Annotated in this window: 54 protein-coding genes (1 of these 54 running past the window's edge); 30 read left to right on the top strand and 24 right to left on the bottom strand. The window is 72.1% G+C overall.

The window, feature by feature from the left end:
• On the bottom strand, nt 1-1,357 hold the 5' portion of the coding sequence (locus tag MTP10_RS39445) for an FAD-binding oxidoreductase (protein ID WP_310716730.1). The gene continues 65 nt to the left of window position 1, outside the view; only the first 1,357 of its 1,422 coding nucleotides appear in the window; it begins with the start codon at nt 1,355-1,357; its stop codon lies off the left edge, out of view.
• A 183-nt stretch (nt 1,358-1,540) separates the two neighbouring features.
• Here MTP10_RS39445 and MTP10_RS39440 point away from each other — a divergent pair, with 183 nt between their 5' ends.
• The 5 genes from MTP10_RS39440 (at nt 1,541) to MTP10_RS39420 (ending at nt 5,242) form a co-directional block, all read left to right on the top strand.
• Entirely contained in the window at nt 1,541-2,149 is a 609-nt protein-coding gene (locus MTP10_RS39440) for a 4'-phosphopantetheinyl transferase superfamily protein (protein WP_310716728.1), read from the top strand.
• 9 nt (nt 2,150-2,158) lie between these two features.
• On the top strand, nt 2,159-2,335 hold the full coding sequence (locus tag MTP10_RS39435) for a hypothetical protein (RefSeq protein ID WP_310716726.1): 177 nt from the start codon (nt 2,159-2,161) through the stop codon (nt 2,333-2,335).
• A gap of 87 nt (nt 2,336-2,422) precedes the next feature.
• Complete coding sequence (locus MTP10_RS39430) at nt 2,423-2,881, top strand: MarR family transcriptional regulator (RefSeq protein ID WP_310716723.1); 459 nt, start codon at nt 2,423-2,425, stop codon at nt 2,879-2,881.
• A 92-nt stretch (nt 2,882-2,973) separates the two neighbouring features.
• Nucleotides 2,974-3,621, top strand: coding sequence for an LppX_LprAFG lipoprotein (locus tag MTP10_RS39425; RefSeq protein ID WP_310716721.1), 648 nt, complete (start codon nt 2,974-2,976; stop codon nt 3,619-3,621).
• A gap of 19 nt (nt 3,622-3,640) precedes the next feature.
• Nucleotides 3,641-5,242: an MFS transporter gene (locus MTP10_RS39420; RefSeq protein WP_310716719.1), complete on the top strand. Its 1,602-nt coding sequence runs from the start codon at nt 3,641-3,643 to the stop codon at nt 5,240-5,242.
• Between the two features lie 47 nt (nt 5,243-5,289).
• Here the strand turns inward: MTP10_RS39420 and aspS are convergent, their stop codons facing one another.
• The 3 genes from aspS to cmk form a co-directional block, all read right to left on the bottom strand.
• Nucleotides 5,290-6,561 carry an aspartate--tRNA(Asn) ligase gene (gene aspS / locus MTP10_RS39415; protein WP_310716718.1) on the bottom strand — a complete coding sequence of 424 codons (1,272 nt, stop codon included), beginning with the start codon at nt 6,559-6,561 and terminating at the stop codon, nt 5,290-5,292.
• A gap of 320 nt (nt 6,562-6,881) precedes the next feature.
• The gene (gene der / locus MTP10_RS39410) at nt 6,882-8,288 is read right to left on the bottom strand and encodes a ribosome biogenesis GTPase Der (protein WP_310716716.1); all 1,407 of its coding nucleotides are present in this window, start codon (nt 8,286-8,288) and stop codon (nt 6,882-6,884) included.
• 32 nt (nt 8,289-8,320) lie between these two features.
• Complete coding sequence (cmk, locus tag MTP10_RS39405; RefSeq protein WP_310716714.1) at nt 8,321-9,058, bottom strand: (d)CMP kinase; 738 nt, start codon at nt 9,056-9,058, stop codon at nt 8,321-8,323.
• A gap of 211 nt (nt 9,059-9,269) precedes the next feature.
• Here cmk and MTP10_RS39400 point away from each other — a divergent pair, with 211 nt between their 5' ends.
• Together MTP10_RS39400 and MTP10_RS39395 are read left to right on the top strand one after the other, a co-directional pair.
• The gene (locus MTP10_RS39400; RefSeq protein WP_310716712.1) at nt 9,270-10,109 is read left to right on the top strand and encodes a glycosyltransferase; all 840 of its coding nucleotides are present in this window, start codon (nt 9,270-9,272) and stop codon (nt 10,107-10,109) included.
• Nucleotides 10,106-11,107: a glycosyltransferase gene (locus tag MTP10_RS39395; protein WP_310716711.1), complete on the top strand. Its 1,002-nt coding sequence runs from the start codon at nt 10,106-10,108 to the stop codon at nt 11,105-11,107. Before MTP10_RS39400 ends, MTP10_RS39395 begins: the two co-directional genes overlap by 4 nt.
• 55 nt (nt 11,108-11,162) lie before the next feature.
• On the opposite strand, the gene MTP10_RS39390 is transcribed toward MTP10_RS39395, so the two are convergent.
• The 9 genes from MTP10_RS39390 to MTP10_RS39350 all read right to left on the bottom strand — a co-directional run bounded on the left by MTP10_RS39390 (nt 11,163) and on the right by MTP10_RS39350 (nt 21,015).
• A complete protein-coding gene (locus MTP10_RS39390) occupies nt 11,163-12,293 on the bottom strand; it encodes a prephenate dehydrogenase (RefSeq protein WP_310716709.1) in 1,131 nt (376 codons plus the stop codon).
• 53 nt (nt 12,294-12,346) lie between these two features.
• The gene (gene aroH, locus MTP10_RS39385; protein ID WP_310716707.1) at nt 12,347-12,706 is read right to left on the bottom strand and encodes a chorismate mutase; all 360 of its coding nucleotides are present in this window, start codon (nt 12,704-12,706) and stop codon (nt 12,347-12,349) included.
• Nucleotides 12,707-12,777: 71 nt separating this feature from the next.
• Entirely contained in the window at nt 12,778-14,859 is a 2,082-nt protein-coding gene (locus tag MTP10_RS39380; protein WP_310716705.1) for a pseudouridine synthase, read from the bottom strand.
• Nucleotides 14,856-15,491 carry an SMC-Scp complex subunit ScpB gene (gene scpB, locus MTP10_RS39375; RefSeq protein WP_397334580.1) on the bottom strand — a complete coding sequence of 212 codons (636 nt, stop codon included), beginning with the start codon at nt 15,489-15,491 and terminating at the stop codon, nt 14,856-14,858. Before scpB ends, MTP10_RS39380 begins: the two co-directional genes overlap by 4 nt.
• Before the next feature lie 412 nt (nt 15,492-15,903).
• Entirely contained in the window at nt 15,904-16,767 is an 864-nt protein-coding gene (locus MTP10_RS39370; protein ID WP_310716703.1) for a segregation/condensation protein A, read from the bottom strand.
• Complete coding sequence (locus tag MTP10_RS39365) at nt 16,764-17,705, bottom strand: ParA family protein (protein WP_310716701.1); 942 nt, start codon at nt 17,703-17,705, stop codon at nt 16,764-16,766. The genes MTP10_RS39370 and MTP10_RS39365 overlap by 4 nt, the downstream gene beginning before the upstream one ends.
• A gap of 116 nt (nt 17,706-17,821) precedes the next feature.
• Nucleotides 17,822-18,727, bottom strand: coding sequence for a site-specific tyrosine recombinase XerD (locus MTP10_RS39360; RefSeq protein ID WP_310716700.1), 906 nt, complete (start codon nt 18,725-18,727; stop codon nt 17,822-17,824).
• Nucleotides 18,728-18,742: 15 nt separating this feature from the next.
• Nucleotides 18,743-19,354, bottom strand: coding sequence for an NUDIX hydrolase (locus MTP10_RS39355; protein WP_310716698.1), 612 nt, complete (start codon nt 19,352-19,354; stop codon nt 18,743-18,745).
• The gene (locus MTP10_RS39350; RefSeq protein WP_310716697.1) at nt 19,351-21,015 is read right to left on the bottom strand and encodes a CTP synthase; all 1,665 of its coding nucleotides are present in this window, start codon (nt 21,013-21,015) and stop codon (nt 19,351-19,353) included. The genes MTP10_RS39355 and MTP10_RS39350 overlap by 4 nt, the downstream gene beginning before the upstream one ends.
• 110 nt (nt 21,016-21,125) lie before the next feature.
• Here MTP10_RS39350 and MTP10_RS39345 point away from each other — a divergent pair, with 110 nt between their 5' ends.
• From MTP10_RS39345 to MTP10_RS39335, 3 genes are all read left to right on the top strand, one after another.
• Nucleotides 21,126-21,845: an acyltransferase gene (locus MTP10_RS39345; protein WP_310716695.1), complete on the top strand. Its 720-nt coding sequence runs from the start codon at nt 21,126-21,128 to the stop codon at nt 21,843-21,845.
• A 16-nt stretch (nt 21,846-21,861) separates the two neighbouring features.
• The gene (locus tag MTP10_RS39340) at nt 21,862-22,998 is read left to right on the top strand and encodes a nitronate monooxygenase family protein (RefSeq protein WP_310716693.1); all 1,137 of its coding nucleotides are present in this window, start codon (nt 21,862-21,864) and stop codon (nt 22,996-22,998) included.
• Between the two features lie 79 nt (nt 22,999-23,077).
• The gene (locus MTP10_RS39335) at nt 23,078-23,707 is read left to right on the top strand and encodes a DUF4126 domain-containing protein (protein WP_310716691.1); all 630 of its coding nucleotides are present in this window, start codon (nt 23,078-23,080) and stop codon (nt 23,705-23,707) included.
• 151 nt (nt 23,708-23,858) lie between these two features.
• On the opposite strand, the gene MTP10_RS39330 is transcribed toward MTP10_RS39335, so the two are convergent.
• On the bottom strand, nt 23,859-24,680 hold the full coding sequence (locus MTP10_RS39330; RefSeq protein WP_310716690.1) for an alpha/beta fold hydrolase: 822 nt from the start codon (nt 24,678-24,680) through the stop codon (nt 23,859-23,861).
• Nucleotides 24,681-24,846: 166 nt separating this feature from the next.
• Between MTP10_RS39330 and MTP10_RS39325 the strand changes: the two genes are divergently transcribed.
• Together MTP10_RS39325 and MTP10_RS39320 are read left to right on the top strand one after the other, a co-directional pair.
• Nucleotides 24,847-25,452: a hypothetical protein gene (locus MTP10_RS39325; RefSeq protein WP_310716688.1), complete on the top strand. Its 606-nt coding sequence runs from the start codon at nt 24,847-24,849 to the stop codon at nt 25,450-25,452.
• A 57-nt stretch (nt 25,453-25,509) separates the two neighbouring features.
• Nucleotides 25,510-26,082 (top strand): Uma2 family endonuclease, encoded by a 573-nt coding sequence (locus MTP10_RS39320; protein ID WP_310716686.1) that lies wholly within the window; start codon nt 25,510-25,512, stop codon nt 26,080-26,082.
• Between the two features lie 22 nt (nt 26,083-26,104).
• Here MTP10_RS39320 and MTP10_RS39315 read toward each other — a convergent pair whose 3' ends face one another.
• The 5 genes from MTP10_RS39315 to MTP10_RS39295 are packed head-to-tail and all read right to left on the bottom strand — an operon-like array spanning nt 26,105 to nt 31,211.
• Nucleotides 26,105-27,109, bottom strand: coding sequence for a glycosyltransferase family 2 protein (locus MTP10_RS39315; RefSeq protein WP_310716684.1), 1,005 nt, complete (start codon nt 27,107-27,109; stop codon nt 26,105-26,107).
• The gene (locus MTP10_RS39310) at nt 27,106-28,332 is read right to left on the bottom strand and encodes a hypothetical protein (protein WP_310716682.1); all 1,227 of its coding nucleotides are present in this window, start codon (nt 28,330-28,332) and stop codon (nt 27,106-27,108) included. Before MTP10_RS39310 ends, MTP10_RS39315 begins: the two co-directional genes overlap by 4 nt.
• Nucleotides 28,329-29,150 (bottom strand): hypothetical protein, encoded by an 822-nt coding sequence (locus MTP10_RS39305; RefSeq protein ID WP_310716680.1) that lies wholly within the window; start codon nt 29,148-29,150, stop codon nt 28,329-28,331. Before MTP10_RS39305 ends, MTP10_RS39310 begins: the two co-directional genes overlap by 4 nt.
• A 25-nt stretch (nt 29,151-29,175) precedes the next feature.
• On the bottom strand, nt 29,176-30,192 hold the full coding sequence (locus tag MTP10_RS39300) for a hypothetical protein (protein WP_310716678.1): 1,017 nt from the start codon (nt 30,190-30,192) through the stop codon (nt 29,176-29,178).
• A complete protein-coding gene (locus MTP10_RS39295; RefSeq protein ID WP_310716676.1) occupies nt 30,189-31,211 on the bottom strand; it encodes a GNAT family N-acetyltransferase in 1,023 nt (340 codons plus the stop codon). Before MTP10_RS39295 ends, MTP10_RS39300 begins: the two co-directional genes overlap by 4 nt.
• Nucleotides 31,212-31,283: 72 nt before the next feature.
• On the opposite strand from MTP10_RS39295, the gene MTP10_RS39290 reads away from it, so the two are divergent.
• From MTP10_RS39290 to MTP10_RS39280, 3 genes are read left to right on the top strand one after another with little or no spacing between them, the layout of a single operon-like run.
• Nucleotides 31,284-32,315, top strand: coding sequence for an NAD-dependent epimerase/dehydratase family protein (locus tag MTP10_RS39290; RefSeq protein WP_310716674.1), 1,032 nt, complete (start codon nt 31,284-31,286; stop codon nt 32,313-32,315).
• On the top strand, nt 32,312-33,523 hold the full coding sequence (locus MTP10_RS39285; protein WP_310716672.1) for an ATP-grasp domain-containing protein: 1,212 nt from the start codon (nt 32,312-32,314) through the stop codon (nt 33,521-33,523). The genes MTP10_RS39290 and MTP10_RS39285 overlap by 4 nt, the downstream gene beginning before the upstream one ends.
• Complete coding sequence (locus MTP10_RS39280; RefSeq protein ID WP_310716670.1) at nt 33,513-34,340, top strand: hypothetical protein; 828 nt, start codon at nt 33,513-33,515, stop codon at nt 34,338-34,340. The genes MTP10_RS39285 and MTP10_RS39280 overlap by 11 nt, the downstream gene beginning before the upstream one ends.
• 44 nt (nt 34,341-34,384) lie before the next feature.
• On the opposite strand, the gene MTP10_RS39275 is transcribed toward MTP10_RS39280, so the two are convergent.
• Nucleotides 34,385-37,015 carry a DUF6493 family protein gene (locus MTP10_RS39275; RefSeq protein WP_310716668.1) on the bottom strand — a complete coding sequence of 877 codons (2,631 nt, stop codon included), beginning with the start codon at nt 37,013-37,015 and terminating at the stop codon, nt 34,385-34,387.
• Between the two features lie 104 nt (nt 37,016-37,119).
• On the opposite strand from MTP10_RS39275, the gene MTP10_RS39270 reads away from it, so the two are divergent.
• On the top strand, nt 37,120-37,266 hold the full coding sequence (locus MTP10_RS39270) for a hypothetical protein (RefSeq protein ID WP_310716667.1): 147 nt from the start codon (nt 37,120-37,122) through the stop codon (nt 37,264-37,266).
• A gap of 62 nt (nt 37,267-37,328) precedes the next feature.
• On the opposite strand, the gene MTP10_RS39265 is transcribed toward MTP10_RS39270, so the two are convergent.
• Entirely contained in the window at nt 37,329-38,213 is an 885-nt protein-coding gene (locus MTP10_RS39265) for a LysR family transcriptional regulator (RefSeq protein ID WP_310716666.1), read from the bottom strand.
• A gap of 378 nt (nt 38,214-38,591) precedes the next feature.
• On the opposite strand from MTP10_RS39265, the gene MTP10_RS39260 reads away from it, so the two are divergent.
• From MTP10_RS39260 to MTP10_RS39240, 5 genes are all read left to right on the top strand, one after another.
• Entirely contained in the window at nt 38,592-38,936 is a 345-nt protein-coding gene (locus MTP10_RS39260; RefSeq protein ID WP_310716664.1) for a hypothetical protein, read from the top strand.
• A gap of 137 nt (nt 38,937-39,073) precedes the next feature.
• The gene (locus MTP10_RS39255) at nt 39,074-39,454 is read left to right on the top strand and encodes a VOC family protein (RefSeq protein WP_310716662.1); all 381 of its coding nucleotides are present in this window, start codon (nt 39,074-39,076) and stop codon (nt 39,452-39,454) included.
• Nucleotides 39,455-39,734: 280 nt separating this feature from the next.
• Complete coding sequence (locus tag MTP10_RS39250; RefSeq protein WP_310716660.1) at nt 39,735-41,291, top strand: serine hydrolase domain-containing protein; 1,557 nt, start codon at nt 39,735-39,737, stop codon at nt 41,289-41,291.
• A 155-nt stretch (nt 41,292-41,446) separates the two neighbouring features.
• Nucleotides 41,447-42,721 carry a serine hydrolase domain-containing protein gene (locus tag MTP10_RS39245; protein ID WP_310716659.1) on the top strand — a complete coding sequence of 425 codons (1,275 nt, stop codon included), beginning with the start codon at nt 41,447-41,449 and terminating at the stop codon, nt 42,719-42,721.
• A gap of 563 nt (nt 42,722-43,284) precedes the next feature.
• Nucleotides 43,285-44,211 (top strand): SDR family NAD(P)-dependent oxidoreductase, encoded by a 927-nt coding sequence (locus MTP10_RS39240; RefSeq protein ID WP_310716657.1) that lies wholly within the window; start codon nt 43,285-43,287, stop codon nt 44,209-44,211.
• 382 nt (nt 44,212-44,593) lie between these two features.
• On the opposite strand, the gene MTP10_RS39235 is transcribed toward MTP10_RS39240, so the two are convergent.
• Nucleotides 44,594-44,806, bottom strand: a complete 213-nt coding sequence (locus MTP10_RS39235; protein WP_310716655.1) for a hypothetical protein — start codon at nt 44,804-44,806, stop codon at nt 44,594-44,596.
• 179 nt (nt 44,807-44,985) lie between these two features.
• Between MTP10_RS39235 and MTP10_RS39230 the strand changes: the two genes are divergently transcribed.
• Both MTP10_RS39230 and MTP10_RS39225 read left to right on the top strand, forming a co-directional pair.
• Nucleotides 44,986-45,438, top strand: a complete 453-nt coding sequence (locus MTP10_RS39230; protein ID WP_310716740.1) for a DUF6292 family protein — start codon at nt 44,986-44,988, stop codon at nt 45,436-45,438.
• A gap of 417 nt (nt 45,439-45,855) precedes the next feature.
• Nucleotides 45,856-46,560, top strand: a complete 705-nt coding sequence (locus tag MTP10_RS39225) for a hypothetical protein (RefSeq protein WP_310716654.1) — start codon at nt 45,856-45,858, stop codon at nt 46,558-46,560.
• A 66-nt stretch (nt 46,561-46,626) separates the two neighbouring features.
• On the opposite strand, the gene uvrB is transcribed toward MTP10_RS39225, so the two are convergent.
• Nucleotides 46,627-48,735, bottom strand: coding sequence for an excinuclease ABC subunit UvrB (gene uvrB / locus MTP10_RS39220; RefSeq protein WP_310716652.1), 2,109 nt, complete (start codon nt 48,733-48,735; stop codon nt 46,627-46,629).
• Nucleotides 48,736-48,915: 180 nt separating this feature from the next.
• Here uvrB and MTP10_RS39215 point away from each other — a divergent pair, with 180 nt between their 5' ends.
• The 6 genes from MTP10_RS39215 to MTP10_RS39190 all read left to right on the top strand — a co-directional run bounded on the left by MTP10_RS39215 (nt 48,916) and on the right by MTP10_RS39190 (nt 55,228).
• Complete coding sequence (locus tag MTP10_RS39215) at nt 48,916-50,532, top strand: SPFH domain-containing protein (RefSeq protein ID WP_310716650.1); 1,617 nt, start codon at nt 48,916-48,918, stop codon at nt 50,530-50,532.
• The gene (locus tag MTP10_RS39210; RefSeq protein WP_310716648.1) at nt 50,529-51,779 is read left to right on the top strand and encodes an SPFH domain-containing protein; all 1,251 of its coding nucleotides are present in this window, start codon (nt 50,529-50,531) and stop codon (nt 51,777-51,779) included. The genes MTP10_RS39215 and MTP10_RS39210 overlap by 4 nt, the downstream gene beginning before the upstream one ends.
• A gap of 40 nt (nt 51,780-51,819) precedes the next feature.
• Nucleotides 51,820-52,593, top strand: a complete 774-nt coding sequence (locus tag MTP10_RS39205) for a sporulation protein (RefSeq protein WP_310716646.1) — start codon at nt 51,820-51,822, stop codon at nt 52,591-52,593.
• Between the two features lie 138 nt (nt 52,594-52,731).
• Nucleotides 52,732-53,772 (top strand): hypothetical protein, encoded by a 1,041-nt coding sequence (locus MTP10_RS39200; RefSeq protein WP_310716644.1) that lies wholly within the window; start codon nt 52,732-52,734, stop codon nt 53,770-53,772.
• A gap of 7 nt (nt 53,773-53,779) precedes the next feature.
• Nucleotides 53,780-54,394, top strand: a complete 615-nt coding sequence (locus tag MTP10_RS39195) for a hypothetical protein (protein ID WP_310716642.1) — start codon at nt 53,780-53,782, stop codon at nt 54,392-54,394.
• Between the two features lie 9 nt (nt 54,395-54,403).
• Nucleotides 54,404-55,228 (top strand): inositol monophosphatase, encoded by an 825-nt coding sequence (locus tag MTP10_RS39190; RefSeq protein ID WP_310716640.1) that lies wholly within the window; start codon nt 54,404-54,406, stop codon nt 55,226-55,228.
• On the opposite strand, the gene MTP10_RS39185 is transcribed toward MTP10_RS39190, so the two are convergent.
• A complete protein-coding gene (locus tag MTP10_RS39185) occupies nt 55,197-56,369 on the bottom strand; it encodes an SLC13 family permease (RefSeq protein ID WP_310716638.1) in 1,173 nt (390 codons plus the stop codon). The genes MTP10_RS39190 and MTP10_RS39185 overlap by 32 nt on opposite strands.
• Before the next feature lie 57 nt (nt 56,370-56,426).
• Here MTP10_RS39185 and MTP10_RS39180 point away from each other — a divergent pair.
• A partial coding sequence (locus MTP10_RS39180; RefSeq protein ID WP_310716637.1) for a toll/interleukin-1 receptor domain-containing protein occupies nt 56,427-56,897 on the top strand: 471 nt, incomplete at its 3' end.

Raw genomic sequence — 56,897 nt, 5'->3', positions numbered from 1 at the left:
CCGGGTCGTAGACGGCCTTCACCGCCGCCAGCCGCCCGTACTTCTCCGCCCCGTACGCCGCCCGTACCCGGTCCGCTTCCCGCTCCACCTGGAAGTTCACGTAGGAGCCGGCGCCCATGGCGTGCGGGAGCACCGCCTCCCAGGCGGCCCGCGACCACGCCCGCTCCGCCGGCAGCGCCTCGGGCGACGGCGTGAGCGCCGTGAAGCAGAGCGTGTGGTGCGGCAGGCGGGACCCGCCGTAGGCGGTGGCGGCGTCGTCCACGGCGCAGAACTCCCCGTCGAGGCGGAACGACGGCATGAACGTCATCGCCGACCCCTTGAGAGCCGCCTGCTCGCACAGCGTGGCCGCCACCCGCGGGGTGATCGCGGCGAGGTCCAGCGCCCTCTCGTAGGCGTGGACGCCCCAGGGGGCGGTGGCGTCCAGGAACGCCTGGAGCCGCGGGTACGGCATGGCGTCGGCGTACGTGAACAGCGGCCTCAGCATGTCCTCGACCCCGGTCACCGTCGCCCGGTGCTCCTCCGCCGAGCCGAATCCCGCGATCAGCAGCGCGTGGCCGGGCCTGGAGCGGTGCGGCGGCGGCACGAACGGCGCGGGCGGCGCGGTCAGCCCGTACGCGGCCAGCACCCCGGCACGCCGGGGCAGCCCGGCGATCGCCTCCTCGATCGCCAGGAGCGCTTCCGGCCCGCGCTCGGCCTCCCAGAACAGCAGCGCGAAGTGAACCTCGGGCCCCACCGGGTGCAGCCGGAAGGTGAAGCCGGTGACGACGCCGAAGTTCCCGCCGCCGCCCCGGATGGCCCAGAACAGGTCGGGATGGTCGCGGGCCGAGGCGTGGACGTACTGGCCGTCCGCGAGGATCAGGTCGGCGGACTGCAGGTTGTCGGCCGAGAGGCCGTGCATCCGGGTCAGCCAGCCGAACCCGCCGCCCAGCGTCAGCCCGCCGACACCCGTGTGGCTGACCGTGCCGCCGGGCGTGGCCAGGCCGTGCGCCTGCGTGGCGGCGTCGAGGTCGGCCCAGGTGGCGCCGCCCTCGCAGACGGCGCGGCGGGAGGCGGGGTCCACCCGCACCCGGCGCAGCCCGCTCAGGTCCACCATGAGGCCGCCGGAGGTCACGGCGGAGCCGCCGACGTCGTGGCCGCCGCCGCGTACCGAGATCTCCAGCTCCTCCTCGCGGGCGAACCTGATCGCCGCCGACACGTCGCCGGGGCCGGTGCAGCGGACGATCGCGGCCGGCCGGTGGTCGACGGCGCCGTTCCAGAGCGCGCGGGCGACGTCGTAGCGGGGGTCCTGCTCCGTGACCACGCGTCCCGTGCACCTCTCGCGCAGCGTCTCCAGCTCACGTTTGATCAGCCGCACCATGACGCCCTCCCGGCCGGCCCTCCCCCAGAGCCGGCGGTCAATGTCAACTCATCGTAGTTTTCGGCGAACCCGTCGTGTCCCGGTGACCGGTGAAATCCTGGTCATGCCCGTCGTCCCGGCCGTCCGCCCCAGCGGACGGGGGCGGCCGTACGGGCTCGGGCGGGGGATCGTAAGATCACCAAGGTGACGATCGGCCCTGTGGCGATGGGTGGCCGGCCCGACGAGGTGCGCGCCCCCGAGGAGTGGCTCACCCCGGTCGAGCGGGAGCGGGCCGCGCGGTTCGCGTTCGACGCCGACCGCGCCGCGTTCGTCGCCGCCCACCTGCTCGTACGGCAGTGCGCCGCGGCCGCCCTCGGCCGGCGCCCGGAGGAGCTGACGCTGCTCCAGCGCTGCGACGTCCACGGCCCCGGCCACGGCCGGCCGTACGTCGAGCAGGCTCCCTCCCTGGGCGTCAGCTTCAGCCACACGCGCGGCTACGTCTGCGCGGCGGTCGGCGACGGGCGAGTGGGGGTGGACGCGGAGCGCGTGCCCGCGGGCCCGCTCGACGGGGCGCTGGCCGAGGTGGCGCTCACCCCGCGCGAGCGTGCCGGGGTCACCCGCAACGACGAGCTGATCAGGCTGTGGGCCCGCAAGGAGGCGCTGATCAAGCGCGGCGAGCTGTCACTGGACCTGCTGCGGACGGCGGAGATCGACTGGGCGGGGCGCCACGTGCTGGAGTGGACGGCCGAGGCGGACGTCATGGTGGCTGTTATCACAGACGCCCCAGCCCGCAGACTGCCGCTTTCCGAATAAACTGGACGTATGTTCTACAGGAAGCCCTTGGAGGAGCGGATCGCGGACCGCGTGGCCGCGCGCAAGCCGCTGGAGGAGGGCAAGACCTTCGAGCACGGACCGGCGAAGTTCGTGTTCGTCTTCCTCATCGCCGCCGTCGTGATCATGCACGTCGTCGGCGTCGCGATCGTCATGGCCTTCGCCTAGACCAGGTGTCTGGAGCGGACGCCTGGACCGGCGCCCGGGCCGGGCGATCGCCCGTGGGATCGATGAGCGTGCGCTAGATTGGAGATCATGAGCGCGCCCCGCTGGCTTTCCCCCGCCGAGCAGCGTGCCTGGCGCACCCAACTGGCCCTGCACAAGCTGCTCATGCATCGGCTCGACCGTGAGCTGCAGGCCCACTCACTGTCCGTGAACGACTACGAGATCCTCGTCAACCTCTCGGAGAGTTCCGGCAGGCGGATGCGCATGAGCGACCTGGCCGACGCCACGATCCAGTCACGCAGCCGCCTGTCCCACCAGATCTCCCGCATGGAGGCCAAGGGTCTGGTCACCCGTGAGGAGTGCCGCGACGACCGGCGCGGCACGTTCGCGGTGCTGACCGACGAGGGCTGGGACACCATCCAGCGCGTGGCGCCCGACCATGTGGCCGGCGTGCGCGAGCACTTCATCGACCGGCTCACCGACGAGCAGCTCGACGCCCTGGAGAAGGCCTACCGGCCGATCGTCGAGCACCTCAAGGAGCTGCGCTGACCCGTCCCCGCACGGCGGGGCGGCGAGCGCCGACACCCAACCGATATCGGTGACCGCCGCACGCTGATCCGGACGCTCGCTACGATCCGCTCATGCCGAGAAAGCTGCTGCTCGTCGTTCTTGTCGCGCTCATGTCGGCCTGTTCGTCGGGTGGCGGCGCGGAGCTGCCCGCCGGGCCCGACCTGATGAAGAAGGCGTCGGAGGCCATGAAGACGGTCACGTCGGCCACGTTCTCCATCGCCACCGAGGGCAAGCCGAAGGTGCCGCTGAAGAAGGCCGACGGCCGTCTCACCTCGGCGGGCGACGCCGACGGCACGCTCACGCTGGAGGTGCTCGGCAGTCTCCAGGAGATCACGTTCGCGCTCGTCGGCGACACCGTCCACTTCAAGGGGCCGACCGGCGGCTTCCAGCGGCTGACGCGCAAGGAGCTGGCGCAGATCTACGACCCGTCGCTCATCCTCGACCACGACAAGGGCGTCCCCCAGCTGCTGGCCACCGCGGCCGACCCGCGCGTGGAGGCGGAGGAGGACGGCGCCTACCGGGTGGCGACGACGTTCTCCGGCCAGGTGCTCGGCACGATGGTGCCCGGCGTCACCCAGGGCGTCAACGGGACCCTCTGGGTGGACAAGGCGACGAGCCGCCTGCGGAAGGTGGAGCTGCCGCTGCAGGACGGCACGGTCACGGTCGCGTTCAGCGACTACGACGCGCCGGTCACGATCACGCCGCCGCCGGCGGGCTGAGGCCGGCGGAGTGGGCTCCTTGACGACGGGACCGGCCGGCGAGGACCCGGCGGTCCGGAGTGACGAGAACCGTCCGGCGAAGGCGGCCCGCCGGGTCGCGCTCGGCGTCGGCGGCGCGGTGGTGCTGCTCGCGGCGCTCGACGCCTACGTGGTCGTGACCGTCCTCATCGACATCGCCGAGGACGTCGGCATCCCGGTCAACCGCCTGGAGCGGGCCACGCCCGTGGTCACGGGGTTCCTGCTGGGGTACGTGGCGGCGATGCCGCTGCTGGGCCGGCTCTCCGACCGGTACGGCCGCAGGCCCCTCATCCACGCCTGCCTGGCGGCGTTCGCGCTCGGCTCGGTGCTGACGGCGCTGGCGGCCGGCGAGGCCATGGTGGTCGCCGGCCGGACCGTCCAGGGCGTGGCGGGCGGCGCGCTGCTGCCCATCACGATGGCGCTCATCGGCGACCTGTGGGACGAGCGGGAGCGGCCCATGGCGCTCGGCGCCGTGGGTGCGGCGCAGGAGCTGGGCAGCGCCCTCGGCCCCCTGTACGGCGGGCTGCTGGCGGCACTGCCCCGCACCTCGTTCCTGGGGGTGGAGCTGGGCGGCTGGCACGCCATCTTCTGGATCAACGTCCCGCTCGCCGCCCTGGCCGCCGTCGCGGTGCACCGCTGCGTCCCCCCGCCCTCTCCCCCAGCGGTACGGGCGGACGGCACCGGAGCTGTGGAGCGCGCGGACGGCACGGGCGCCGTGGGGCGGGTGGACGGCATGGGAGGCGCGCTGCTGGCGCTCGCCCTGGCCCTCCTCGTGGCCGGCCTCTACAACCCGGACCCCGCCAAGGCCGTCCTCCCGCCCTGGGGCCTGCCGCTGATCGCCGCCGGGCTGCTGGCCGGGGCCGCGTTCGTCCGGTGGGAGATCCGCTCCCCCGTACGACTGCTCGACCTGTCCGGCACCCGCAAGGGGCCGCTGCTGGCCACGCTCGGCGCCAGCTTCCTGACCGGCGCGGCGCTGCTGGTCACCATGGTGTTCGTGCAGTTCACCGCGCAGACGCTGCTGGAGATGGAGGCCCTGGAAGCCGCCGCGCAGGTGCTGGGCTGGTTCCTGATCGCGCTGCCCGTGGGCGCGGTCGCCGGCGGCCTGCTGGCGCGCCGGCTGGGTGACCGTTCCGTCGCCGTGACGGGCCTGCTGGTCGCCGCCGTGGGGTACGCGCTGATGAGCCGCTGGCCGCTGGACTTGGCCGGCGCCCGTCCGCAGATGAGCGCCGACCTGGTGGTCGCCGGACTGGGCCTGGGCCTGGTCATCGCCCCCGTGTCGGCGGCCGTGCTGCGCGTCACGCCGGCCGCCCAGCACGGCGTGGCCTCGGCCGCCGTGGTGGTGGCCCGGATGATGGGCATGCTGATCGGCATCGCGGGCGTGTCGGCCTGGGGGTTCTACCGGTTCCAGTCGCTGACGGCGCATCTGGACACGCCGCTGCCGTTCGGCGTCGACCCGGCGGTGTACGCCCGCAGGATGGCGGACTACCTGGCCCGGGTCGACGCCGCGCTGCACCTGGAGTACACCGAGATGTTCCTGGTGACGGCGGTGCTGTGCCTGATCGGCGCCGTGGTCGCCCTCTTCATGCCCAGACGCGGCGCCTGAGCGGCCGGTGCGTCAGGCGAGAGGGTGCGTCTGGACGGGAGGGCGCGTCAGGGCGAGAGGCGGTGCAGGTCGCGCGGGAACAGCGCCGCCTGGCGGATGTTGGGCGCGCCCGTCAGGCGGGCCGTCCAGCGTTCCAGGCCGATCGCGAACCCGCCGTGCGGCGGCATCCCGTGCTCGAACGCCCGCAGGTACCCCTCGTACGGCTCCACGGCCTCGCCGCGGGCGGCCAGCGCGTCCAGGTAGTCCTGGTGACGGTGCAGCCGCTGCCCGCCCGTCACCAGCTCCAGCCCGCGGAACAGCAGGTCGAACCCGTTGGAGTGGCCGGGACGCGCCGGGTCGGGATGCGTGTAGAAGGGACGTTTGACCATCGGGTAGCCGGTGACGAACAGGAACTCGGATCCGTGCTCCCGCAGCGCCCACTCCGACAGCCACCGCTCCTGCGCCGGCGACAGGTCCGGCTCGCCGTCCTCGCCGCTCATGCGCTTGGCCTCGGTGAAGTGGACGGCCGGGATCTCGGCCGGCACCTCGGGCAGCGCGGCGGCCAGGGCCTCGACGGCGGGGGCGGCGCGCAGCCGTACCGACTCCAGCATGCCCGCCAGGGCCTCGCGCAGGACGGCCATCACGTCGCGGTGGTCGCGGACGAACCCCAGCTCGGCGTCCAGGCTCGTGTACTGCGCCAGGTGGCGGGCGGTGTCGTGCGGCTCGGCCCGGAACACCGGCCCCACCTCGTAGACCCGCTCGAACACGCCGACCATCGCCTGCTTGAAGAACTGCGGCGACTGGGCGAGGTAGGCGGGACGGCCGAAGTAGTCGACGGTGAAGACGTTCGCGCCGGACTCGGTGGCCGAGGCGACGAGCTTCGGGGTGTGGATCTTGGTGAAGCCGAGCCGGTCGAGCGTCGCCCGGAACCCGGCCACGCTCGCCGCCGAGATCTCCAGCGGCGCGCGCAGCAGCGGGTGCCGCAGCGCGACGGGCGCGTGGTCGAGGACGGCCGGCAGGGCGGCCGGGACGACGGGCCGGTACAGGTCGAACGGCGGCGCCTTGGCGGGCTCCGACAGCACCTCGATGCGGGGCTCGGTGAGCTCGGCCCCGCCTGGCGCGTGCGCGTCGGGCGTCACGAGGCCGGTGACGTGCACGACGCTCTCCTCGGGCGGGAGCGCCGTCCCGGGCGGGACGACGACCTGGGCGACGCCGCGGCGGTCGCGGACGAGGAGGAAGGACACGGATTTCAGCCGCCGGCGGCGATGGACCCATCCGGCGATCGTCACTCGTTGGCCGGCGTGCTCCTTGAGCTGCGCCGACAGGACACGAGAGATCATCACTGCTCCTTGGAGGACGTGTGTGATCCCTTGGGAGTGCGGGGGAGAAGGGAGCTCCCGGTGCCACCGCACTTTCGCCGCCCCGGACGGGACGGCCTCCGTGACCCGATGACGGGGGTCAGGCCGGCGGGGCATTTCCTCCCCGCACTCGGGAGTGTCTTCGCCGGGAGGCACGGGGCCGCCTTCGCAGCTGCCGGCGGCTCTCTCTGCCCGCGCGGTCTTCCGGCTACTCGTCTCCGTCAACGTGTTAGCCGTGGATGTTAGCCGCCGCCCCCGCGACGAGGCAACGCGATTGCTGCCGGGTCGCGGGGGCCGGGCCGTCACTTCTTCTGCTGGGAGGCGCCGCCCTTGCGCTTCTCGCGGATCTTCATCGTCACCTCGATGGGCGACCCGGCGAAGCCGAACTCCTCGCGGATGCGCCGCTCGATGAAGCGCCGGTACGTCTCCTCCAGCCACCCCGAGGTGAACAGCACGAACTTCGGCGGCTCCACCGACGCCTGGGTGGCGAACAGGATCTTCGGCTGCTTGCCGCCCCGGACCGGCGGCGGCGTCTGCTGCACCAGCTCGGTCAGGAACGCGTTGAGCCTGGCCGTGGGCACTCGCGTCGACCACGACTCCAGCGCCTTCTCCAGGGCCGGGACGAGCCGGTCGACGTGGCGGCCGGTGCGGGCGGAGATGTTGACCCGCAGCGCCCACGGGGTGCGGACGAGCTGCCGGTCGATCTCCTTCTCCAGGTAGTAGCGGCGGTCCTCGTCGACGAGGTCCCACTTGTTGAACGCGACCACCATGGCGCGGCCCGACTCGATCACCAGACCGATGATGCGCAGGTCCTGCTCGGTGAGCGGCTCGCTGGCGTCGATCAGCACGACCGCCACCTCCGAGCGCTCCAGCGCGGCCCGGGTGCGCATGGCCGCGTAGAAGTCGGCGCCCTGCAGCTCGCGGTCGCGCCGCCGGATGCCGGCCGTGTCGACGAAGCGCCAGGTGCGCCCGCCGAGCTCGATCAGCTCGTCCACCGGGTCACGGGTGGTGCCGGCCATCGGGTCGACCAGCACCCGCTCCTCGCCGGCGAGCTTGTTCAGCAGTGACGACTTGCCGACGTTGGGCTTGCCGAGCAGCGCCACCCGGGCGGGGCCACGCTCGGTGCCGAACGTCTCGCGCGGCGTCTCCGGCAGCGCGTCGAGGACCACGTCCAGCAGGTCGCCGCTGGAACGGCCGTGCAGGGCCGAGACCGGGTACGGCTCGCCGAGGCCGAGTGACCACAGCGCTGCGGCCTCCAGCTCGATCAGCTGGTTGTCGACCTTGTTGGCGGCCAGGATGACCGGCTTGCCCGACTGGCGCAGCACCGAGCCGACGATCTCGTCGGAGTCGGTCGCGCCCACGGTCGCGTCGACCACGAACACGATCACGTCGGCCAGCTCGACCGCGACCTGCGCCTGCTCGGCGATGCGCAGGCCCATGCCGGTGGCGTCGGGGTCCCAGCCGCCGGTGTCGACGACCGTGAAGCGCTTGCCGCGCCAGTTGGCCTCGTAGGTCACCCGGTCCCGGGTCACGCCGGGCACGTCCTCGACGACCGCCTCCCGGCGGCCGATGATGCGGTTGACCAGCGTGGACTTGCCCACGTTCGGCCGTCCGACGATGGCCACGACGGGCAGCGGACCGCTGTCGTCGTGCTCTTCCGTTAGTGCGAGGTCGTCGAGATCAGCCTCGACCCAGTCCCCCGTAGACACGATGTTTCATCCTTAGTGAGTCCCGCACCTGTTCAGGCGCGCTCGTAGTGCTGGCCGCCGGAGCCGCTCCGCGCCGCGGAACCGCTCCGCTCCTCGACCAGTCTCAGCACCTCCGCGATGACCTGCTCCAGGTTCAGCGCGGTGGTGTCGAGCTCGACGGCGCCATCCGCCATCGAGAGTGGATCGGTCTTGCGTGTCGAGTCGAGCCTGTCGCGCCTGGCCAGCTCGGCCTGCTGGGCCTCGACCGTCGTCGCCGGCCCCGTGGTCGCGGTGGGCTCGGCGGCGCCGGACAGCTCCGCGTGGCGGCGCTGGGCGCGGGCCTCGGCGCTGGCCGTCAGGTAGATCTTGAGCGTCGCGTCGGGCGCGACGACCGTGCCGATGTCACGGCCCTCGACCACGATGCCGCCGTCGCCGATGATCCGCCGCTGCAGGGCCACGAGCCGGGCCCGCACCTCGGGCACCGCCGCGACCAGCGAGACGGCGCCGGTCACCTGGGCGCCCCGGATCGGCCCCGCCACGTCCACGCCGTCGATGTGGATCGACGGGGCGTCGGGGTCGGTGCCGGAGACGATCTCGGGCTCGACGGCCCGAGCCGCGACCGCGTCGGCGTCGGCCGGGTCCACGCCCTGCTCCAGCACCCACCAGGTCATCGCCCTGTACATGGCGCCGGTGTCGAGGTAACGCAGGCCGAGGGCCTTGGCCACCCCGCGCGACGCGCTCGACTTGCCCGACCCCGAAGGGCCGTCCATGGCGACGACCAGACCGGCCACGGCCTCTCCTTCTTCACGCTCTCAAGGCTCTTGCTCGACCTCAAGAGGCTACCGCCTCGCGCCCCTTCCGGCGTCCGCCCGCGTCCCCCCGCGCCTGGCGGAGCGCGCCGCCGGGACGGCCGGTGAGGAGGCCGTAGGACCACAGAGCCGTGGCAGTCCGGTAAGGGGCCGTATGACGAGTAAGGGGCGGCATTCCGGTTAGGGACCGTACATGGTCGAACGGGTTACGGTGGTGGTGGCCACCAGGAATCGACGGCGCGCGCTGGCCGGGTCCCTCCCCCACCACCCACGCCCCGTCATCCTGGTCGACAACGGCTCCACCGACGGCAGCCCCGGCTTCGTCCGCCGCCACTTCCCCGGCGTCACCGTCGTCGAGGCCGGCCGGAACCTGGGCGCGCCGGCCCGGAACGTGGGCGTGCGCATGGCGCGGACCCCGTACGTGGCCTTCGCCGACGACGACTCCTGGTGGGCGTCCGGGGCGCTGGCACGGGCGGCGGACGTCCTCGACGCGCACCCACGCCTGGCCGTGCTGGCCGCCCGCGTCCTCGTCGGCCCCCAGGAGCGCCCCGACCCGGTGTGCGAGGAGATGGCCCGCTCCCCGCTCGGCCACGACCCGGACCTGCCCGGCCCGAGCGTGCTGGGCTTCCTCGCGTGCGGCGCGGTGGTGCGCAGGGACGCATACCTGGAGGCCGGCGGGTTCGACGACGTCATCTTCTTCTTCGGCGAGGAGGAACGCCTGGCCATGGACCTGGCCGCGAAGGGCTGGGGGCTCGCCTACGTCGACGACGTGGTGGCCCACCACCATCCGTCCCCGTCGCGGGACCCGCGCGGGCGCAGGGAGCTCGCCACGCGCAACTCCGTGCTCACGGCCGTGCTGCGCCGCCCGTGGAGCGTGGTCGCCCGGCGCTCGCTGGCGGCCCTGCGCCAGGGCCCGCGCGGCTGGCGGGGGCTGCGCACGGCCGTTCCCCGGCTGCCGCTGGCGCTGGCACAGCGGCGCGCGCTGCCCCCGGCGGTCGAGCGGGCCCGCCGGCTGCTGGAGGACCGCCGATGAGCCCGCGCCACGCGCCGGGGCCAGGAGACGACGAAGGCCCGACGGGCCCCTGGAAGAGCAGGGAGCACGCGACCGGAACCGGAGACGGCCGGGGGTGCGCGGCGGCGGACGCGCGGGTCGGCGCCGTCGTCATCACCTGGAACAGGCGCGAGGAGGTGCTCAGGTCCGTCGGCCGGCTGCTCGCCCTCCCCGAACGTCCGAAGGTCGTGGTGGTCGACAACGGCTCGGACGACGGCACCGCCGAGGCCGTGTCCGCCGCGTACCCCCGGGCGGACGTGGTGGCGCTGCGCGAGAACCTGGGCGCCGTCGGCCGCAACATCGGCGTGCAGCGGCTGGACACGCCGTACGTGGCGTTCGCCGACGACGACACCTGGTGGGAGCACGGCTCGCTGGCCCGCGCCGCCGACGTGCTCGACGCGCACCCGCGCCTGGCGGTCGTCACGGCCCGCATCCTCGCCGAGCCCGGCAGCCGGGAGGACCCGATCGTGCCGGAGCTGCGCGACTCCCCCGTACGCGGCCCGTCCTGGCTGCCCGGACCGGCGCTGGGCAGCTTCCTGGCGGGCGCGTCGGTGGTGCGCCGGGACGCGTTCCTGCAGTGCGGCGGGTTCTCGCGGCGGCTGTGGCTGGGCGGCGAGGAGGAGCTGCTGGCCGTCGACCTGGCGACCGCCGGCTGGGAGCTGTGCTATCTGGAGGAGCTGACCGTCCACCACGAGGCGTCCAGGAACCGTGACGCCCACGCCCGCAGGCGGGTGGGGCTGCGCAACACGCTCTGGTTCACCTGGCTGCGCCGCCCGGTGCGGGCGGCGATGCGCCGCACGCTGCACCTGGCGCGGACCGTGCCGCACGACCGCGTCTCCACGCTCGCGGCCCTGGACGCGCTGCGCGGCCTGCCGTGGGTGCTCGCCGAACGCCGCAGGGTCCCCGAGCGGGTGGAGGTCCGCCTGGCGAGCCTGGAGCAGGCCCAGGCCACCTCGCGGGCCCGCCGCTACGTCTCCTGACCCACAGGCCGTCCGGGTACGGCAAGACGGCCGTCCGGAGGGCCGGGCGGGCCGGTCAGGGGACCTGCCAGCCCCGCTCGTGCAGGGCCCGGGTGAGGACCGGCGCGGCGTCCGGCTGGACCGACACCTCGGCGATGCCCAGCGGCAGGCCCGGCGCGTGCTCCAGCCGCACGTCCTCGACGTTGACGCCCACCTCGTCGCACACCTGGAACAGCTTGGCGAGCTGGCCGGGACGGTCGCCGATGACGACCTGGACCATCACGTAGGAGGAGGCGGGACCGCCGTGCTTGCCCGGGATGCGCCCGTGGCCCGCGACGCCCCGCTTGAGGAGCTGGGTGATCTCACCGGAGGCGGTGCCGTCGCCGCCGGCCATGGCGCGCAGCGCGGACGCCGCCTCGGACAGGTCGCGCGAGACCGCCTCCAGGACCTCGGCGACGGGCGCCGCGTTGCCGGCCAGGATGCCGAGCCACAGCCCGGGGTCGCTGCCCGCGATCCGGGTGACGTCGCGCACGCCCTGCCCGGCCAGCCCGAGCGCCACCTCGGAGGCGTCGGCCAGGCGGGCCGCCACGGCCGAGGCGGTCACGTGGGGCGCGTGGGACACCACGGCGACGGCCCGGTCGTGGTCGTCGGCGTGTACCTCGACGGGGTTGGCCCCGCACAGCTCCACCAGGCGCAGCACCGCGGCCCTGGTCTCCGGGGAGCTCTCCGGGGTGGGGCAGAGCGCCCAGGGCCGGCCCAGGAACAGGTCGGCCCGCGCCGCCCCCGGACCGGACCTCTCCCGCCCGGCCAGCGGGTGCGAGGCGACGTACGCGCCCAGGTCGCAGCCGAGCCGGCGGGCCCCGTCGATGGGGACGGCCTTGACGCTGGCCACGTCGGTGTAGTGGGTGGCGGCGCCGGCCCGCTGGAGGGCGAGCAGCTCGGTGGCGACGTGAGCGGGCGGCACCGCGATCACCGCGAGATCCGCCCTCCCGGCACCGGTCACGCCGTCCGCGCCGCCCGCGCCGGCGGCCGTCGCGGGCTGGGGCTGCCATTCCTCGCCCGCGCCCAGCTCGCGCGCCAGGCGCATCGCGCCCTGGTCGCGGTCGGAGAGCAGCACGCGAACCCCGTGCCCGCGCAGCGCCAGCGCCACGGAGGTGCCGATGAGACCGGTGCCGACGACGAGCACGGTGCGGAGTTCGGAGGCCATGTCGATGTCCTGGGTCGTGTTCCGGGTGATCCGGGCCGGGTGGGAGGGCGCCGCTACTGGGCGATGTCCTGGCGCAGGGCGATCGCGCCGCGCAGGTAGACGTGCTGGATCTCCGAGCGCGGCTTGTCCGTCTCGACGTGCGCCATGAGCCGTACCACGCGGGGCAGCGCGCCCGGCACGCCGATCTCGGTGCAGCAGATGAGCGGCACCTCATGGAAGCCCAGCTTACGCGCCGCCAGCGCCGGGAACTCGGCCGTCAGGTCGGGTGTGGCGGTGAACAGCACGCTGATCACGTCGTCGGTGGTGAGCTGGTTGCGCTCCATCAGCGCGGCGACGAGCTCGGTCGTCCCCTCGATGATCGCGTCACGGCTGTCGGCGTCCACCTGGATCGCCCCGCGGATCGCCCGCACCATTGTGATCCGTCCCCTCTATAAGCGGTGGAGCCCGTGCGGACCTCCGCACGGGCTCCTGCGTTCTGATCAGGTTACAGCTTCACGGCTGCGTACAGCTCGCCCACTTCCTTGAGCGTGAGCGCGCGGATGGTGCCGGGCTTGGTACGGCCGAGCTTGACGGGCCCGAACTCGATCCTGGCCAGGTCGATGACCCGGTGGCCGGCCACCTCCAGCAGGCGCCGCACCACGTGCTTGCGGCCCTCGTGCAGCACGACCTCGACCAGCGCCTGCTGGCCGTGCTCCTGCACGATCGTGAAGCCGTCCACCTTGACCAGGCCGTCCTCCAACTCGATGCCCTGCCGGAGCCTGCGGCCGAGGTCGCGCGGGATGGGACCCGGCACCTTGGCCCAGTACTTCTTCAGGACGCCGTAGCTGGGGTGGGTCAGCCGGTTGGCCAGCTCGCCGTCGTTGGTGAGCAGCAGCAGGCCCTCGGTCTCGGTGTCGAGCCGACCCACGTGGAACAGGCGCGGGGCCAGCTCCTCGACGTAGTCGGCCAGGGACGGGCGGCCCTGGGGGTCGCTCATGGTGGACACGACGCCGATGGGCTTGTTCAGCGCGTAGTAGACGAGGTCAGGGGCCGTCGGGATGCGCTTGCCGTCGACGTGGATGACCTGCGCGGCGGGATCGACCTTGGCGCCGAACCTCCGCACGACCTGGCCGTTCACGGTGACGCGGCCGTCGCCGATCATCTCCTCGCAGGCGCGGCGGCTGGCCACGCCCGCCTGGGCGAGGACCTTCTGCAGCCGCACGCCGTCGGGGACCTCGGTGGTGTCGCGCTCGTCGGTGTAGCCCTCGGGGTAGAAGTTGCGGTCGCGCACGGGCTGGCGGGCCGTCTTGAACCGGTCGCGCGGCGCGTCGCCGCCACGGTCGGCCGGCTGGCCGGTCCTGCCCGTCCCCTGGGAGCCACGGCTGCCGCCGTAACCGCCCTGGCCGCCGTAGCCGCCCTGGCCGTCTCGCCGTGCGCCGCCGCCCGCGGGCCGGCCACCGTACGAGGGACGGCCCCCGGAGGTGGGACGGCCTCCCGAGGTGGGACGGCCGATGGTCTCGAAACCGCCGCGGGAGCCGCGCGGCTCGTCACGGCGGCCGAAGCGGGCGCGGGTGGACGAAGCGGAGTCGTCGCGCCGGCCGCTGCGATCGGCCCGGAACCCGGGACGGGAGTCCCCGCGGGAGTCGGTGCGGGACTCGGCACGGGAGTCGGTGCGGGAGTCGTCTCGGTGGCCGCCGCCGTAGCCCGGCCTGTCGCGGTAACCGGACCTGTCGCCGGAGCCGGATCTGTCGCCGTAACGCGGCCTGTCGCCGGAACCGGACCCGGGCCGGTCGCCGTAACGGGGCCTGTCACCAGAACCGGAACCGGAACGGTCGCCGTAACGCGGCCTGTCACCGGAACCGGAACGGTCGCCGTAACCGCCACGGTCCGTGGGGCGGCGGTCGGAACGGAAACCGCCACGGTCGTCGCGGCCCGCAGAGCGGGGGCCCGGACGGTCGTCGCCACGGTCGGAACGGAAACCACCACGGTCATCCCGGCGGTCCGAACGGAAACCGCCACGATCGTCGCGGCCGGCCGGGCGGGGACCCGGACGGTCGTCGCCACGGTCGGAGCGGAAACCACCACGGTCATCCCGGCGGTCCGAACGGAAACCGCCACGGTCGTCGCGGCGGTCGTCGCGGCGGTCGTCGCGGCGGTCCGAGAAACCCCGGTCCGAGTCGCGCCGGGCGAAGTCACGGCCCCCGGACTCACGGCTGCCGAAGTCACGGCCCCCGGAGTCACGGCCGCCAGAGTTGCGGCTGCCGGAGTCGCGCCGGTCGGAGTCGCGCCGGTCGGGGCGGAAGCCGTCCTCACGGCTGCGGAAGCCGCTGTCGCGGCCCTCCGGCCGGGCGCCGCCCTCGCGGCCCTCGGAGCGGAAGCCACCGCGGTCGCCGCCGGTGCGGTCGCGGGAGGTGGAGTCGCCGTACCGGGCGCGGCTGCCGCCGCGGTCGGCGCGAAGGGAGTCGCGGCCGGAACCGCCGCGAGAGTCGTCGGAGCGGAAGGCGGGACGCCCGCCGCGGCCGGTGAAGCCGCCGGTGCGTCCTCGACCGCGTCCATCACCGGACGGGGTGCTGCGCCTGTTGATCACTTTGTTGTCTCCTCGAGGTTTTCCACGTCGTCCGGGAGGAACGGAGCCAGCTCGGGGAGCTCGCTGAGGTCTTTGAGTCCCAGACGTTCAAGGAAGTATGAGCTTGTCCGGTAGAGCACTGCCTGGCTCTCCGGGTCGGTGCCGGCCTCTTCGACCAGCCCCCGTGCGACGAGCGTCCGCATGACGCCGTCGCTGTTGACACCGCGTACGGCGGCGACACGGGCGCGGCTCACCGGTTGCCGGTAGGCCACGACCGCGAGTGTTTCGAGCGCGGCCTGGGTCAGCCGCGTCTGCTGGCCGTCGCGGACAAACCGCTCGACCAGCGGCGCGCAGTCGGCACGCGTGTAGTACCGCCAGCCTCCTGCGACCTCTCTCAGATCGAAACCCCGTCCGGCGTCGGTGTATTCCGCCGCCAGCGATCTGAGGGCGGCGGCCACCTCGTGGGTGGGGCGTTCGAGCACCTGGGCCAGCGTCACCTCGGGGACGGGGACGTCCACGACCATGAGGATGGCTTCGAGCGCGGCGCTGAGGCTCGGCGCGGGCCCGCCGTCCGGCTCCTCCCCGGCCTCCGCCTCCGGGCCCTCACCCAGGGGAGGACCCGGTTCGTCCCACGGTTCGTCCACGGCCGACATGTCGGCGAACGGCTCGGGGGCCGGGTCGGGCTGGCGGGCCGGGTCCAAGACGGGGGCCGCGTCGGTTTCAGGGGCCGGGGCAGGCTCAGGGGACGGGTCGAAGACAGGGCCCGGATCGGGCTCGCGAGACGGGTCGAAGACAGGGCCCGGATCGGGTTCGCGAGACGGGTCGAAGACAGGGGCCGGGTCGGGCTCGGGGGACGGGTCGAAGGCGGGGGCCGGGGTGCGGGGCTGGGGGGCGGCGAGGGAGCCCGGCAGGGTCATCCAGGCCGGCAGCGGGGTCTCCGGAGACCTGCGCGGCTGGGGCGGCCCGTCGTCGGCGCGGGCGTCCATCGGCCCGCCGGAGTGGTCCCGCAGCCGATCATCCGGCCGATCGTCCGGGTGCTCGTCCGGGTGCTCGCCGGGGCGGTCGTCAGTCATCAGCAGCCTTCTCCGCGCTCTCCGCGCTTCGCGCGCTCTCCTCGTAGTCGTCGCCCACCGCGACGTCGCCCTCGTCGCTGCCCGTCCAGGTGACGTGCAGGTCGCCCAGCGGCTCGACCTGGTCGAAGCTGACCGCCGACTCGCGGAACAGCTCCAGGACGGCCAGGAAGCGGGCGATGACCTCGAAGGTGCCGTCACAGTCGGCGACCAGGGCCCGGAAGGTGGCCCGGCGCATGCGCCTGAGGCGCTGGACCAGGATAGCGGCTTGCTCCCGGACGCTGGCCAACGGCTGGTAGATGTGGCCGACGCCGACCGTGGGCGGCGGCTTGGGGGTGAACGCCCTGGCGGCGATCTTCGCGAGCTGCTCGGGGCCGATGCCGAGGATGAGCTCCGGCAGGAGCTCGGCGAAGCGGGGCTCCATCGGCACGGCGCGCGGGAAGCGGAGCGCCTCGTCGGCCATCCGGGCGGCGAGGACCTTGGCGACCTCCTTGTACGCCTTGTACTGGAGCAGCCGGGCGAACAGCAGGTCGCGGGCCTCCAGCAGCGCGAGGTCCTCCTCGTCCTCGACCTCGCCGGAGGGCAGCAGCCGGGCCGCCTTGAGGTCGAGCAGGGTGGCCGCGACCAGCAGGAAGTGGCTGGTCTGGTCGAGGTCCCACTCGGGGCCGCGCGAGCGGATGTAGGCGATGAACTCGTCGGTGACCTGGGACAGGGACACCTCGGTGATGTCCAGCTTGTGCTTGGCGATCAGCCCCAGCAGCAGGTCGAACGGTCCCTCGAAGACGTCCAGGTGGACCTGGAACCCGGCCTTCGCGGCCTGGTCCCCGTCGTGGACGGCGCTCCCCCGCTCTGACGTCACCTGGCCATTGTGGCAGGCGCGGGCCAGCGCGAGAGCACTTCGCGGGCCAGCTCACGGTAGGCGCTGGCGCCGAGGGAGGACGGGTCGAAGGTGGTGATCGGCTCGCCGGCGACGGTGGCGTCGGGGAAGCGGACGGTGCGGTTGATCACCGTGTGGAAGACCTTGTCGCCGAACGCCTCGACGACGCGGGCGAGCACCTCGCGGCCGTGCAGGGTGCGGGCGTCGTACATGGTCGCCAGCAGGCCCTCGATCTCGAGGTCCTCGTTGAGCCGCTCCTGGACCTTGGAGATGGTGTCCATGAGCAGGGCGACGCCGCGCAGCGCGAAGAACTCGCACTCCAGCGGCACCATGACGCCGTGGGCGCAGGTGAGCGCGTTGATGGTGAGCAGGCCGAGCGACGGCTGGCAGTCGATGAGGCACACGTCGTAGTGCGGCAGCAGCGGCTTGAGCACGCGGCCGAGCACCTGCTCGCGGGCGACCTCGGTGACGAGCTGGACCTCGGCGGCCGACAGGTCGATGTTGCTGGGCAGCAGGTCGAGGCCCTCGACGCCGGTCTCCAGCAGCACGTCCTCGGCGGTGACGTTGCGCTCCATCAGCAGGTTGTAGACCGTGAGGTCGAGCTGCAGCGGGTTGATGCCGAGGCCCACCGACAGGGCGCCCTGCGGGTCGAAGTCGACGAGCAGGACCTTGAGGCCGTACTCGACGAGCGCGGCGCCCAGGTTGATGGTGGTGGTGGTCTTGCCGACCCCGCCCTTCTGGTTGACCATCGCGACGACCCGCGCCGGCCCGTGGACCTCCGGCGGCACGGGCTCCGGGAACACCGGGCGCGGGCGCCTGGTCGGGCCCAGGTTCACGCCGGTGGAAGGCGTGTCGGTCTTCGTGTCACCCCAGGGGTTGTCGGGGGTCCCCGGGGTCGAACCGTTGGTCTTCACAGTCACCAGCTCGAACCTCCCTGACGATCCCGAACCGGACCGTCCGGACGGACACTATGGCGTCATCACTAAACGCGGCAAGGCGGCACGCCGAACCGTGGCACGCCGCAAAAGACTATAGATCACTGCCGGGCGCGGGGGTGCGCGGCGGCGTACACCTCACGGAGCTTGTCGACCGTGACCAGGGTGTAGACCTGGGTGGTCGTCACCGAGGCGTGGCCGAGCAGCTCCTGCACCACCCTAACGTCGGCGCCCCCGTCGATGAGGTGGGTTGCGAAGGAATGCCGGAGAACGTGCGGGGATATCCCGTGGAGTCCGGCTCGTTCGGCGGCGGCCTGGAGCACCTCCCAGGCGCCCTGCCGGGTCAGGCGTCCGCCGCGCGCGTTGAGGAACACCGCGGGGGTGCCGCGGCCGTGGGCGAGCAGCGCGGGGCGGGCCCTGACGAGGTACGCGTCGAGCGCGGAGCGGGCGTAGCGGCCGAGCGGCACGACGCGGGTGCGGCCGCCCTTGCCGCGCAGGCGCACCTGGTCGTCCTCCAGGTCGTCGACGGCCAGGCCGACGGCCTCGTCGATGCGCGCGCCCGTGCCGTACAGGACCTCCAGCAGGGCGCGGGTGCGGAGGGTCAGGGGCGCGCCGTCGGGGCCGGAGGCGGCGATGAGCCGCTCGACCTGGTCGACGGCGATCGGCTTGGGCAGTCTGCGGGGCTGGCGCGGCGGGCGCACCTGGTGGGCCGGGTCGTGGGCGGCGACGCCCTCGCGCAGCGCGAAGCGGTGCAGCCCGCGCACGGCGGACACCGCCCGCGCGGCCGAGGCGGCCGCGAGGGCGGGGTGCTCGCCGTCGCCCTCGCGCAGCGCGGCGAGGAAGCCGAGGACGTCGTCCTCGCCCACCTCGCCGAGCGCGGCGCGCCCGCGCGAGCGCAGGTACTCCACGTAGCGGCTCAGGTCACGACGGTAGGAGGCCAGCGTGTTGGCAGCCAGACCCCGCTCCACCGCCAGATGGGCGAGGTAGCTGGAGAGCACCGCCTCCACGACTCGGTCCTTCCGTCACGCCTCAGGGGCGTCGGCGGGGCGCAAACCGGTGAAGCCCTCGACCGATGCCGCGTACGCGGCGAGGATACCGGCCACGGCCGGTGCATTGTGGATCATCCCCATGAGCGCGTGCTCGACGGCGTCGGGCAGCGGCACCCACTCGACCGGCATGCCGATCTCCTCGTGCCGGGGGACGAAGCCGTTCTCCTCCTCGGGGATGGGCGTCAGGTCGCGGGCGAGGAAGACGCGGATGCGCTCGTCCGTCATGCCGGGCGAGGTGAGCAGGTCGACCAGCGTGTGCCAGGTGGCGGCGCGGTGGCCGGCCTCCTCGGCCAGCTCCCGCGCGGCGGTCTCGGCCAAGGGCTCGCCCTCGACGTCGCGCAGGCCGGCGGGCAGCTCCCACAGCAGTCTGCGGACCGGGTGGCGGTACTGGCGGATCATCAGGACCCGGTCGTCGGCGTCGAGGGCGACCACCGCGACCGCGCCGACGTGGCGGACGTAGTCGCGGTCGGCGACCTCGTCGCCGGGCATCCGGACGCCGTCGGTGACGACGTCGAACACCCGGCCCTTGAACCGCTCGGTGGAGGAGACGACCTCCCACGCCTCGGGCGCGTCCTCGACCCTCACTTGGCGACCTTGGCGGTGACGCGGCTGTCGGCGTAGACGAGCGAGGCGGCGATCAGGCCCTTGAACATCGGGTTGGCCCGCGTCGGCCGGGACCGGAACTCCGGGTGGGCCTGGGTGCCGATGAAGAACGGGTGGACTTCGACCGGCAGCTCGGTGTACTCGACCAGGCGGCCGTCGGGCGACAGCCCGGAGAACACCAGGCCGACCTTCTCCAGCTGCTCCCGGTAGGCGTTGTTGACCTCGTAGCGGTGGCGGTGACGCTCGTCGGCCTTGGCCTTGCCGCCGTAGAGCTGACGGGCCAGCGTGCCCTCGCCGAGCTTGGCGGTGTAGACGCCGAGCCGCATGGTGCCGCCCATGTCGCGCTCGCCGGCGACGACGTCCTCCTGGTCGGCCATCGTGGAGATGACCGGGTGCTTGGTGTCGGGGTCGAACTCGGCGGAGTTGGCCTCGGCGACACCGGCCAGGTTGCGGGCGGCCTCGATGACCATGCCCTGCATGCCGAGGCAGATGCCGAGCAGCGGGACCTTGTGCTCGCGGGCGTGACGGATCGCGCCGATCTTGCCCTCGATGCCGCGCACGCCGAACCCGCCGGGGATCAGCACGCCGTCGACGCCGTCGAGCTCGCGCGCCGCGCCCTCGGGGCTCTCGCAGTCGTCGCTCTTGACCCAGCGGATGTTGACGCGGGCGTCGTTGGCGAACCCGCCGGCGCGCAGCGCCTCGGTGACCGACAGGTACGCGTCGGGCAGGTCGATGTACTTGCCGACCAGCGCGATCGTGACCTCCTTGGCGGGGCGGTGGACGCGCCGCAGGAGCTGGTCCCACTCCTTCCAGTCGACGTCGCGGAACGGCAGGCCGAGCCGGCGCACCACGTACGCGTCGAGGCCCTCGGCGTGGAGCACCTTGGGGATGTCGTAGATGGAGGCGGCGTCGATGGCGGAGACCACGGCGTCCTCGTCCACGTCGCACATCAGGCTGATCTTGCGCTTGATCGCGGTCTGGACCGGCCGGTCGGACCGGAGCACGATCGCGTCGGGCTGGATGCCGATGCTGCGCAGCGCGGCCACGCTGTGTTGGGTGGGCTTGGTCTTGAGCTCGCCGGACGGCCCGATGTAGGGCAGCAGCGACACGTGCAGGAAGAACACGTTGTCGCGGCCGACCTCGTGCCGGATCTGGCGCACCGCCTCCAGGAAGGGCAGCGACTCGATGTCGCCGACCGTGCCGCCCACCTCGGTGATGACCACGTCCACGTCGGGACCGGCCATGCCCCGGATGCGGTCCTTGATCTCGTTGGTGATGTGCGGGATGACCTGGACGGTGTCGCCGAGGTACTCGCCGCGCCGCTCCTTGGCGATGACGTTGGAGTAGACCTGGCCGGTGGTCACGTTGGCCGAGCCGTGCAGGTCGGTGTCGAGGAACCGCTCGTAGTGGCCGACGTCGAGGTCGGTCTCGGAGCCGTCGTCGGTGACGAAGACCTCGCCGTGCTGGAACGGGTTCATGGTGCCGGGGTCGACGTTGAGGTAGGGGTCGAGCTTCTGCATGGTGACCCGTAGACCTCGCCCCTTGAGCAGGCGGCCGAGGCTGGACGCCGTGAGCCCCTTGCCGAGACTTGAGGCGACACCGCCGGTGACGAACAGATGCTTGGTTTGCGATGCGCTGCGCAAAGGGGCTCCCGTGGCTCGAGGCGTGGCCGAACTGTCCACGGGCTCTCAGGATATCAAACAACGTCCCCGACATGCCCGAACGGTATGACCTAGCGGTAACTTTGGGCGCTATGTCATGCGTACGGCGGGCACTGGGCACGCTCATCCACCGTGCCTACACGGCGATCCGCGACGCCGGGGCCATCACCGCGGCGAGTCCCGCGGGGCATCGGTTCCGCAGGCTGGGCGAGGGCGCGAAGATCGCCTTCCCGCCCGGGGCGATCTTCGGTGAGCGGTGGATCGAGGTCGGCGACCACACGCTCGTGGGCGAGCGGGTGTCGCTGTCGTGCGGCATGATGCCGGGCGTGGAGCTGGGGCCCGGCTCGGTCCTGCGGATCGGCGGCGGCTGCTCGATCGGCCGGGGCTCGCACATCGTGGCCCACCAGTCGATCGACATCGGCGACGACGTCTTCACGGGCCCGTACGTCTACATCACCGACCAGAACCACGTCTACGACGACCCGGAGGTGCCGATCGGGCGGCAGTGGCCGCGCAACAGCCCGGTCTCGATCGGCGCGGGATCCTGGCTGGGGGCCGGGGCGATCATCCTGCCGGGCACGCGGCTCGGGCGGCAGTGCGTGGTCGCCGGGGGCGCGGTGGTGCGGGGCGAGTTCCCGGACCACAGCGTGGTGGCGGGGGTGCCGGCGCGGCTGGTGCGCGGGTACAGCCCGGAGCTCGGCTGGCACGCGCCCGGCGTGACCGACGGAACCTCGGCGGCGCCGCCGCGTCACCCGGGCGCGACCCTGGTGACGCCGCCGGATCACCCGGGGCTGGACCGAACATCGTTCTGACGGTTAGCGTCGATCCATGCGCACCGCCATCTGCGAGCGTCTGGGCGTCGAGTTCCCGTTGTTCGCCTTCAGCCACTGCCGCGACGTCGTGGCCGCGGTGACGAACGCCGGCGGCTTCGGCGTGCTCGGCGCCATCGCGTACACGCCCGAGCAGCTCGACACCGAGCTCACCTGGCTCGACGAGCGGGTGGGCGGCCGGCCGTACGGCGTGGACGTGCTGCTGCCCGGCAAGGTCGACGCGTCGGCGCTCGACGCCGAGGTGCGGCTGGCCGACGCCGTCCCCGAGCGGCACCGCGACTTCGTCGCGCACCTGATGTCCAAGTACGGCGTCGGCGGGTCCGGCGGGCCCATCGGCGGGCCCGGGATCGGGTCGCCCGACGAGCTCGGCCGGCGGGTGACCGCGGCGGGCGCGGCCGGGCTGATCGACGTGGCGCTGAAGCACCCCGTCGGCCTGGTGGCCAGCGCGCTCGGCCCGCCGCCTCCCGAGCTGGTCGAGAAGGCGCGCGCGGCCGGGGTGCCGGTCGCGGCGCTGGTCGGCACGGTGGAGCACGCGCGCAGGCAGGTGGCGGCGGGCGCCGACCTCATCGTGGCGCAGGGGACGGAGGCCGGCGGGCACACCGGTGAGATCTCCACGATGGTGCTGGTGCCCCAGGTCGTGGACGCGGTCGGGCCGGTGCCCGTGCTGGCGGCCGGCGGGATCGCCTCCGGGCGGCAGATGGCCGCCGCCCTGGCGCTGGGCGCCGAGGGCGTGTGGTGCGGCTCGGTCTGGCTGACCACGGAGGAGGCGGAGACGGCGCCCGCGGTCAAGCGCAAGATGCTGGCCGCGTCCTCGCTCGACACCGTGCGCTCCCGCTCCCGCACCGGCAAGCCGGCCCGCCAGCTCAGGTCGGCGTGGACCGACGAGTGGGACTCCGGCCAGGAGAGCCCCGGCCCGCTGGGCATGCCGCTGCAACTGCTCGTCGCCGAGTCGGCGATGGCCCGCATCGGCGCCGCCGCCGAGCGGGGCGAGCCGGGGGCGCTGGATCTGGCCAACTACTTCGTCGGCCAGGTCGTGGGCCAGCTCGACCAGGTGCGGCCGGCGCGCGAGGTGGTGTACGCCATGGTCAGCGAGTTCGCGGACGCGGTGGAGCGGCTCGGCCGGCTGTCCGGCTGACCCCGCCGGGCCCGGCCGTCCCGCTCTGCGCGGCGCTCCGGGCCCGCCGCGCGGCGGCCCCGCGGGGCAGACTGTATCCATGCTCGCTGCTCTGACAGGGCTCGGATTGTCGACGGCCGCCGGGTTGAACGCCTACATCCCGCTGCTCGTGGTGGGGGTGCTCGCCAACGTCACCGACGCGGTGAAGCTGCCCGACGGCTACTCCTGGCTGTCCAACTGGGGGGTGCTCGCCGTCATCGCCGTGCTCCTCGTCGCCGAGATGGTGCTCGACAAGGTGCCGGCGGTCGACACGGTCAACGACATGATCCAGACCGTGGTACGGCCCGCGACGGGCGGCGTGGTGTTCAGCGCCACCAGCGCCGCGGCCGAGCTGGACCACTCCACCTGGATGGCCGACAACCCGTGGGCCGGGTGGCTGCTCGGCATCGTGCTGGCCCTGGCCGTGCACGCCCTGAAGGCCGCCGCCCGCCCGGTGATCAACGCGGGCACGGCCGGGGTGGGCGCCCCCGTGGTCAGCACCGTGGAGGACGCGGGATCGCTCGGGATGAGCCTGGTCGCCGTGTTCGCGCCCGTGCTGGTGATCATCGGAGTGCTGCTGTTCGCGCTGGTGGCCTGGTGGGGCGTGCGCAAGGCCCGGCGGGTCCGGGCACGCCGGAAGGCCGCTCGCGCGTCGTCCCGCGGGCTGATGGACGCTCCCCCGCCGGGATGACGCGCCGCGGGCTCGCCCGCTCGTACGATCGCCGTGCGGATTCAAGGGAAGACCCGTGTGGGCGCCCCGTGGCCCCCGCCCAGGCGCCCACACGCTCCCCCGCCCGCTCCGGACCGCTCTTCCCGGCGCCGTCTGCGCAGCGATCCCGTGGTCACAGGTGGCCGGCGACGATCTCCCGCGCCCACCCGCTCACGACCTCCACGAACTCCGCGGGCCGCTCCTCGTGCAGCCGGTGGCTGGAGCCCTCCCAGCAGACGACCTTCGACCCGGGATGCTTGAGCAGCCCCGCCTCCCAGAGCGCCCTGACCGGATCGGCCCAGATCGACAGCACGGGGCAGTGCCGGCGGGCCAGGTACTCGTCGCTGTGCGGCCTGACCCCCATCGACCCGGGCAGCGCGAACATCGCCTCGAACGCCTGCGCCAGCACGTGCGGGGGCATCCCGTACAGCCTGCGCCGGTGCCAGCGGCGGATGACGGCGGGCGTGGCGGCGTTCGTGCACCACCGGTCGAGCCGCACGGCGACCTCGGTCGCGTTCTCGCCGCGCAGTCCGGCGATCGTCCGGGGGAACCCGCGCGCGACCTCCGGGCTGATGCCGTACCCGGGGTCGACGGCGACGACGCCGGCGACCCGGTCCGGATGCTCGACGGCGAGGATGGAGGCGATCTGGCCGCCCATGGAGTGCCCGACGACGATCGCCTCGGGCACGCCCAGGGCGTCCAGCAGCGCGACCAGGTCCCCGGCCATGGCGCGCGGGGTGTTCCCCTCGGCGGGGACCGACGAGTAGCCGTGGCCGCGCAGGTCCACCGCTATCACGCGGTGCTCGGCGGCGAGCGCGTCGATGTGCCAGGACCACTGGTGGGAGTCGGCGCCCCACCCGTGGACGAGCAGCAGCGGCGGCCCCGCGCCCGCCCCGTCGTCGGTGTGGAACAGCCTGACCGCGCCCTGGTCCGTCTCGACCGTCGTGTACGGCACGGGCCCGCCTCCTCGCGTCCGCTCTCCCGTCGACCCCGCCGGGCTACGAGGACTGAACCACAGCCTCCGGTCGCCAATCAAGGGCTTGCTTGGTTATCCGCTGCGCCTCTTTTCCTCGTCCGCGCCTCCGGCGCACTATCCTCGAAGGGAGAACCGCGAGCGGGAGGTGGACACGATCAGCGAGGTCCTTATCATCGTGCTGGCGATCCTGGCCTTCCTGCTGCTGGTGACCGGTGTCGGCGTGTACTTCCTGGTCAAGCTGGGCCGCAAGGCCGCGGTCACGGCGAAGCAGGCGACGACCCGGCTGACCACCCACGTCAACGCCATGGGCGCCGGCGAGGCGGCCGAGGTCGAGCGGCTCCGGCTGGACCTGCGGCGCGAGGTGTCGCTGACCCGCCAGGCGGTGCAGACCGCCGAGCAGCAGGGCTGGGGCCTCGGCGACCTGCCGCAGCTCCTCGCCGACCTGTCACGGCAGGCCGACGTCCACGACGCCCAGCTCGGCATGTACGCCCAGCAGCTGCGTGTGTCCGCGTACGTGGACCACGTCACGCTCGGCAAGCTCCGGGAGCACCAGGCGAAGCTGACGGCGATGTGCGCCCGCATCCGCGCCGACCTGCTCGGCCACCAGGTCCAGCACGCCTCGGCCGGCATCGACGACCTGCACGTCCGCACGGACCTGGAGATCGAGGCGCGCCGCGGCGTCCCGGACCCGCTGGACGAGATCGACCACCTCTACCGCCGCTCCACGGAACGACGCGAAGACCACTCCTGACGACCGCGCTCCGTGGCATCCTCACCACGACGGGTGGCCGCGGGAGAGGGGCGGGCGGTGGACGAGCTTCCGGAGTGGTTGTACCCCGGCCCGCCGGGCGGCTGGACCGCCGACATGCTCGACCGGCTTCCGCAGGACGTGCCCCGGGGTGTGGAGCTGATCGACGGCGCGCTCGTGTGGATGCCGTCGCAGACCGGCTCCCACATGCTGACCGTGCGGCTGCTGGAGCAGGCGCTCTCCGTTCCCGGTGAGTTCGCCGTCGCCCGGGGGATGACCGTCACCCTCGATCACCGTCAGCGGCCCAGGCCCGACCTGCTGGTCGTGCGCCGGCCGGCGCTCACCCTGACGAGCGGGACCTTCATGCCCGAGGACGTCCATCTGGTGACCGAGGTGGCCTCGGAGGCGTCGATCGACCGGGACCGCACCACCAAGCCCGCCAAGTACGCCCAGGCGGGCATCGAGCATTTCTGGCGCGTCGAGGAAGCGGGCGACCGGCTTGTGGTCTACACGTTCGAGCTGGAGCCGGCCGTCAAGGCGTACGTCCCGACCGGCATCCACCGCAAGCGCCTGGAGACCTTCATCGGCTTCGAGGTGGACATCGACCTCGACCTCGCGCGCGTCATCGGCTGACCGCCGCCCCCGGTTCGTCCGGTCATTCCCTCCCCGTCCGGCTCGGCACGCTCTCGTCCGCCGCGAGGCCCGGGGCACGGCCGGGAGGAGGAGGGCTGGGCAGGCCGCCGGTGAGCGTGTCCTCGGGGCGCAGCGCCAGGTTGGCGTCCCGGACGAAATACGGCCGCAGGCGTCCGGTGTCGCGAAGCAGCCGGTGGAGGTAGCGTCCCACCAGCGCCAGCGCCGCCAGGCTCAGCCCACTGAGCAGGAGCTGGGTCGCCGCGACGAGGTGCCCGGTCTCCGCACCGGCGTACGCCGGCACCGCGAGCGCCAGGGCGAGCGCGCCGCCGAGCACGGCCGCCGCGTACACCGCGTTGAGCGGTCGTAAGGAGAAGCCGAAGAACAGCTCGAAGGAGTGCGCGGCCAGCCGGGCCAGGCGGAGCCGGGAGCGGCCCGCCGTCCTGGGCCGGTGCGTGACCGGCGCGACCGCGTACCGGGCGCCGACGAGCGGCACCGCCGGGATGAACCAGGGCAGCCGCAGGTCGGTGATCGTGCGGGCCACGCCGGTGCGCACCAGCCTGAAGGTGGAGGCGCCCCTGGGCATGTCGATGCCGAAGACGCGCCGGGCCGCCCAGTGCAGGCCCGCCGAGCCGCCCCTGCGGACCAGCGGGTCGCGCCGGCCACGCCGCTCGCCGAACACCACGTCGTAGCCCTCCTCGGCCTTTGCAAGCAGGGTCCAGATCTCCTCGGGCGGCACCTGGAGGTCGGCGTCGCACTGGACGGTCCACGGCTGGCCCGCGTACCGGAATCCGGCGGCCATGACCGCGTCGATGCCGAAGTTGCGGGTGAAGGACAGGTACCGCACGCGCGGATCCGTCCGCGCCAGGCGGCGGATCCGGTCGAGGGAGTCGTCGGTGCTGCCGTCGTCGACGAAGAGGATCTCCAGCTCGTCGATCTCCCTGAGCGCGCCGACCAGCTCCCTGTGGGCGACCTCCACCTGTTCGCCCTCGTTGAAGCACGGCACCAGCACGGTCAACCCGGTCTTCACATCCGCCTCCCCAGCATCGTTCCCAGGACGAATCCCTGCGCTCCGAGCGCGTACACCGCACCGGCAGCCCCCGCGAACGGGATCACCAGCGCGCCCAGCACGGCCACCACGGCCCAGGACATGACGACCGCCTTCGCGCAGGCGCGCAGCCCGGCCTTGCCGGTGTTCTCCAGCAGGAAGACCGCGAAGCCCGCCAGCGCGTTGACGGGGAGCAGCGAGGCCAGCAGTGCGCCGAGCGCGACCAGCGAGCGGGTCCCGGCCAGTCCGCCGGCGAGGGCCGTCCCCGCGACCACCAGCCAGGCACCGCCGATCCAGACGGACAGCAGGGCGACCCGCCGGGCGAGCTCGCGCACCTGCCCGGCGCCGGACGAGCCCGTCCGCAGCGCCAGCCTGGGCTGGTAGATCCGCTGCAGCGTGTAGATCACGGACGTGGCGAAGCCCCAGACGAGGATCATCATGTAGAAGTCGCCGCTCTGGTCCGCGTGGGAGGTGAGCGACAGCTCCACGAACAGCGTGCCGACCATGGCATTGCCCATCACGTCGACCGCGCCCATCAGCATCACCGTGCCGGCCACGATGCCGCGCAACGTCCGGCGCGGCGGTCCGGCCGTCCGCGCTTCGGGGCGGTCCCGGGCCCCGGCCGGCAGCCCGCGCAGCAGGGCCAGGTTCAGCACCGTGACCAGTACCAGCAGCCCGGCCAGGTATCCGGCCGGCCGGAGATGCGAGGTGAACGCCAGGCCGGCCATGCCGATCATGCCGAGGCCGAGGAGCGAGAAGTGGGCGGTGTCCCGGGTGTACCTGCCCAGGGCGCGGTGCAGGGCCACGCCGAGCATGCCGCAGCCGAGGGAGACGTAGTACGCGACGGCCAGCAGGTAGATCGTGACGGTCGAGTGCGGCGCGAGGACGAGTCCGGCCACGGCCGCCGCGGTGAACGGCAGCGGTCCGCGGGCGACGACGGCGCGCAGCATCCCGGTGATGTGGTCACGGGTACGGCGGGCCCGCGGGATGAGGGTCAGCGCCGCCTTCTCCGGGCCCGACTGGACCACCATGCAGAGCCAGCCCACCGCACCCACCGCGGCCGCGTACGCGTTGAAGTCCTCGCGGCTCCACGCGGCGACCAGCACGCCCGCGGAGCCGTACAGCAGGAGGCGGAAGGTGGCGCGACCGCCCAGCAGCGTCAGCAGGCGACGGGGGCCGATGCTGTGGGACGCGGCGGCGGTCACGGGGCGCCCGCGCCGGCTGCCGGACCGGCCGCCAGGTCGGCCGCGACGGCGTCGCGCAGGGGACGGGCGCCCGTCCTCAGGTAGGCGAGCAGGGCCTCGCGGATGCGGTCGTCGCCGAACCGGTCGCGCACGCCCGGCACCGACGGCCCCTTGTCCACGCCGAACAGCGCGCAGAACAGGGCCCGGACCTGCTCCGTGGTGAACGACTCGGGCGGCGTCAGCAGCTCCTCGACCGACTCGGCGGCGGGCGCGGGCGCCGGCGGCGCCTCCAGCCAGGTGGTGGACCGGCCCGCGGTGGCGAGCCAGCGGCGCAGGTGGCCGACCCGTTCGGCGACGAGGACCGGATCCTGCCCGGCCAGCCTGGACGCGGCGAGCCCGGCGTCGTAGCAGGTCGCGTGCAGCGCGGCGCACACCTTGGAGAAGGCCGGGGGCCTCGGGGGCAGCAGGTCGAGGGGGACCTCGCTGACCCGTTCGAGGGCGGCCCGAGCCTCGGCCGAGGTCCGGGCGGCGACGACGAGGGCGTCGAAGTCCTTGTACCAACGCGCGAGCGTGGCCCGGTCCGGCGCGTCGGGGACCGGTGTCTGCCCGGCTTCCTCACGTACCCAGCGGACCATGCGGGCGGGCATGAACGCCGCCAGCGGATCGCCCTGCGGCGCCGCGGGCGGCTCACGGCCGACGGCGGAGCCGGGGGCGGAGTGCGCGGCGGGGATCGCGCCGGGCGGGAACACCGCGCCGCAGGAGCGGCAGGAGTATCGGGCCGGCCGCAGGCGCCGCCTGATCAGCGACGGATGGGGGTGCCCGCATTGCACGCATGTCACGAGAGTGTCCAAGGTCGGAGGGGTGTCAGAGCGGTACGGCCAGCGCGGAGGAGGGAACGAGCTCCGCACCGAGGTCCCTCTTGGCCTCCGCCTGCCCCTTGCCGAGGACCAGCCCGGTCTTGCCGGCGCCGATGGCCCACTCGACCATCCGGACGTAGCCGTCGAAGTAGAGGTGCTTGCGCCCGCCGTCCTCCGGGGGGAGGGCGCCCCAGCTCAGGCACACCGGCCATCGGGCGTGGTCCAGGATCAGGGACAGGCCGAGGAGCCGCCCGCCGCCGTCGCGGTAGGCGATCGCCACGACCTCGTCGCCGCCGACCAGGGCTTCGAGGTAGGGCAGCGGCAGCGGGGCGAGCGGGAAGAGCCTGTTGCGGTGTTTGAGGTCGTTCTCGGCGCGCAGCGCGGCGGCCTCCGAACCGGTGACCAGCTCGCGAGCCGGCCCCACCTGGACCGACAGGCCGGGATCGGCGGAGAAGCTCCTGGCGCGCCGTCTGAGCGAGTCGCGGCGGGCGCGGTCGAGCCGGGCGTACCAGTCGTCGATGCCGGTCCGCGGGGTGGCCAGCCGGGCGAGCGGCTCGGTCGGCAGGTTGACCCGGACCCGGCCGGGCAGCAGCGCGGGCTCGCCGGGCGACACCTCCCGCCACACGAAGCTCCGCCAGCCCGCGCCCAGCTCCCGGCGGACGCCGCGGACGTAGCCGCGCAGCAGGTCGCGCCGCCGTTCCGGATCGAGGTCGCCGGCGAACCACCATCCCTTCTGGGAGCGGTTGCCCGGCGCGTGGACGTCGAGGATCCCCGCCGGGTCGCGACGGCCGGCGTAGAGCCCTCTGCGGGGCCGGAGGCCGCGCAGGGACGCGGACACGGCGCCGACCGCGACCCCGTCCTCGCGCAGGACCGTCAGGAGGACGGGCGCCTGTGCGGCCCAGGCGTAGGCCCGCAGCAGGTCGTAGCGCCAGGTGACGCACTGGCCGGCCGCGGTGCGCAGGCGCTCCCAGCCGGCGGGCTCGGGATCCTCGCGCGGGTCGATGATCTGCAGCGTGAGGCTCATCCCATCGCCCACCGGGGGACGGCGACGACGGACATCGGGACGTACTCGAAGCCCATCGACTGCTTGACGTCCACCCGGCCCCGGCCGAAGAGCACCTGCTTGACGCCCGCTTCCATCGCCTGCCGGACGATCCGCACGTGGGTGTCGAAGTAGAGGTCCTTGCGGCCGCCCTCCTCCGGCCGCAACGCCGCCCACGGTCCGCTCACCGGCGAGGTCGGATGGTCGTAGACGAGCGCGAAGGCCAGGAGCCGTTTTCCCTCGCGATAGGAGATGACGCGAACGTCGTCGCGCCGGAGCAGGCTGGCGAAGTAGGCGGCGGGCAGCGGCGCCCGGGGGTCGAGGCGGGTCGCCAGCCGGGCCGTGTGCCTGCGATTCAGCTCGGCCATCTCCACCGGGTCCAGGTCGGTCTGCCCGCCGCCCTCCAGGACGGTCAGATCGGCGGCCCCGGCGACGGTCGCGATCTGGCGGCGCAGCGACTTCCTGCGATTCTTGCTGAGGGAGCCGAGCCATCCCTCCACCGACGACCAGCGCAGCGGCATGACCGTGCTGCCCGGAGACTCCCGGGTGAGCGCGCCCCGGCGGGCGACGAGGGGAACGCAGGGGTCGGTCACCATGCGGTACACCACGCCGGCGAGCCCCCATCCGAGGTGGCGCCGTGCCGCGCGCTCGAACTGCCGGAGCAGCCGGGCGCGGGTCTCCGGCGACAGGTCGCCGGCGAAGTGCCAGGTCGGCCCGTTGGAGTGGGCCGGCAGGCGGACGTCGAGCAGGATCGGCTCCCGGCGGCGGCGCGGGGCGCGAGGGGAGTTCGGTAATCGCAGGCCGAGGTAGACGGCGCCGACCACGCCGGTGACGCGACCGCCGTCGCGGAACACCGCCAGCAGAGGACGGGCCCATGATCCTTCGGACGACGCGGCGATGACGTCGTAGGCCCAGACGGCGGTCAGGCCCTCGGCCTGCCGGAACTCCTCCCAGCCGGGCGGCTCGGGGTCGTGGCAGGGGTCCAGTACTTCCAGGTGCACTCGGTTGCCCTCGATGGCGAAATGATCACAAGATGGATACGAAGCGTTGTTTGGTGACGATTGTCGCAGAATATGTCTCCAGTGATCACGTCGTGCGCGTCCGACACCCTTGATGCGCGTCCACAAACCGTGCACTCACACACAAGGGACGGCATGAAGGTTGGAGTAACCGGCGGAAACGGATTCATCGGCCGGTATGTATGCGAGGAACTCGCATCGCGCGGCCACGTTCCGCTTGTGTTCGATCACAGGGGGCACGCGGAACGCGACCTTCCCTGGGAGGTCATGCGAGGCGACATTCGGGACGCCACGACCATGACGGAATTAGCTGCCCATTGTGATGCGATTGTGCATTTAGCGGCCGTTCTCGGCACCCAGGAAACCATCACCAATCCGCGTCCGGCCGCCGAGACAAACCTCATGGGCGGGCTCAACTTCCTGGAAGCGGTCGCCCAGTACGACCTGCCCGGCGTCTACATCTGCGTGGGCAATCACTGGATGGACAACAGCTACTCCATCTCCAAAACGGCTGTGGAGCGTTTCGTCCGCATGTTCAACGCCCACCGCGGGACGAGGGTGAACAACGTCCGGGTCGTCAACGCCTACGGCCCCCGCCAGCAGGCCGCACCGCCGTTCGCCCCCGGCAAGGTCCGCAAGATCACGCCCGCCGTCGTCTGCCGGGCACTGAGCGGGATGCCCGTCGAGCTGTACGGCGGCGGCACCCAGGTCTCGGACATGGTCTGGGTGGGAGACGTGGCGCGGGCGCTCGTCTCCGCCCTGGAGACCGCCGCCGCCGGAGAGGTGCTCGACCACGTCGTGGAGGTCGGCCCCACCTCGTCCTCCACCATCCGCGAGGTCGCCGAGCTCGTCATCGACCTGTGCGAGGCCCGCGGCTACCCGCGCGTGCCCATCGCCGACCTGCCGATGCGGCCGGGCGAGACGCCCGACACGGCCGTCACGGCCCAGACCAAGACGCTCCTGTCGGTGGGCATCGAGCCCAGCTCCCTCGTCTCTCTCGACGAGGGCATGGCCCGGACCGTGGACTGGTTCATCGAGAACCGCGGCATCCACTGGAACGTCCCCGGCGCGGTGGCCACGGCGTGAAGCGACTCGTCATCCTGGGCGGCTCGGACGGAACGATCAGCTCCTTCCGGGCGGCCCGGCGGCTCGGGCTGGCCACGATCTGCGTCGACATGCGCGCCGACGCGCCCGGAGTGCGCGAGGCGGACGAGTTCCTGCACCTCAGCACCCGTGACGTGGAGGCGGTGACGGCCGCGCTGCTCGGCCGTGACGACGTGGTCGGCATGCTCGCCCCGGGAACCGACATCAACCTCCCCTCCCTGGTCGAGGTGACGGAGCGGCTCGGGCTCCCGTGCGGGCTCTCGGCTGCCACGGCGGGAGCCTCTCCGGACGCTCCCGCGCTCCGGGCGTCGGTGGACAAGGCGTACTTCCGGGAGGTCTGCGCACGGGTGGGGCTCGGCGGGCCCGCCTACGTCAGCGGCACCGCCGCCGAGGTCCTGCGCGACACGGCCCGCCCCGCCTTCCCCGTCATCGTCAAGCCCGTCGACTCCGGCAGCTCACGGGGGATCACGGTCTGCGCGGCCCCGTCGGAGCTGGCCGCCGCCGTCGAGGCCGCGGCCGCCGTCTCCCCCACGGCCACCGTGATCGTCGAGGAGCTGGTGACCGGCCGGGACCTGTGCGGTGAGGCGTTCCTCCAGGACGGCAGGGTTGCCCTGCTGGGGCTCAGCGACCGCGTGGTGGCGGCTCCCCAGGTCGTCGCCGTCGGCCACGACATGGCGCCCCGCGACGAGGCGCTGACCCGCGAGGTCACGCGGCAGCTCGAACTGGTCTGCGCCGAGGTCGGCTACACCGACGGCCCCCTCAACCTCGACCTCTTCGTCACCGGCGACACCGTCGTGCTGATCGAGATGGGCGCCAGGATCGGCGGCAACGGCATGGGTGAGGCGCTCGGCCTCATGTACGGCGTCGACACCGTCGCGGCCGCCGTCCTGCTGGCCATCGGCGAGCGCCCCGAGCTCTCGCCCCGGTGGACCAGGCACGCGTCCGTCCGCATGCTCCGCTCCCCCTCCGCGGGCACCCTCGTGGCGCTGGACGGCCTGCCGGACGCGCTGGCGCTGCCCGGCGTGGCCGACGTGGTGGTCACCGCCTCGCCGGGCGAGCGGGTCGTGCCGTACACGGAGTGCCGGGCCAAGCTGGGCTACGTGCTGGCCTCCGGGGCGTCGGCCGCCGAGGTCGCGCGGGTGCTGGCCGCCGTCGAGGACCTGGTCCGGGTCAGCGTCGATGCGGGCTGAGTTCTCGGCGACGCGCTGGGAGCGGGCCTACCGCCGCGTCGTCTCCACGGCGTTCCGGCGGGTGCCCTTCTACCGGGACCAGTGGGTGGCGGCGGGCCGGGCCCTCGACGAGCCCGAGCCCACGCCCTCCGCCGCGCTGGCGGGCCAGCTGTTCCGGCTGTGCCCGTTCGCGCTGCCGTTCGACCCCTCCCGGGAGCCGTCGCTGTGGACGGGCGACGGCTCGGACCTGAGGGACGCGCTGGCCCTGGCGGGCGCGCCGCGCCGGACCCCCGTGCTGGAGGTGCGTGCCGCGGTGCTCGACCGGCGCACCCTCGCCGCGCCGCCGTTCGCCTGGCGCGGCCCCAGGTACGGGGTGCTGCTCGGGCCGGACGCCAAGGTCGTCGACGAGAGCCGCCGCCACGCGCTGAACGCCGCCGCGCTCCGGCTGGCCGCCGAGGCGGGGCGGGCGGTCGTGGTGGGCGAACGGGCCGCGCTGGACGCGGTGCTGCCGGAGCTGACGGGTGTCCGGGTCAGCGTCGTCGAACGCCTGTCCCTCGCCCGGGCCGCCAAGGTGGGAGACGCGCCGGTGCGGGCGGGGGACGCGGCGGTCGTGCACGACCCGCGCCTCGGCTACCTCGCCTCGGTCGTTCCCTGCTGCGGCCGGACACATCTGCTGTGGCGGCACTTCCACGCCCGCCCGGCCGGGGGGACGCTGACGTTCACCGCGCTGCGCCGCCGAAGACCCATGCTGGTGAACGTGGTCCCAGACGACCCCGGGACGCCGGCCATCGCCGTCTGCCCGGAACACGGCACCCCTATTGTCTCCTTGCCCGCCTAACAGGAGAACCGGAGTCGGGTCACTGGCGACATTCCGACAGATGATCATGTCGCGATCACCTCATACAGGCGCCGTGCCTGGTGGAGCAGCTGGCTTGAGCCTTTGCGCGCGGCCATGTCCGCCAAGCCCGGCATGTCGCTCCGCGCCCCGGTCGCTTCCGCCGCTCGCACGGCGACCTTGAGCAGCTCCCCCAGCCCGGCTTTGGCCTTCTCACCGGGCCCGGGCAGCAGCAGCGGGATCGCCGCCGCCAGGGCGGCCCACACCCCGGCGTGCGCCCCGGCCGACGTGACCTCGTCGAGCACGCCGGTGACCCGATTGAGCCTGACCTGCTCGCCTCGGACCAGATGGCCCACAGCCCGGCCGAGGTCGGCCGCCGGCAGCTCACCGTACGCGGCCAGGGTGGTGATCGCATCGGCGGCGAGCGCCCGCTGGGCCGGGAGCCGATGCCCCATGCCGATGACGATCGTGCTGGCGGTCGCGATGCCCGCGGGCCCGCCGGCGTGCGCCAGGGCGGCCACGACCTCGACCTGGCCGTCAGTGCTGTCCATGACCCACGGCAGGCACGCCAGGACGTGGGCCGCGACAGCCTCACGGTGGGACGGCATGCTGGGCGGCCACCACACCATGTGCCGGGAGAACAGCGGATAGCCGGGCTTGGGGCTCAGGGTCCACAGTTCGGCGAGCTGCTCCGGGACTCCCTCGGGCGGTGTGAGGCCGGCATGGGCCTCCTGCAGTGGCTTCGGGTAGTGCGCCGGGCGGTCGAAGGCCAGCAGCTCCCACGTCACGACGGGCTCGGGCAACCCGCCGTCGTGCAGGCAGGCAGCCAGCCGCCGGCCCGCCTGTGACGGAAGTTTCCGCGCCCGCGCCACCAGACCGGGATCGATGGGGCGCGGCAACCGCAGCAGCGCCTGCAGGAAGTCGGACTCCAGCGGCTCGGTGTCGCCCAGTTCCTCCATGCGCGTGACCAGGGTCGCGGCGTCGACGTGCCCGGTGGGCGAGGTCGGAGTGGCCAGCAGCACAGGGACCGACTCGCCCCGTTCGAACAGGGACATGACCTCGCGGAAACGCCGCTGGACGAATCGCTGGGGGGCGGGTTCGGAGCTGGGCCAGCGGCGGCTCCTCTCGTTCAGCGCCGCGGTCAGCGCGCGGCTGTCGTCGGGCGAGACGACGGCCAGCGCACAACGCATCAGCAGGGAACGGATGTCCTCGTCGAAGCCGGAAATGCCGTACACGTACGTGTGCGCGTCGAACGGATGCCGCCAGTTCGTCCGCCACCAGGACTGCAACCCCGCCACGACGGCGTCGCGGTCCTGGTGGGTGAGCCTGACCAGAGCGTCGAGGATGCGCTCGAACCGCGCGGGCACCTCCGGCCAGAGCGGTTCGGCCAGCTCGGCGGCCAGCTCCTCGACCGAGGAAATGGGCGGGGCCAGGGCGGGCGGCGGCGTCGCGGTCAACGTGGCGGCGCCCATGGGCTCCGGCTGGATCTCCTCCACCGCGCCGAAAGCGGCGGCGACCTGTTCGCGCAGGTCGGAAGGAAGCCAGGTGGCCGCCTCGCGGATCGCCTCCCTGCCGGGCTCAGCGGTGTGCGGGGCGAGCTTGACGGCGACACGCACCGCGCGTTCGCGCAGGCCGGGCGTGTCCACATGGAAGACGGGCGCGAGCGCGGCCACCGCGAGGGCGCCCCTGGACGGCGACGCGGCGGCGATCCACTTCACCGCGGCCGCCATGTACTTCTTCTCCGGCCGGTACGCCAGTGCCAGGACCGCCTCGGCGAACAGCTCCCCATCTAGCGCCGGCTCCGCTCTGTGCAACTCCTCCAGCGCGAGCTGCACGACGGGCGAGGACGCCGACGGCAGCACCCGCACGAAGTCGGCCACCGGGATCTCGGCCACCTCCGGCTCCAGCTCCCGCCACAGCATGACGAAGGGGGCCGCCTCGGCCGCGTCGGCTCCGGCCAGGAACCGGCTCACGCAACCGTCGAGCAGCACCTGACGCGGTATGCGGCCCGCCCCGGCCATCGCGACGAGCTGCCCGAGGAGGGTGGGGCCCTCCCCCCAGCCCCGGTCCCACATCAGCCCGTCCGCCACGCCCTGGACCTGGAACAGGCGCGGCAGCATGTGATCGAGCAGCCGATCGTCGCCGAGCACCTGGTTCGGGTTCACCCGCTGCCGCTCGGCCTTCCGCAACACCCACCCGGACACGAACGCGTCGTTCTCCGGCGGCTCCGCGCCCGTCTCGATCACCAGCGCCGCGGCCAGATCCCAGTTCCCCAGCGCCTGTATGCGCCGCCACGTCGAACCGGTGGTCGGCCGCAGCCGCTGGACCAGGCGTACGGCCAGGTCGCGCCGCCACTCCTCCGGACGGTCGCTCAGCACGGACATGACGTGTGCGGCGTTGGCCTCCGGCTCCACCCAGCTCAGCTCACGCCGGTTGAGCCAGTCCGCCACCTGCCCGGCCCCGCCCAGGCAGGCCGCTCCGGCGAGACGGTAGAGCAGGGCCAGCTCGCGTATCCGCTGTTCGGCCTCGAACCCGGAGCGCCGGCGTTCGCCGAGATGAGCGGGCAGGTGCCGGGCGACCATGCGCTTGTCGTCGTCGCCGAGACCGTTCAGGTAGGTGACGAGGTCCGCGACCGAGCCTGTCTCAATGCGGTCGAGCAGCTCCTGGACGGCGTTCATGCGGGTGCCTCGCGCAACACGGTGTCGATCATGGACCGCAGCCTAGGGATCCGCACCGACAATCGGGCATGGGACGCCGGCTCGCCGCTCTCATCGGCGCCCCCATGACCCATCTCGACGCCGTCCACTACGACGCCGACTGGAATTTCGCCGCCATCCAGGAGAAGCTCGTCGCCGGGCCCCCATGGGTGATCGATGGTAACTACGCCTCCACCCTGCACATCTGGCTGGCGCACCCATGGCGACCTTGACCGGCAGCAGCATGGCGGCCATGGAACCGGCCTTCGACTTGCGACCGGTGTGTTCACAGGCGCTAGAACGTCAGTTGGCCGACATCGCGAGCGGCCTGGGCGAAGGCACGAATGAGGTCGTTCTCCGATGCGGTGCTCCAGATGAGCGCCCAGCGCAGCGGTGGCGCATCGCGAATGGGCACATGGGCCAGGTCGGGCCGCGCGTAGTAGCGTGTGGAGTGACCGTAGACGGGTGAGACAGCCTCGCCGGCGGCCAGGATGGGGAGCATCTCCTCTCCGCTGGAGACGATCGGGCCGATCCGGATGGGACGTCCACTTGGAGTCCGGGTGGGGACGAGCGCTTCGCGCCAATAGCCGGGATTAGCACCGCCCATGACGATCTCGTCCCCCAGATCCTCGTAACACACCCAGGGCCGCTCGGCCAGCCGATGGCCGGCCGACGCGGCCAGCACGGGGGGTTCGGTGGCGACGATCGACCCCACGGTGAGGTCGCGCTCCTCGACCGGGAGCCAGGCGAGCAGAACGTCGATCTCCCCGGCGCGCAGGGGGCCGAAGGGATCGCTGAAGCTGACATAGCGGAGCTGGATCTCGCAGGTGGGCTGCCGGACCGTGAACGAGTCGAACATGGGATGGAGCTCGGTGGTGTTGGTGCTGAGCATGCCCAGCCGCAGCACGTCGGTCTTCTTCCGCGCGGCCGACCTGGCCCGTCCCAGGATTTCGTGAAGCCCCTGGTAGACCGGGCGCAGGTCATCGCGGAGCCGGTGGCCGGCGGGCGTGAGCATGACGGCGCGGCTGTTGCGGGCGAACAACTCCGTTCCGATACTGCGTTCCTGCTTCTTGATCGCCTTGCTGACCGCCGCAACGGAGACGTGGAGCCGCTCTGCCGTGCGGCCGAAGTGCAGTTCCTCGGCGAGGGTCAGAAAGATCTCAATATCGCGCAGCTCCACACGACGCCTCTCCGTCGATCCCGCCATCGAGATCGTTCATTCGGTGCGCAGTATGACATGTCGGGTCATTGGAGTATTCACCGCGAGTATGACGCGGCGGCGCCATCGACCCCGTCACCAGACGCGGTCGGCTGTCCTAACCGCGCGCCGAGTACCTGTTCAAGACCGCCACGGCCCAGCTCGACCCGCACCGGCAAGGATGGACGCTCTACCAGCTCCGCCCTTCGGCCTTGCAGCCTCACGCACAGGCCCGGCGCAGCGTCCCGAGCTGCAGGTCGGCCTCGTACCGCGTGAGCTCCTGGGCGAGACCTCAGCACCGTCGGCGCAGGCGACCAGGAACGGCGCTCCATCGCCTCCACCAGCAACGAGGAACCCACCATGACGCTCGCCGAACTCCCGCCGTCTCGCCTTACGCGGCACCGTCCGGACGACTTCAGCGCCGTACAGCATTGCAGGTCAGGCACATCCGACCAGACCGAGCGCCTGGGAGTGAATTCAGGCATGGCCGGCTACCACCTGCGCAGGCTCGGCACCGCCGGATTCTCTCCCGCTACCGCCGCGCGGGTCCTTACGCCCGATGGCCGGCCCGCTCGCGGCCATGACGGTGTCGCTGACCGGCACGCGGGTCCCGGCCATCGCGCTGCCCTGGTTCGTCCCGACGACGATCGTCTGGCCCTCGCCCTCGCCCGCGTGGTGCGTGAGCTGGGAGCACTGCCCGGCTGAGGCCGTCAACCGTGGGTTAACGACCGTTGCGATAGTCGCCGTTGATGTGCAGCACTGCCCGGCGTGATGCTTGATCCATCCAAAGAACACGCCCGTCGGGAGGTAAATCGGGAAACGTACTTCTCTGGTGCTGTGGCGTGATCATCGTCTCTTCCACCGTATCCCTGATCGTCGCCGACCCGGCCGCTTCCAGCCGGTTCTTCACCAGCCATCTCGGCTTCCGCGAAACCCTGGCCGGTGAGGAGTTCATCGCGCTGGGCCGTGACGACGCCGCCGTCGACCTGGTGCTGGTGGAGCGCGACCTGGAGCGGCGGCAACCGGGACAGGGACTGGCGGAGGTGATCGTGGTGTTCACCGTCACCGGTCTGGCCGCCGAGTACGAGCGGCTGCGCGGTGAAGGCGCCCCCATCACCATCCCGCTCCGGCGGGAGCCGTGGGGTGAGCTGCTGATGCAACTCACTGACCCCAACGGCGTGGCGATCCAGCTCGTCGAGTGGATTTCCCCGATCACGGGCTGATTCCGACTGACCGACCAGATCGCGTCGTTGACCGTCACCGGCATCGTTGCCGAGGCATGCGTGTCCTGTCAGCGGCCGCGTCAGTACGGCGACGGCCCGGCATCAGCGCGGCCGGCGATGGTTGACGCCATGAGCGGATCAGCGTTGCGGCCGCAACGCCTGATGCGACCTCCTCGGGCGACTGACTTGGCAATCCAGACACCCGGGCACCACCAGGACCGCATTCCACCTCGGTCCCCCGGAGTGAATCCTTCTCATTGGTTCAAAGGAGCATGCAGTCATGTCCGTCACCCTTACCGAACAAGACAAGTTCACCTTGCGCACCGCCGCGTGGGGGGCCGTCTCGCTGATGACCGCCGCTGGTGCCGCCGGCTCTCCCCACAAGGCCGCCACCGAAGGCTCAATCGCCCTGACCTCCGCGACCGGCCTGGTCGGGCACGTGCTCACCAAGGCACCCAAGGGCCTGAACGGCAAGTCCACCGCCGCGCTGGCCGACCAAGTCCTGCCGGCCCTGACGGCAGCCATGAGCCTGCTCAAGGAACAGGCTCCCGAAGAGGCCGACAACTTCCGCCGCACCGTCATCGTCGCCGTCGAAGCGGCCACCCAGCCCCAGAAGGGCGAGCCCAGCCCCACCATGGCGGAGATGGCCCGCAAGATCACCGAGGCTCTCGACGCCGCTCCGGCCACGCCAGGGGCGGCCGCCCTGGACACCGGTGTGGCCGTGCCGCCGGCCGCTGCCGTACACGAGCGCCCGAAGCTCCAGAAGCTCATCCAGGAGATGGTCGATTCCGGTTTCGTCGGGGTGACGTTGCGCGTGCACGACCATCGGGGCGAGTGGGTCGGCAGCGCCGGGGTGGGCGAGCTCGGCGGGACCGAAAAGCCGCCGACGGACGGGCACTTCCGGATCGGCAGCAACACCAAGACCTTCACCGCGACCGTGGTGCTGCAGCTGGTGGCCGAGGGTCGGTTCGAGCTGGACGATGTGGTGGCCGATTATCTGCCTGAGTTCGGGCTGGACCGGCGAATCACGGTGCGGATGCTGTTGCAGCACAGCAGCGGGGTGTTCAACTTCACCGGCGACTACTACCCCGAGTACGTGCCGGGGGTCGTCTTTCAGGGCCGGGAGTGGGTGGAGGGCCGGTTCCGCACCTACCGGCCGGAGGAGCTGGTGCGGCTGGCGTTGTCCAAGCCGGCGCGGTTCGAGCCGGGCACCGACTGGAGCTACGCCAACACCAACTACGTGCTGGCCAGGCTGCTGGTCGAGAAGGTCACCGGCCGCTCGCTGGGCGAGGAGATGCAGCGGCTGATCCTGGGGCCGCTCGGGCTGTCGGGGACAGTGGTGCCGGATACCTCGACGGACGTGCCCGAGCCGCATGCCCACGCCTACTACCGGTACGAGGAGGACGGCCAGGAGAGAGTGGTCGACCTCACCCGCCAGAACCCGTCCTGGATCTCCACCGGCGGTGACATGATCTCGACCACCGCCGACCTGGCCACATTCATCTCCGCGCTGGTCGGTGGCAGGCTGCTGCCTGCCGAGCTGCTGGCCGAGATGTGCACGCCGGAATCGAAGGCGGGCTATGGCCTGGGGGTGTTCGTGCAGGATGTGCCGGGCGGCGGCACCGTCATCACGCATAACGGCGGCATCACCGGCCACGCGGGGCTGATGTACAGCACCCCCGACGGCGGCAAGACCCTCACCGCCGCGCTCAACTACGTCGATGACGCCGCGCTCTCCATGGCAGCGGCGTTCCAGGAGGCGACGCAGAGGCTCGTCCAGGAGGTGTTCGGCGGCGGGCAGAGCGGGCCGGCCGACGCGGCCGAGCCCGCCGCATAGATGCCGACGAGCACCGTTGGCTGGACCTGGGACGTGCCGGTAGGCGAGCTGAAAGGCAACGACACCCGGGCCTCCCATCCCGATCCCACACATTCCGCTTGACCCGCAATGCTCGGCGAGCTGTTCGCCCGAGCGCGACATCAGAGACGAGGAACATGAACAAGCAATCCCCACCAGCGGTCACGGTGACCCGGCCGCGTGGCATGGTCTTTCGGCGCGTGGCGGTCACGGCGCTGGCGGCCGCACTGCTGGCCGGGACGGCCAGCGCCGGAACAGCCGCTGCGCACAGCGGCGTGGCCGTGCCGAAGGCCGCTGCCGGGCAGGACCGGCCGGAGCTGCAGAATGCCATGCAGGCGTTCGTCGATGCCGGTTTCCTTGGGGCACAACTGCGCGTGCACGATCAGCGGGGCGAGTGGGTCGGCAGCGCTGGTGTGCGCAAGCTGGGCCAGACCGCCAAGCCGCCGACGAATGGGCGGTTCTGGGCGGGCAGCGTCACCAAGACCTTCACCGCGACCCTGGTGCTGCAACTGGTGGCCGCGGGCAAGATCGGGCTGGACGCCCCGGTGGCCGGCTACCTGCCGAAGCTCGGGCTGGACCAGCGGATCACGGTGCGGATGCTGCTGCAGCACACCAGCGGGCTGTTCAACTACGCAGGCGGCGAGGCCTACGACGACGGGACATACGTGCCGGGGCTCCCCGCCACCGGCGACGAGTGGCTGGACAACCGGTTCCACTCCTACACGCCGGAGGAGCTGGTCCGGTTCGCGTTGTCCAAGCCGGCGCGCTTCGAGCCCGGGACGGACCAGAGCTACGCCAACACCAACTACACGCTGGCCCTGCTGCTGATCGAGAAGGTCACCGGCCGCTCGTACGCCGAAGAGCTGCAGCGGCGGATCCTGCGGCCGCTGCAGCTGCGGGACACCGTGGTGCCGGGCAACCGGACCGAGCTCCCCGGGCCGCACGCCCACGGCTATTACCGCTACCAGGACGCCGGCCAGCAGAAGGTGGTCGACATCAGTCGCCAGAACCTCTCCCTGCTGGCCGGCGCAGGCGACCTGATCTCGACCACCCAGGACCTGCACACGTTCATCTCCGCGCTGATGGGCGGCAGGCTCCTGCCGGCCCCGCTGCTGGCCGAGATGCGCAAGCCGTACGGGAAGTACAACTACGGCTTCGGGCTGTTCGTGCAGGACCTGGGCCCGAACTGCGGCACTGTCTACCAGCACAACGGCAGCCCTCCGCACGGCTACGGGGCGCTGATGTACAGCTCACCCGACGGCAGCAAGACCTTGACCGCCTCGGTGACCTGGGTGGACGAGGCCACCAGGGGCCCGGCGAAGGACTTCCAGAAGCTGGTGGACGGGCTCGTCAAGAAGGTGTTCTGCGGCGGGCCGGCCGGGGCGGCTGAGGAGGCCAAGCAGTCTCAGTAGACAGCGCCGAGCACCGCGGCCCGTACGTCGTGAGGGTGGACGCCTGTCTCGGACCCGAGCTCCGTCCTCGTACCCCGGCTCCTTCGGCGAGGGCGTCGAAGGAGCGGCCGACCGGTACGTCGCGATGACACGCGCGACCCAGCAGTTCGTCATCCTCACAAGCTGACGACCGGCCGCGGCGTCCTGCCCGGCCTCGTCGTGGCGGCCCGCCACGACGAGGCCGCCGCCGTCAGTTGGGCGAGTCACGGCGGATCTCGTCAGGCCAGGCGAGCGGCACGCCGAGGGCGTTGGCGATGGGGGTGGTGCCGAGGTTCTTGTTCGCGGGCAGGAGGTTGGAAGAGCGGCTCGATGCGCCGGGGCTCTGCGCCTGCCGATAATCACATCCCCCAGGTCATGGCCATGTGGAGGCTTCGCATCGCGGCGCGAGCTCCAGCCACCAGGAGAGGCGAACGGCTCGGTGCGCTCCGCGACCTGCCCGATGCTCAGTTCTGATGTGCTGCCGGCCATGGAGCCGACCGTACGCCGTTGACCTAGACAAAGGTCTAGCATCTAGCTTCCGGATCATGGCAACGCCTCAGCACAAGCTTGGATCGGGATTCGGCGCCCGGAGTACCGCGAACGACGTTCTGCGCGGGATCGATCTCTCCGGCAAGCTCGCCATTGTCACCGGGGGCTACTCGGGCCTCGGGCTGGAGACCAGCCGCGCGCTCGCCCGCGCCGGAGCCCACGTCATCGTTCCGGCCCGGCGCAGGACGGCCGCTCGGGAGGCGGTCGAGGGCATCGAGGTCGACGAGGTGGACCTGGCCGACCTTGGCAGTGTCCGCGGATTCGCCGATCGGTTCCTTACGTCCGGGCGGGAGATCGACATCGTGATCAATAATGCCGGAATCATGGCCTGTCCCGAGACACGGGTCGGCCCCGGATGGGAGGCGCAGTTCGCGATCAACCACCTTGGCCACTACGCGCTTGTCAACCTGCTCTGGCCGGCGATCGCCCGTGGCGGGGCGGCCCGCGTTGTCGTCGTGGCCTCCGGCTTCGACCTGGTCTCAGGAGTGCGCTGGGACGACGTGCACTTCCAGCATGGCTACGACAAATGGCAGGCATACACACAGGCGAAGACGGCGAACGTGCTGTTCGCCGCGGAGCTCGACGTGCTCGGTCGGGACGCCGGAGTCCGGGCGTTCTCGGTGCATCCGGGGTACATCCTCACTCCGCTGCAACGCCACCTCACCAAGGAGGAGATGATCGACGCCGGCTGGATCGATGCGGCCGGCAAGCAGGTGAACGACGACTTCAAGACGCCTGCGCAGGGCGCGGCGACGCAGGTATGGGCTGCGACCTCACCGCAGTTGGCCGGTAAGGGCGGCGTCCACTGCGAGGACTGCGACATCGCCGAACCCTTCGGCGACGGCATGGGGGTCGACCCCGGACAGACCAGGCGCTTGTGGAGACTGTCGGCAGAGCTCACCGGCGTCAACGCGTTTCAATGAACATCGCCGACACCACCATGTGCCTTCACGACCTCCGCCATGGAGCTGCCTCGACTGCGCCGGCCGCGCACGTGGATCTGCGTACCGTTCAGGGGCGACTCGGGCACGTCGGCATTGTGCTGACCGCGACACCAACACGTCCGTGCTGCCGGAGTCGTACCCCGAGACGCCGGAGGCAACGGCCCGGCCGGTACTGACGACGGTGCACACGACCGCCTGAAACATCCGAAGAATCCGGTGGTCCCAGAGGTGACCCAAGCATGACCCAGATCAAGAACCGAGATCTTGCCCAGATCGGAAACCACAGGTGGGAGTGGTAGGGCGCCCAGGGCTCGAACCCGGAACCTACGGATTAAAAGCCATCGAATCGTGCCTCATTGCGTCACGGTGTCATACATTGTCTGCTTTCGAAATGTCGAAGAATGTCGCCCGCTGCCATTTCCCAGGCCTGAGAAATCGCCGGCCACTCGGCCATGAGGCCCCCGTCGTTGAGCTGCTTGATGACGCTGGGCTTGCCCTGATGCCGTTCCCGGAGATGGGTGAGGCGCTGGGCGAAGGTGCCGGCATGCTCGTCGCGGATGGTGTCCGAGCTCATGGGACTTGGCGCGGTCTCACCAGAGTTGGCGTCATTCGTGGCTCTGTCTCATCGAGTTGGCGTGCCCGCCGTCTGTTGTCCCGTCTCACTTGACTTGCGGTAGTCTCGTCGATCATGAGGCATCCGACCGTTTGTCTCACCTGTCCGAGGAGCAGCATCGGCGTTGAAAGGACCGGGGCATAGCCAAGCGGGAACGCGCCGACGCCATCCATTACGGCTGGGCTGTAGCGAATGCGCTGACGGCGGCGGGCATCGAGAACAGTGGCGCCGCACCGGCCGGGGGGCCGGGCAAGTTAAAGCGTGCCCTGACGATCTCGCTCCTGGACTGCTACTGGCACATCCCGGACTTCGAGAACTCCGTTGAGATGAGCCTCGAATGGGACGAGGAGCACGGGTGGGCGTTGCTCGACGTCAACGAGCCCGGTGCCGTGCGGGGTTTCGCCTACACCTACTACGACCTCGAGCTGGGTGTGTTGCCTGAACCGGCCAGGGTGGCACGGCTCGTCAACTCGGTTCTGGCCGGGAAGGAGTGTTTGGGCATCGGTCCCCGCCGCAAGTACCGCATGGCCATCAAGCACAATTCGGACTTCGAAGCCGCCCTGGCTGCCTACCGCGGCGAGGCGCCCAAGTGATTCCGGCGCACCACGGTGAGTTTCCTCGATATGCCTCAAGCCCAACGAGACACGACATCTGTGGCGGCGTCGGAGTCTCACAGTTCTGGCGGGCGAGCGGTGAATGTCTCACCGAAGTCGGCGTGAAGTGGAGGAAGTCTCAGTCGTCTGGCGTACGTGATCGCTACAGTGCGTCACCATCTCGGCCCGGGCGCCCATCCGCGGTCCGCTCCATCCGCGCCCTCATTCTGCGCCTGGTTCGGGAGAACCCGGCCATCATGGACGACGTCCCGCCGAGGCCGGCATCACGACGACGCTCACCGGCATTCGGATGCCGCGTCCCTGCCGGGAGCGACCTCCTGGCACTCACCGTCCCGGCCCCCTCCTGCCGGCATCCATCCTCGGCCTTCACCGTCTCGACGCACTGACAGGGAACCCATGCTGTCCTCTCCGACCACGCGCCCGTCCACCCCGTTCTGGCGAGACAACGGGGCGGCGCTGCTCATGGGAGCCCTGGCGGCGGCGCTGGCCGTCATGGTCAGGTTCGTCATCCCCTACGAGCGGGAGATCACCTCGGCCTGGATGCTCCTGGTCAAGCTGACCCCCCAGATCGCCGCCTGCGTCGCCGTCGCGTGGCTGGACGTCGCGTGGGCGCGGTGGCTGCGGCTGCACCTGGTGACGCTGCCGGCGATCTTCCTGGGCTTCCTCTGCTACTTCGTGCCCAAGACGTTCATGACCGCGCTGGACATGGTGGACGGGTCGGCGGTGTTCGAGGACCTTTACCTGCATGTGGTGGTGTTCGTACCGTTCCTCATCGTCGGCCTGGTGCTGTCCTACCGGGTCGGCGGCGGCTCGCGGGAGGGGGTGCTGCGGATCGGCGCAGCCATGACGATCCTCCAGATGTCGGGCCTGGAGGACCTGGTGGCGGTCGTCATGAACCGGCGGCTGAACGGGATCCCCGAGGTCTGGGACTGGGCGCACCACATGACGGTCCGGCTGGGACATCCCGCGACGCGGAACGAGGCCTACGCCTTCATCGCGGCGCACGTCGCACTCGCCGTCCTGACGCTGGCGCTCCCCCGGCGATGGCTCGCCGGGCTCGGCCGCCGGCTGCGCCCCACCCGAGCCCGCTCGGGCGTCTAGCCTCACCACGTTCGAGCTGGAGCCGGCCGCCGGGGCGCGGCTCCGGACGCCTCCGCCGTGATCCCGCTACCTGACGCCGGCCTCCTTCATGTCGCGTAGTTCGCGCTTGAGCTCCTTGATCTCGTCGCGGAGCCGGGCCGCGACCTCGAACTGCAGGTCCGCCGCCGCCTGGTGCATCTGCTCCGTCAGCGACTCGATGAGCGTCTCCATCTGCGCCCGCGGCATCTCGCCCGCGATGGCCTTGGCGTGCTGGCCGGCCTGCCTGGCGGCGAAGCCGGGCACCGGCGCCTTGCCGCGCGACTGCTGACGGCCGCCGCCGAGCAGGCGGTCGGTGTCGGCGTCCTCGCGCTGCAGCGAGTCGAGGATGTCGGCGATCTTCTTGCGCAGCGGCTGCGGGTCGATGCCGTTGGCCTCGTTGTAGGCGATCTGCTTGGCCCGGCGCCGGTTGGTCTCGTCGATGGCCCGCTCCATCGACGGCGTGATCTTGTCCGCGTACATGTGGACCTGGCCCGAGACGTTACGGGCGGCGCGGCCGATGGTCTGGATGAGGGAGGTCTCCGAGCGCAGGAAGCCCTCCTTGTCGGCGTCGAGGATGGCCACCAGCGACACCTCGGGCAGGTCGAGGCCCTCGCGCAGCAGGTTGATGCCGACCAGCACGTCGTACTCGCCGACGCGCAGCTCGCGCAGCAGCTCGATGCGGCGCAGCGTGTCGACCTCGCTGTGCAGGTAGCGCACCCGGATGCCGAGCTCCAGGAGGTAGTCGGTGAGGTCCTCGGACATCTTCTTGGTCAGGGTGGTGACCAGGACGCGCTCGTCGCGCTCGGCCCGCTCGCGGATCTCGTGGACCAGGTCGTCGATCTGCCCCTTGGTGGGCTTGACGACCACCTCGGGGTCGACCAGGCCGGTCGGCCGGATGACCTGCTCGACGACGTCGCCCTTGACGCGGCCCAGCTCGTAGGAGCCGGGCGTGGCCGACAGGTAGACGCTCTGCCCGATGCGCTCCAGGAACTCCTCCCACTTCAGCGGCCGGTTGTCCATCGCCGACGGCAGGCGGAAGCCGTGGTCGACCAGGGTGCGCTTGCGGGAGGCGTCGCCCTCGTACATGGCGCCGATCTGCGGCACCGTCTGGTGCGACTCGTCGAGGACGAGCAGGAAGTCCTCGGGGAAGTAGTCGAGCAGGGTGTTGGGGGCGCTGCCCGGCTCGCGGCCGTCCATGTGGCGCGAGTAGTTCTCGATGCCGGAGCAGGTGCCGATCTGGCGCATCATCTCGATGTCGTACGTGGTGCGCATGCGCAGCCGCTGCGCCTCCAGCAGCTTGCCCTGGCGCTCCAGCTCGGCGAGCCGGTCGGCCAGCTCCGCCTCGATGCCGCGCACGGCCGCCGACATCCGCTCCTCGCCGGCCACGTAGTGGGAGGCGGGGAAGATGTAGAGCTCCTCGTCCTCCGTGATGACCTCGCCGGTCAGCGGGTGCATGGTGGACAGCTTCTCGATCTCGTCGCCGAACATCTCGATGCGGACGGCGAGCTCCTCGTACTTCGGGATGATCTCGATCGTGTCGCCGCGCACCCGGAACGTGCCCCGGGTGAAGGCCAGGTCGTTGCGGGTGTACTGCATGTCGACGAGGCGGCGCAGCAGCCGGTCGCGGTCGATGTCCATGCCGACGCGCAGCCGGGTCATGCGGTCGACGTACTCCTGCGGCGTGCCCAGGCCGTAGATGCACGACACGGAGGCGACCACGATCGTGTCACGGCGCGTGAGCAACGAGTTGGTCGCCGAGTGGCGCAGCCGCTCGACCTCGTCGTTGATCGAGGAGTCCTTCTCGATGTAGGTGTCGCTCTGCGGGACGTACGCCTCGGGCTGGTAGTAGTCGTAGTACGAGACGAAGTACTCGACGGCGTTGTTGGGCAGCATCTCGCGCAGCTCGTTGGCGAACTGGGCGGCGAGCGTCTTGTTGGGCTGCATGATGAGCGCGGGGCGCTGCAGCCGCTCGATCAGCCACGCGATGGTGGCGGTCTTGCCCGTGCCCGTGGCGCCCAGCAGGACGTTGTCCTTGGCCCCGGCCTTGACGCGGCGCTCCAGCTCGGCGATGGCCGCCGGCTGGTCGCCGGAAGGAGTCATCTCGGTGACGACCTCGAAGGGCGCCACCTTCCGCTGCAAATCAGTGACCGGTCGCATGCTGCCACTGTAGGTCGCGCCACCGACAGAACCGCCCGCCGGTGGGGCTCGCGGCGGACGACGCCGCGCTCGCACTTCGGCGGCGCGATATCGCAACAGACCTGTGAGATCGCACTGCAAGCGAACAGCAAGTCCCACCCGATACGGTCGAAACCGCCTGTAGCGGAAAAGGAAGGTGCTATGTCACGACCCAGAGAGGCGCTCGTCCAAGCGGGCCAGGGCGTCGCCCAGGCCGTCATGCAGGGAGGCGACTTCAGGCAGGCGGCCGGTCAGGTGGCGGGCCAGCTGATGAGCCAGGCGGGTCAGGCCGGCGGCCAGGCACCCGGATTCGCCCTCAACCCGCACGACTTCGCCGCCGCCCGTGACGGCGGCGCGTCGGTGGGCACGCTCATCGAGGCGCGCACCGCGTCGTTGAACGAGGCCGGCGAGATCATCAACCGCAGCTTCGCCGAGAACGGCATGCACGTCATCTCGCCGGTGGTGATCCCCAAGGGCAGCACCGCCAAGGTCGTGGTGCCGCTGGGCATCCTCGTGGTGCTCGGCCTGATCGGCGCCCTGGGCAACGTCATCCCCCGGACCGAGCTGCTCTTCGGCCCCCACTACTGGGTGGTGCTCGTGCTGGCGGCGGCGTTCCTGTGGTGGCGCCGCAGCGTCGTCATGGTGCCCGAGGGCTGCAAGGCGCTGATCACCAAGTTCGGCAAGCTCGTGCACATCGCCGACCCGGGCCGCGTGACCCTGATCAACCCGTGGAAGCGGGTCAGCTACATCGTCAACACCACCCGCGAGTACCCCTTCAACGCCCCCATCCGCGAGGCGCCGACCCAGCAGGGCGTCAAGGCCAGCGTCGACCTGTTCCTCCAGTTCCGGATCGAGAACCCGGCCGAGTTCATCTTCGTGCTCGGCTCGGTCAGCGGCTTCCAGTCCAAGCTGCAGAACGCCATCAGCGAGGTCACCCGCTCCCTCATCTACGCCCAGCGCGCCGAGGACATCTACGACCTGGTGGGCGAGAGCACGCTCGGCATGCTGGAGAGCCTCAACCAGCAGTTCCTGCCGGCCGTCCGGCTCACCGACGTCAACATCACGCACGCCGAGCCGTCCAGCCAGGAGTACCGCATGGACCTCGCGGCGCCCGAGATGGTGCGGGTCGCCAAGGAGGCCTACACCTACGAGTACGAGCTCCAGCTGCGCAAGGAGCAGAACGAGGGCGACCTGGTCAAGGAGCTGGCCGGGCTGCACGAGACGCTCAGCGCCATCCAGGCGGAGATCGCCGGCTACCAGGCCCGCATGGACACCGCCCTCGAACGCGCCTCCCACCAGGCCCGCATGGACACCGCCCTCGAACGCGCCTCCCACCAGGCCAAGGCCCAGGCCAGGCAGCGGCTGGTCGAGGCGGAGTCCACGGCCAACGCCAACTCGGCGCTGCTGGAGGCGCAGGCCCTCGACATCCGGGCGCTGAGCGCCGCCGAGGCGCCGGAGATCCTCGACTACCGCTTCCAGCAGGACCTGCTGGACAAGCTGGAGTCGGTCTCGTCGCGGCTGCCCCAGGTGGTGCAGGTGGGCGAGCGGACCGACATCGACTTCCTGGAGCTCGCCCAGCAGCTCGTCGGGGGCCGGGGCGCGGCGCTGTTCTCGGCCGAGGACATGGCGGCGATCCGGGGCAGGCTGTCGGCGATCGGCGAGCGCGTGCGCGTCCGTGAGGCGGAGATCGCCGCGCTGCTCGGCAGGGCGGCCGACGTGGACGCCTCAGCGGTGGCGCCGGTGACGGTGGACGTGATGACGGAGGGTGAGGTCCGATGAGCGGCCGCGAGTTCTCGAAGATCAAGGAGTCGCTGGCGTCCTGGTCCGACATCCGCCAGCTCCTGCGCGGCGGCGAGCAGGGCCAGCTCGTGCCCGTGGTGATCCCCAGGGACCGGCGCGGGTTCGCCTGGATGACGCTGGTGTTCCTGGCGGTGTACTTCGCCGGGATGGCGGTGGTGACCGACGTCCAGACCCTGCCCGCGCTGGCCGCGCTGCTCCTGCTGGCGCTCGCGGCCGTGCTGATGTGGCGCAAGGCGATCATCGAGATCGAGGAGGGCACGACGGGCGTCCGCAGCCGCTGGGGCGCGATCACCGGCACGCTGCCGCCCGGCCGGCACTACCTGTGGCTGCCGTGGGACCGGGTGGACGCGGTGGTCGACACCTCCACCGAGATCCCGTACTCGGCGCCCATCGTGGCCTGCCCGACGGCCGAGAACGTGCCGCTGAAGTCGATCGAGTTCTTCCTCAAGTTCCGCATCGTGGACCCGGTCGCGTTCGTGCGGACCATCGGCGCGGGCAACTTCGACCTGGTGCTGGCCAGTGCCGTGCAGGACGCCATCCGGCAGCGCAGCCGCCGCGTCCAGACCGAGCGCGCGTACGACCTGCGCGGCTCGGACGTGGGCGACATGCAGGAGGCGCTCAACCGCCAGCTCGGCCGGTACGGCGTGCGCGTGACCGGCGCGAACATCCCCGACGTGCAGCTTCCCGACCAGTACCAGCAGCACCTGGCCACCCGGGAGAAGGTGGCCAAGGAGCTGTCGGCGTACGAGCGGGAGTGGGAGCTGACCCGCAAGCGCCGCATCGACACCCTGCTCATGGAGATCGAGCGCTCCAAGAAGACCCGTGACGCCCGCGTCGTCGAGGTCAAGGCCGCTCACAACACGGCGCGCAAGGACGTGGCCCGCATGCTGGAGGAGCAGGAGACCGAGGCGCAGCGCGTGCGCTGGGAGATCGAGGCGCGCGGCCGGGCCGAGCTGACCTCCGCCGAGAACGAGGCCAAGGCGCTGCGCCGGCTGGCCGAGTCCTACCGTGACAACCGGGCCGTGCTCCAGTACGAGCTGGCCCGCCGCCGCCTCGACGTGGGCGCCAAGCTGGCCGAGAGCGCCCCGCAGCCGCTGGTGGTGCGCACCCAGCCGGGCTCGGGCGACGCCTCGGCCCTGTCCACGATGCTGCTGGCCCAGTTCCTCCCCCGCATCTCGGGCCAGGTGGCCGCCCCCAACGGCGCCACTCCCCCCGCCCAGCGCTGATCCGCCGGCGCTGCAACCGAACGCATAGGAGAAGGACCCCATGGTGTTCCGCAAGCTGATGGCCGCGTTCGGCGCGGGCGTCGAGGTCGACACGGTGCTGTCCGGCACCACCGTCCGCCCGGGTGACCCGCTGCGCGGCGTCGTGAACTTCCGCGGCGGCGGCTCCGACTACAAGGTCGAGGGCATCCACCTCGACCTGACCGCCGTGGTCGAGGTCGAGAGCGGCGACAACGAGTACAAGACCACGTACAGCTTCCTGCGCCAGCAGGTCGCGGGGGCGTTCCAGCTCGCCGCGGGGGCGCAGCACAGCCAGCCGTTCGAGCTCCAGATCCCGTGGGAGACGCCGATCAGCACCGTCGGCGGGCACCCGCTGCACGGCATGCGGCTCGGCGTGCAGACCGAGCTGGCGCTGGCGGGCGCGCTGGACAAGGGCGACCTCGACCCGCTGTACGTGGACCCCCTGCCGGCGCAGCAGCACCTGCTGGGCGCGCTGGACCGCATGGGCTTCCACTTCAAGAAGGCCGACCTGGAGCGGGGCACGCTGTACGGCTCCACCATGCCGTTCTTCCAGGAGATCGAGTACCACGCCGGCGGCCAGTGGCGGCGGTACTTCAACGAGCTGGAGCTGACGTTCATCGCGGGGCCGCGGCAGATGGACGTCATCCTGGAGGCCGACAAGCGGGGCGGGTTCCTGACCTCCGGCCACGACGCCTACAACCGCTTCACGGTCCGCTACGACGCCGGCCCCGGCACGGCCGACCAGGCGCTGCAGCACGGCCTGGAGCAGATGGCCCGCCACCGCGGCTGGTTCTGAGGCGTCCCGGAGGGGGCCGCGCCACGGCCCCCTCCCCCCGGCGCGCGGCGACCGTATCTTCCGCGAGCTGGCACGGGCCTGGGGCGATCGTTACCATGGCGCTCGGGGACTGAACGATCGTCGGATGCGGGGCCAGCGATGTCACGGTTCAGGTCGGCGTGGAGCCGGGTCGCGCCATGGGCGGCCCAGAACGCCGACGGGGCGATCGCCCTCGTCCTGGCCATCGTCGTCGGCGTGCTCGGCATCATGCCCGACGAGGTGTTCGGTCCCAAGGGCGCCGAGGTGCAGCAGCAGCTCGTCAGCGCGGCCACGCTGGTGATCCTCGCGCTCGTGGCCACCGCGCTGCTGCGCGACCGCGTCCGGCAGGCGCCCGTCGAGGAGACGATCACCTCCGGCGCGCTCGCCGAGCTCCCGGCCCGGCTGGCCCGGCTGGACGAGATCGACGGCCTGGTCGCCGGCACCCGCAAGGCGCTGGACGTGCTCCAGCTCGTGCGGGTCCTCGGCAGCCGCCAGGAGATCGCCCAGGCCCACGCCGAGGCGCGCGAGGACACCACCCGGTGGAGCTTCAAGGGCGGCACCGGCACCTACCTGCGGGCCGTCACCCTGCCCCGGTGCGTCGCCGCGGCCCGCCGGGTGAAGCGGCACCTCACCGTGCGCGTCGAGATCGTCGACCCGACCAACGCCGAGGTGTGCGAGACCTACGCCCACTACCGGCGGTCGCTGTCCGACACGCCCGACGGCACGGGCGAGACGTGGACGACCGACCGGGTCAGGAAGGAGTCGTACGCGACGATCCTGGCCGCGTTCTGGCACCGGCAGCGCTACGGCCTGCTGGACATCGGGGTGGGCCTGTCGGCGACGATGACGACGTTCCGCTGGGACCTGTCGGCGACCCGGCTCATCATGACCGTCGAGGACCCCAACCGGGCGATGACCGCGCTGGCCGGCACGTTCTTCTACGAGAACTGCGACACCGAGCTGCGGCTGAGCTTCGAGCAGGCGCGCCGGGTGCCGCTGGAGAAGTACAAGAAGGTGCCGCTCAGCGACGAGCCGACGGTCGAGGAGGTCCAGGAGCTGTTCGAGCGCATCGGCGTGCCGCTGCCGCGCTCGTACAACGAGCACGACGTGGTCGACATCGCCCGCAAGGCGCTGCGCGCCGTGAATCCGTACGGGGGGTGAGCGGGGGGTGAGCCACGACGACGTCTACCGGGAGCTGGCGGGGGGCCGGGCCGGCGAGTGGACGCTGAAGGCGCTGTCCGGCGAGGTCCGGGCCGTGCGCCACCCGCTCGGGTTCGTCTGCCTGCCGCTGGAGCGCTCAGGCGGCGACGGCGTGTGCGTCCACCTGTGGTCCGGGGCGCTGGCGCACGCCGAGAGCACCACCTCGCAGATCCACTGCCACAGCTGGGACCTGTTCAGCCACGTCCTGTACGGCCAGATCCGCAACGTCCACGTGGACGTGGCCGACGCCGGGCCCGACGCCACCCACCGGGTGTTCGAGGTGGTCAGCGACCCGGGCGGCGACCACATCAGCCCCACCGGCCGCACCGTGCGCCACGCGACGGGCCTGGTCGAGGTGTTCGGCCCCGGTGACAGCTACACCCTGCGCGCCGGCCGCTTCCACAGCAGCGTGGTGCCGGAGGGCGGCGAGGCGGCCACGATAGCCCTGGGCCGGGGCAGGCGGGGCAGCCGCGACCTGTCCCTCGGCCCGCTGGCCGGCCTCGGCCACCACGTCTCCAGGCAGCCGCTCGACCCGGAGGAGACGGCCCACGCCGTCCGCCTGATAGCCGCCCACCTGACCTGAGGGGTGCCGATGGACCTACAGCACGCTCGCGCGGTCGCCGTCGAGGCCGCCGAGGCCGCCGGGCGGCTCATCCGGAGCGGCGCCGGCGGCGCGCTCGGGGTCCGCGCCAAGGGCCGCTCCGGCGACGTGGTGACCGATCTCGACCTCGCCTCCGAGAAGCTGCTGCTGGAGCGGGTCCTGACCGCGTTCCCGTCGCACACGGTGATCGCCGAGGAGTCGGGGCTGCTGGGGGCGCGCGACGGCGAGTGGACGTGGCTCGTCGACCCGCTCGACGGCACCAACAACGTGGCGATCGGCCTGCAGGCGTACGTGGTCGGGGTGGCCCTGTGCCGGGGCGGACGGCCGGTGCTGGGCGTCGTCCACGACCCGGTCGCCGGGCAGACCTGGTCGGCGGTGCGGGGCGAGGGCGCGCTCACCTCGTCGGGGGCGCGGCTCGCGCCGCCGTACCACGCGACGCCGCACGGGCCGCTGCTGGCCTGGACGCAGGGCTACGCCGTCTCCCGCGGCGACGCGGCCGTGCTCGGGCTGAAGGCCGGGCTGGAGGGGCACGCCCGCAGGATGCTGCAGCTCTGGGCGCCGCTGCTGCAGTGGGCGATGCTGGCCAGGGGCGACATCGACGGCTTCGTCGGCTACCGGGCGGAGGCGGTGGACCTGCCGGCCGGGGCGCTCATCGCGCGGGAGGCGGGCATCGAGATCCGGGCGCTGGACGGCGGGCCGTTCGAGGAGCGTTTCGACGGCCCGGCGGAGGGCCGCAGCTTCGTCGCCGCCCACCCGCGCGCCCTGCCCGCCCTCCTCGACGTGGTCAGGAGGTCAGGACGAGCGCCCACACCGTGACGAGGAGGCCGGCGACGGCGAGGCCCGCGCCGGTCAGCAGGAAGCGGCGCATCGGCACGCGCACGTCGTGGCGGCGGCACGACTCGAACCACAGCAGCGTGGCCAGCGAGGCCCACGGCGTGATGACGGGGGCCACGTTCGTGCCGATGAGCAGGGCGAGGAGCTGGTCGCGCTCGCCCGAGGGGATGACCTGCTCGACGGCCTTGTAGGCGGGCAGGTTGTTGATGGTGTTGGCGAGCCCGCCGCCGACGGCGGCCGTGCGGTAGGGGTCGTGGCCCGTGCCGAGCATCCAGCTCATCAGGTCGGCCAGGCCGTACCTGCTGAGGGTGGGGACCACGAGGAACAGGCCGGTCACGAAGATGAGGAGCTGCCACGGGATCAGGCCCCAGGTGAGCCGCTTGCGGGCGCGCAGCGCGTAGGCGGCCACGACGATGAGCGCGGCGGCGGGCGCGGCGACGCCGACCTGGACCTTGAGCAGGAGCGCGACGATGAACAGCACGCAGGCCGCCGAGGCGACGGCGAACAGCACCCGGTCGCCGACCGGCTCCAGCAGCGGCGGCGTGTAGCGCAGGTCGCGGCGCTCGCCGCGCCGCCAGTAGAACACCCACAGGAACGCCATGGTCACGACGATGGAGGCGATCTGCGGGGCCCACATGCGGGCGGCGAACTCCTGGGCGTCCAGGCCGATCTTCTGCATGCCGAGCAGGTTGGTGAGGTTGGAGACCGGCAGCAGCAGGCTCGCGGTGTTGGCCAGCCAGATCGTGGTCATGGCCAGGGGCAGGGGGGCGATGCGCGCCTTGGGGGCCAGGGCCAGCATGACCGGGGTGAGCAACACCGCAGTCGTATCAAGATTCAGAAATATCGTGACGAAGGATGCGAAAGCCGTACAGAGGAGGAAAAGGGCGGCGTAGTTGCCGCGTCCCAGCACCGCCATCCGCGCCGCGATGACGTCGAAGACCTGGGCCTCCTTGGTCAGCTCCGCCAGCACGATGATCCCCACCAGGAACACCAGCAGCGGCCCGATGTCGTTCAGGCTCTCGGCGGCCTCGCTCAGCGGGAGCAGCCCGCTCGCCACGAACAGCACACCGAGCGCCAGGAGGCCGATCCTGATCCAGTCGAGCACGCCCAGACGCCGCCACACCCGACGATGATCGCACATCGCCTCCCCAACGCCGATGCCGCGAGGGATACTGAGCAGATGTCACGCGACGGCAGGCCGACCGAGATCTTCGTCAGCTACTCCCCCGCCGACACGGCGTGGGCGACGTGGATCGCGTGGGAGCTGGAGGCCGCCGGGTACAAGACCATGATCCAGGCGTGGGACTTCGTCCCCGGGACGAACTTCATCGACTTCATGGATCGTGGCGTCAGCGAGGCGCAGCTCGTCGTGGCCGTGCTCTCGCGCCACTACCTCACCTCCCGCTACGGGCGCCTGGAGTGGCAGGCCGCGCTGCGCGCCGACCCCGACGACCCCTCACGCAAGCTGGTCACGATCCGGCTGGAGGACGTCCAACTGGAGGGACTGCTGTCCACGATCACCTGGGTCGACCTGCTCGGCGTGAACGACGCCGGCCAGGCCAGGGCGCGGCTGCTCGGCCGCGTCGGCGAGGCGCTGGCCGGCCGGGCCAAGCCCGACGTGCCGCCCGCCTTCCCCACCGGCGCGAACGCC

The sequence above is a fragment of the Nonomuraea sp. 3-1Str genome, assembly GCF_031570565.1.
In the GTDB taxonomy this organism is placed as follows: Bacteria; Actinomycetota; Actinomycetes; order Streptosporangiales; family Streptosporangiaceae; genus Nonomuraea.
Note: the sequence above shows the minus strand (reverse complement) of the source record. Positions and strands in the feature narration are given on the sequence as shown.

Coding starts and splice junctions, on each gene's coding strand:
- MTP10_RS39340 (WP_310716693.1), top strand. CDS start 21,862: ATGCGCACCGCCATCTGCGAGCGTCTGGGCGTCGAGTTCCCGTTGTTC.
- MTP10_RS39300 (WP_310716678.1), bottom strand. CDS start 30,192: ATGAGCCTCACGCTGCAGATCATCGACCCGCGCGAGGATCCCGAGCCC.
- uvrB (WP_310716652.1), bottom strand. CDS start 48,735: ATGCGACCGGTCACTGATTTGCAGCGGAAGGTGGCGCCCTTCGAGGTC.
- MTP10_RS39430 (WP_310716723.1), top strand. CDS start 2,423: ATGAGCGCGCCCCGCTGGCTTTCCCCCGCCGAGCAGCGTGCCTGGCGC.
- MTP10_RS39240 (WP_310716657.1), top strand. CDS start 43,285: ATGGCAACGCCTCAGCACAAGCTTGGATCGGGATTCGGCGCCCGGAGT.
- MTP10_RS39190 (WP_310716640.1), top strand. CDS start 54,404: ATGGACCTACAGCACGCTCGCGCGGTCGCCGTCGAGGCCGCCGAGGCC.
- MTP10_RS39260 (WP_310716664.1), top strand. CDS start 38,592: ATGACGCTCGCCGAACTCCCGCCGTCTCGCCTTACGCGGCACCGTCCG.
- MTP10_RS39200 (WP_310716644.1), top strand. CDS start 52,732: ATGTCACGGTTCAGGTCGGCGTGGAGCCGGGTCGCGCCATGGGCGGCC.
- MTP10_RS39290 (WP_310716674.1), top strand. CDS start 31,284: ATGTCTCCAGTGATCACGTCGTGCGCGTCCGACACCCTTGATGCGCGT.
- MTP10_RS39235 (WP_310716655.1), bottom strand. CDS start 44,806: ATGAGCTCGGACACCATCCGCGACGAGCATGCCGGCACCTTCGCCCAG.
- MTP10_RS39225 (WP_310716654.1), top strand. CDS start 45,856: ATGCTGTCCTCTCCGACCACGCGCCCGTCCACCCCGTTCTGGCGAGAC.
- MTP10_RS39215 (WP_310716650.1), top strand. CDS start 48,916: ATGTCACGACCCAGAGAGGCGCTCGTCCAAGCGGGCCAGGGCGTCGCC.
- MTP10_RS39435 (WP_310716726.1), top strand. CDS start 2,159: ATGTTCTACAGGAAGCCCTTGGAGGAGCGGATCGCGGACCGCGTGGCC.
- MTP10_RS39390 (WP_310716709.1), bottom strand. CDS start 12,293: ATGGCCTCCGAACTCCGCACCGTGCTCGTCGTCGGCACCGGTCTCATC.
- aspS (WP_310716718.1), bottom strand. CDS start 6,561: ATGATCTCTCGTGTCCTGTCGGCGCAGCTCAAGGAGCACGCCGGCCAA.
- MTP10_RS39345 (WP_310716695.1), top strand. CDS start 21,126: ATGTCATGCGTACGGCGGGCACTGGGCACGCTCATCCACCGTGCCTAC.
- MTP10_RS39210 (WP_310716648.1), top strand. CDS start 50,529: ATGAGCGGCCGCGAGTTCTCGAAGATCAAGGAGTCGCTGGCGTCCTGG.
- scpB (WP_397334580.1), bottom strand. CDS start 15,491: ATGTCGGCCGTGGACGAACCGTGGGACGAACCGGGTCCTCCCCTGGGT.
- MTP10_RS39280 (WP_310716670.1), top strand. CDS start 33,513: ATGCGGGCTGAGTTCTCGGCGACGCGCTGGGAGCGGGCCTACCGCCGC.
- MTP10_RS39250 (WP_310716660.1), top strand. CDS start 39,735: ATGTCCGTCACCCTTACCGAACAAGACAAGTTCACCTTGCGCACCGCC.
- MTP10_RS39245 (WP_310716659.1), top strand. CDS start 41,447: ATGAACAAGCAATCCCCACCAGCGGTCACGGTGACCCGGCCGCGTGGC.
- MTP10_RS39395 (WP_310716711.1), top strand. CDS start 10,106: ATGAGCCCGCGCCACGCGCCGGGGCCAGGAGACGACGAAGGCCCGACG.
- MTP10_RS39275 (WP_310716668.1), bottom strand. CDS start 37,015: ATGAACGCCGTCCAGGAGCTGCTCGACCGCATTGAGACAGGCTCGGTC.
- MTP10_RS39425 (WP_310716721.1), top strand. CDS start 2,974: ATGCCGAGAAAGCTGCTGCTCGTCGTTCTTGTCGCGCTCATGTCGGCC.
- MTP10_RS39205 (WP_310716646.1), top strand. CDS start 51,820: ATGGTGTTCCGCAAGCTGATGGCCGCGTTCGGCGCGGGCGTCGAGGTC.
- MTP10_RS39335 (WP_310716691.1), top strand. CDS start 23,078: ATGCTCGCTGCTCTGACAGGGCTCGGATTGTCGACGGCCGCCGGGTTG.
- MTP10_RS39400 (WP_310716712.1), top strand. CDS start 9,270: ATGGTCGAACGGGTTACGGTGGTGGTGGCCACCAGGAATCGACGGCGC.
- aroH (WP_310716707.1), bottom strand. CDS start 12,706: ATGGTGCGGGCGATCCGCGGGGCGATCCAGGTGGACGCCGACAGCCGT.
- MTP10_RS39270 (WP_310716667.1), top strand. CDS start 37,120: ATGACCCATCTCGACGCCGTCCACTACGACGCCGACTGGAATTTCGCC.